The organism is Brachyspira pilosicoli (assembly GCF_008016535.1).
In the GTDB taxonomy this organism is placed as follows: Bacteria; Spirochaetota; Brachyspiria; order Brachyspirales; family Brachyspiraceae; genus Brachyspira; species Brachyspira pilosicoli_A.
In genome coordinates, this window is the sequence record NZ_SAXY01000074.1 from 1 (window position 1) to 54,229 (window position 54,229).

52 protein-coding genes, 2 pseudogenes and 1 CRISPR repeat array are annotated in these 54,229 nt (G+C 27.5%); of the genes and pseudogenes, 23 read left to right on the forward strand and 31 right to left on the reverse strand.

What is annotated here, in order from left to right; translation table 11 throughout:
* The first annotated feature begins 50 nt into the window (after positions 1-50).
* Positions 51-377, forward strand: coding sequence for an integrase core domain-containing protein (locus EPJ72_RS12175; protein ID WP_147730955.1), 327 nt, complete (start codon positions 51-53; stop codon positions 375-377).
* 122 nt (positions 378-499) lie between these two features.
* A CRISPR array of direct repeats spans positions 500-987; the repeat unit is 35 nt; unit sequence GTCTCGATACCCTACTGTATGTAGGAAAGCGGGAT.
* A 338-nt stretch (positions 988-1,325) separates the two neighbouring features.
* Here the strand turns inward: EPJ72_RS12175 and rplT are convergent.
* The 5 genes from rplT to EPJ72_RS12200 form a co-directional block, all read right to left on the reverse strand.
* Positions 1,326-1,679, reverse strand: a complete 354-nt coding sequence (rplT, locus tag EPJ72_RS12180; RefSeq protein WP_013243468.1) for a 50S ribosomal protein L20 — start codon at positions 1,677-1,679, stop codon at positions 1,326-1,328.
* Positions 1,680-1,696: 17 nt separating this feature from the next.
* A complete protein-coding gene (gene rpmI, locus EPJ72_RS12185) occupies positions 1,697-1,900 on the reverse strand; it encodes a 50S ribosomal protein L35 (protein WP_147732388.1) in 204 nt (67 codons plus the stop codon).
* Between the two features lie 99 nt (positions 1,901-1,999).
* Complete coding sequence (gene infC, locus EPJ72_RS12190) at positions 2,000-2,590, reverse strand: translation initiation factor IF-3 (protein ID WP_147732389.1); 591 nt, start codon at positions 2,588-2,590, stop codon at positions 2,000-2,002.
* Between the two features lie 12 nt (positions 2,591-2,602).
* Positions 2,603-4,534, reverse strand: a complete 1,932-nt coding sequence (gene thrS, locus EPJ72_RS12195; RefSeq protein WP_147732390.1) for a threonine--tRNA ligase — start codon at positions 4,532-4,534, stop codon at positions 2,603-2,605.
* A 128-nt stretch (positions 4,535-4,662) separates the two neighbouring features.
* Positions 4,663-5,319 carry an IS1595 family transposase gene (locus EPJ72_RS12200; RefSeq protein WP_147731120.1) on the reverse strand — a complete coding sequence of 219 codons (657 nt, stop codon included), beginning with the start codon at positions 5,317-5,319 and terminating at the stop codon, positions 4,663-4,665.
* A gap of 39 nt (positions 5,320-5,358) precedes the next feature.
* On the opposite strand from EPJ72_RS12200, the pseudogene EPJ72_RS12205 reads away from it, so the two are divergent.
* Positions 5,359-5,541, forward strand: a pseudogene (locus EPJ72_RS12205) (FkbM family methyltransferase); the annotation flags it as partial.
* A gap of 50 nt (positions 5,542-5,591) precedes the next feature.
* On the opposite strand, the gene EPJ72_RS12210 reads toward EPJ72_RS12205, so the two are convergent.
* Together EPJ72_RS12210 and EPJ72_RS12215 are read right to left on the reverse strand one after the other, a co-directional pair.
* Complete coding sequence (locus EPJ72_RS12210) at positions 5,592-5,801, reverse strand: DUF2905 domain-containing protein (protein WP_147732391.1); 210 nt, start codon at positions 5,799-5,801, stop codon at positions 5,592-5,594.
* A gap of 74 nt (positions 5,802-5,875) precedes the next feature.
* Complete coding sequence (locus EPJ72_RS12215; RefSeq protein WP_147732392.1) at positions 5,876-6,562, reverse strand: potassium channel family protein; 687 nt, start codon at positions 6,560-6,562, stop codon at positions 5,876-5,878.
* Positions 6,563-6,784: 222 nt separating this feature from the next.
* On the opposite strand from EPJ72_RS12215, the gene EPJ72_RS12220 reads away from it, so the two are divergent.
* The 15 genes from EPJ72_RS12220 to priA all read left to right on the forward strand — a co-directional run bounded on the left by EPJ72_RS12220 (position 6,785) and on the right by priA (position 25,122).
* Positions 6,785-7,288, forward strand: a complete 504-nt coding sequence (locus tag EPJ72_RS12220) for a hypothetical protein (protein ID WP_147732393.1) — start codon at positions 6,785-6,787, stop codon at positions 7,286-7,288.
* A 29-nt stretch (positions 7,289-7,317) separates the two neighbouring features.
* Entirely contained in the window at positions 7,318-8,097 is a 780-nt protein-coding gene (locus EPJ72_RS12225; RefSeq protein ID WP_147732394.1) for an SDR family NAD(P)-dependent oxidoreductase, read from the forward strand.
* A gap of 27 nt (positions 8,098-8,124) precedes the next feature.
* Positions 8,125-10,005: a hypothetical protein gene (locus EPJ72_RS12230; protein WP_147732395.1), complete on the forward strand. Its 1,881-nt coding sequence runs from the start codon at positions 8,125-8,127 to the stop codon at positions 10,003-10,005.
* 3 nt (positions 10,006-10,008) lie between these two features.
* Positions 10,009-10,938, forward strand: a complete 930-nt coding sequence (locus EPJ72_RS12235; protein ID WP_147732396.1) for a lysophospholipid acyltransferase family protein — start codon at positions 10,009-10,011, stop codon at positions 10,936-10,938.
* Positions 10,939-11,044: 106 nt separating this feature from the next.
* Entirely contained in the window at positions 11,045-12,553 is a 1,509-nt protein-coding gene (locus EPJ72_RS12240; protein ID WP_147732397.1) for a Do family serine endopeptidase, read from the forward strand.
* Between the two features lie 185 nt (positions 12,554-12,738).
* On the forward strand, positions 12,739-13,482 hold the full coding sequence (truA, locus tag EPJ72_RS12245) for a tRNA pseudouridine(38-40) synthase TruA (protein ID WP_147732398.1): 744 nt from the start codon (positions 12,739-12,741) through the stop codon (positions 13,480-13,482).
* 42 nt (positions 13,483-13,524) lie between these two features.
* Positions 13,525-14,568 (forward strand): 3-deoxy-7-phosphoheptulonate synthase, encoded by a 1,044-nt coding sequence (aroF, locus tag EPJ72_RS12250; protein ID WP_147732399.1) that lies wholly within the window; start codon positions 13,525-13,527, stop codon positions 14,566-14,568.
* Positions 14,569-14,942: 374 nt separating this feature from the next.
* Complete coding sequence (locus EPJ72_RS12255) at positions 14,943-17,930, forward strand: YidC/Oxa1 family membrane protein insertase (RefSeq protein WP_147732400.1); 2,988 nt, start codon at positions 14,943-14,945, stop codon at positions 17,928-17,930.
* A gap of 59 nt (positions 17,931-17,989) precedes the next feature.
* Positions 17,990-19,279: a CDP-glycerol glycerophosphotransferase family protein gene (locus EPJ72_RS12260; protein WP_147732401.1), complete on the forward strand. Its 1,290-nt coding sequence runs from the start codon at positions 17,990-17,992 to the stop codon at positions 19,277-19,279.
* A 14-nt stretch (positions 19,280-19,293) separates the two neighbouring features.
* A complete protein-coding gene (locus EPJ72_RS12265; RefSeq protein ID WP_147732402.1) occupies positions 19,294-20,760 on the forward strand; it encodes a sugar phosphate nucleotidyltransferase in 1,467 nt (488 codons plus the stop codon).
* Between the two features lie 23 nt (positions 20,761-20,783).
* Positions 20,784-21,674, forward strand: coding sequence for a DMT family transporter (locus tag EPJ72_RS12270; RefSeq protein WP_147732403.1), 891 nt, complete (start codon positions 20,784-20,786; stop codon positions 21,672-21,674).
* A 179-nt stretch (positions 21,675-21,853) separates the two neighbouring features.
* On the forward strand, positions 21,854-22,309 hold the full coding sequence (gene rplM / locus EPJ72_RS12275) for a 50S ribosomal protein L13 (protein WP_147732404.1): 456 nt from the start codon (positions 21,854-21,856) through the stop codon (positions 22,307-22,309).
* A 14-nt stretch (positions 22,310-22,323) separates the two neighbouring features.
* The gene (rpsI, locus tag EPJ72_RS12280) at positions 22,324-22,722 is read left to right on the forward strand and encodes a 30S ribosomal protein S9 (RefSeq protein WP_013243774.1); all 399 of its coding nucleotides are present in this window, start codon (positions 22,324-22,326) and stop codon (positions 22,720-22,722) included.
* 43 nt (positions 22,723-22,765) lie between these two features.
* On the forward strand, positions 22,766-23,131 hold the full coding sequence (locus tag EPJ72_RS12285) for a TraR/DksA family transcriptional regulator (protein ID WP_147732405.1): 366 nt from the start codon (positions 22,766-22,768) through the stop codon (positions 23,129-23,131).
* Positions 23,131-25,122 (forward strand): replication restart helicase PriA, encoded by a 1,992-nt coding sequence (gene priA, locus EPJ72_RS12290; protein ID WP_147732406.1) that lies wholly within the window; start codon positions 23,131-23,133, stop codon positions 25,120-25,122. Before EPJ72_RS12285 ends, priA begins: the two co-directional genes overlap by 1 nt.
* Here priA and EPJ72_RS12295 read toward each other — a convergent pair.
* The 3 genes from EPJ72_RS12295 to EPJ72_RS12305 form a co-directional block, all read right to left on the reverse strand.
* Positions 25,119-25,727, reverse strand: a complete 609-nt coding sequence (locus EPJ72_RS12295) for a response regulator (RefSeq protein WP_147732407.1) — start codon at positions 25,725-25,727, stop codon at positions 25,119-25,121. The two genes, priA and EPJ72_RS12295, sit on opposite strands and share 4 nt — an antisense overlap.
* Positions 25,728-25,822: 95 nt before the next feature.
* A complete protein-coding gene (locus tag EPJ72_RS12300) occupies positions 25,823-26,494 on the reverse strand; it encodes a DUF4037 domain-containing protein (RefSeq protein ID WP_242005016.1) in 672 nt (223 codons plus the stop codon).
* A gap of 215 nt (positions 26,495-26,709) precedes the next feature.
* Complete coding sequence (locus tag EPJ72_RS12305; RefSeq protein WP_147732408.1) at positions 26,710-27,645, reverse strand: integrase core domain-containing protein; 936 nt, start codon at positions 27,643-27,645, stop codon at positions 26,710-26,712.
* A 308-nt stretch (positions 27,646-27,953) separates the two neighbouring features.
* On the opposite strand from EPJ72_RS12305, the gene EPJ72_RS12310 reads away from it, so the two are divergent.
* On the forward strand, positions 27,954-28,865 hold the full coding sequence (locus EPJ72_RS12310; RefSeq protein WP_199749295.1) for a site-specific DNA-methyltransferase: 912 nt from the start codon (positions 27,954-27,956) through the stop codon (positions 28,863-28,865).
* Complete coding sequence (locus tag EPJ72_RS12315; RefSeq protein WP_147732409.1) at positions 28,855-29,439, forward strand: Hpy99I family type II restriction endonuclease; 585 nt, start codon at positions 28,855-28,857, stop codon at positions 29,437-29,439. The genes EPJ72_RS12310 and EPJ72_RS12315 overlap by 11 nt, the downstream gene beginning before the upstream one ends.
* Positions 29,440-29,552: 113 nt before the next feature.
* Here the strand turns inward: EPJ72_RS12315 and EPJ72_RS12320 are convergent, their stop codons facing one another.
* From EPJ72_RS12320 to EPJ72_RS12360, 9 genes are all read right to left on the reverse strand, one after another.
* A complete protein-coding gene (locus EPJ72_RS12320) occupies positions 29,553-29,807 on the reverse strand; it encodes a hypothetical protein (protein WP_147732410.1) in 255 nt (84 codons plus the stop codon).
* A 152-nt stretch (positions 29,808-29,959) separates the two neighbouring features.
* Positions 29,960-30,406, reverse strand: a complete 447-nt coding sequence (locus EPJ72_RS12325) for a hypothetical protein (protein ID WP_147732411.1) — start codon at positions 30,404-30,406, stop codon at positions 29,960-29,962.
* 576 nt (positions 30,407-30,982) lie between these two features.
* Positions 30,983-32,020 (reverse strand): hypothetical protein, encoded by a 1,038-nt coding sequence (locus tag EPJ72_RS12330; RefSeq protein WP_147732412.1) that lies wholly within the window; start codon positions 32,018-32,020, stop codon positions 30,983-30,985.
* Positions 32,008-32,760 carry a pyridoxine kinase gene (locus tag EPJ72_RS12335; RefSeq protein WP_147732413.1) on the reverse strand — a complete coding sequence of 251 codons (753 nt, stop codon included), beginning with the start codon at positions 32,758-32,760 and terminating at the stop codon, positions 32,008-32,010. The genes EPJ72_RS12330 and EPJ72_RS12335 overlap by 13 nt, the downstream gene beginning before the upstream one ends.
* Positions 32,761-32,951: 191 nt before the next feature.
* Positions 32,952-33,548 (reverse strand): 4'-phosphopantetheinyl transferase family protein, encoded by a 597-nt coding sequence (locus EPJ72_RS12340; RefSeq protein WP_147732414.1) that lies wholly within the window; start codon positions 33,546-33,548, stop codon positions 32,952-32,954.
* 2 nt (positions 33,549-33,550) lie between these two features.
* Positions 33,551-34,627, reverse strand: coding sequence for a toxic anion resistance protein (locus EPJ72_RS12345; RefSeq protein ID WP_147732415.1), 1,077 nt, complete (start codon positions 34,625-34,627; stop codon positions 33,551-33,553).
* Between the two features lie 20 nt (positions 34,628-34,647).
* The gene (locus EPJ72_RS12350; protein WP_147732416.1) at positions 34,648-35,166 is read right to left on the reverse strand and encodes a 5-bromo-4-chloroindolyl phosphate hydrolysis family protein; all 519 of its coding nucleotides are present in this window, start codon (positions 35,164-35,166) and stop codon (positions 34,648-34,650) included.
* A 71-nt stretch (positions 35,167-35,237) separates the two neighbouring features.
* Positions 35,238-36,962, reverse strand: a complete 1,725-nt coding sequence (locus EPJ72_RS12355; protein ID WP_147732417.1) for a class I SAM-dependent methyltransferase — start codon at positions 36,960-36,962, stop codon at positions 35,238-35,240.
* Positions 36,963-37,045: 83 nt separating this feature from the next.
* A complete protein-coding gene (locus tag EPJ72_RS12360; protein ID WP_147732418.1) occupies positions 37,046-37,921 on the reverse strand; it encodes an EFR1 family ferrodoxin in 876 nt (291 codons plus the stop codon).
* 162 nt (positions 37,922-38,083) lie between these two features.
* Here EPJ72_RS12360 and EPJ72_RS12365 point away from each other — a divergent pair, with 162 nt between their 5' ends.
* On the forward strand, positions 38,084-39,298 hold the full coding sequence (locus tag EPJ72_RS12365) for a peptidase M30 (protein ID WP_147732419.1): 1,215 nt from the start codon (positions 38,084-38,086) through the stop codon (positions 39,296-39,298).
* A 77-nt stretch (positions 39,299-39,375) separates the two neighbouring features.
* Here the strand turns inward: EPJ72_RS12365 and ptsP are convergent, their stop codons facing one another.
* The 12 genes and pseudogenes from ptsP to EPJ72_RS13220 all read right to left on the reverse strand — a co-directional run bounded on the left by ptsP (position 39,376) and on the right by EPJ72_RS13220 (position 51,508).
* A complete protein-coding gene (gene ptsP / locus EPJ72_RS12370; protein WP_147732420.1) occupies positions 39,376-41,121 on the reverse strand; it encodes a phosphoenolpyruvate--protein phosphotransferase in 1,746 nt (581 codons plus the stop codon).
* A 20-nt stretch (positions 41,122-41,141) separates the two neighbouring features.
* Positions 41,142-41,408 (reverse strand): HPr family phosphocarrier protein, encoded by a 267-nt coding sequence (locus EPJ72_RS12375; RefSeq protein WP_147732421.1) that lies wholly within the window; start codon positions 41,406-41,408, stop codon positions 41,142-41,144.
* Between the two features lie 127 nt (positions 41,409-41,535).
* On the reverse strand, positions 41,536-42,318 hold the full coding sequence (locus EPJ72_RS12380; protein ID WP_147732422.1) for a type III pantothenate kinase: 783 nt from the start codon (positions 42,316-42,318) through the stop codon (positions 41,536-41,538).
* 2 nt (positions 42,319-42,320) lie between these two features.
* A complete protein-coding gene (locus EPJ72_RS12385; RefSeq protein ID WP_147732423.1) occupies positions 42,321-43,715 on the reverse strand; it encodes a CCA tRNA nucleotidyltransferase in 1,395 nt (464 codons plus the stop codon).
* A gap of 138 nt (positions 43,716-43,853) precedes the next feature.
* The gene (locus EPJ72_RS12390) at positions 43,854-44,216 is read right to left on the reverse strand and encodes a DUF1667 domain-containing protein (protein ID WP_147732424.1); all 363 of its coding nucleotides are present in this window, start codon (positions 44,214-44,216) and stop codon (positions 43,854-43,856) included.
* A gap of 43 nt (positions 44,217-44,259) precedes the next feature.
* Complete coding sequence (locus EPJ72_RS12395) at positions 44,260-45,132, reverse strand: arginase family protein (RefSeq protein WP_147732425.1); 873 nt, start codon at positions 45,130-45,132, stop codon at positions 44,260-44,262.
* Between the two features lie 69 nt (positions 45,133-45,201).
* Positions 45,202-46,476, reverse strand: coding sequence for an NAD(P)/FAD-dependent oxidoreductase (locus EPJ72_RS12400; RefSeq protein ID WP_147732426.1), 1,275 nt, complete (start codon positions 46,474-46,476; stop codon positions 45,202-45,204).
* A 164-nt stretch (positions 46,477-46,640) separates the two neighbouring features.
* Entirely contained in the window at positions 46,641-48,080 is a 1,440-nt protein-coding gene (locus EPJ72_RS12405) for an NAD(P)/FAD-dependent oxidoreductase (RefSeq protein WP_147732427.1), read from the reverse strand.
* A 174-nt stretch (positions 48,081-48,254) separates the two neighbouring features.
* Positions 48,255-49,739 (reverse strand): glycerol kinase GlpK, encoded by a 1,485-nt coding sequence (gene glpK / locus EPJ72_RS12410; RefSeq protein ID WP_147732428.1) that lies wholly within the window; start codon positions 49,737-49,739, stop codon positions 48,255-48,257.
* 24 nt (positions 49,740-49,763) lie between these two features.
* The gene (locus EPJ72_RS12415; RefSeq protein WP_147732429.1) at positions 49,764-50,507 is read right to left on the reverse strand and encodes an MIP/aquaporin family protein; all 744 of its coding nucleotides are present in this window, start codon (positions 50,505-50,507) and stop codon (positions 49,764-49,766) included.
* A 43-nt stretch (positions 50,508-50,550) separates the two neighbouring features.
* A pseudogene (locus EPJ72_RS12420) lies at positions 50,551-51,050 on the reverse strand (rubrerythrin family protein).
* A gap of 314 nt (positions 51,051-51,364) precedes the next feature.
* Positions 51,365-51,508, reverse strand: coding sequence for a hypothetical protein (locus EPJ72_RS13220; RefSeq protein ID WP_199749296.1), 144 nt, complete (start codon positions 51,506-51,508; stop codon positions 51,365-51,367).
* Between the two features lie 166 nt (positions 51,509-51,674).
* On the opposite strand from EPJ72_RS13220, the gene serS reads away from it, so the two are divergent.
* The 3 genes from serS to EPJ72_RS12435 form a co-directional block, all read left to right on the forward strand.
* Complete coding sequence (gene serS / locus EPJ72_RS12425; protein WP_147732430.1) at positions 51,675-52,955, forward strand: serine--tRNA ligase; 1,281 nt, start codon at positions 51,675-51,677, stop codon at positions 52,953-52,955.
* A complete protein-coding gene (locus EPJ72_RS12430; RefSeq protein ID WP_147732431.1) occupies positions 52,955-53,281 on the forward strand; it encodes a TfoX/Sxy family protein in 327 nt (108 codons plus the stop codon). The genes serS and EPJ72_RS12430 overlap by 1 nt, the downstream gene beginning before the upstream one ends.
* Positions 53,282-53,439: 158 nt before the next feature.
* On the forward strand, positions 53,440-54,229 hold a 790-nt coding region (locus EPJ72_RS12435), incomplete at its 3' end, for a type IIL restriction-modification enzyme MmeI (protein WP_439897275.1).

Here is a 54,229-nt window from a genome sequence, read left to right on the forward strand (position 1 = left end):
TATAGAAAACTTCACCTTTTAGGATACAATCTATACAGACCGATAATGGTATGGAATATACTTATCGCTGTATTAATACTCCTAAAATAAATATTTTTGATGAATATTGTCTTAAAAATAAATTAGAACGAAGATATATTCCTGTAGCAACACCAAGATATAACGGCGTAGTAGAAAGAGTACACGGCATAGACGAAAGAGAATTTTATTCACGATTAAATAAAAATATCACAGTAGAATTATTAAGAGAAAAATTAAAAGAATATACACATTTTTATAACAATCAAAGATTGATTTCTTCGTTAGGTTATATTACAATCAAAGAAAGAATCAAAAATATTATAGCAAGTAAAAGTACAATATCTATGGCTCCATGACACAAAAAATACATAAAACTACTTGAAAAATAATAAAAAATGTATTATAATACGAGCAAGTTCTTTGACATTAAGATATAAAATATATATTAATGTGAAGAAAATATAAAGGCTAAAAAGCAGTCTCGATACCCTACTGTATGTAGGAAAGCGGGATTTTTAGCTAATCCGCCAAGATCCATATCGTGTCTCGATACCCTACTGTATGTAGGAAAGCGGGATTTTGCCTTGTTTAGTATCTATACTGCCTTGGTCTCGATACCCTACTGTATGTAGGAAAGCGGGATTAGTTCTTAACGAATATTTAGGCGGCGGAAGTCTCGATACCCTACTGTATGTAGGAAAGCGGGATGCAATACGGTAATAAGTGCCGATGCTTTAGGTCTCGATACCCTACTGTATGTAGGAAAGCGGGATATTTTTTAGATGAGCCCAAACTTCTACGAAGTCTCGATACCCTACTGTATGTAGGAAAGCGGGATTTGAATAAAACAGGCAAATGGGAAGATTATGTCTCGATACCCTACTGTATGTAGGAAAGCGGGATTTAATATAATAAATTATGCTTCATAATAGTCTCGATACCCTACTGTATGTAGGAAAGCGGGATAAAATAGAATCTCTATAATATGATTCTTCAGGATAATGAATATTTCAGATAAATATTCGTTATCCTGAAAAACTGTTAAATTCGCCTTTCTTTACTCGCCTATAAAATGTAGAATAGGAAAGAAAAATTGATATCTCTGCTCAAGTAATAAACTTGGGCTATTTTTTAATTTTTAAAAGTTTTGACAATTAATTTTTTGAATGATATATAATTTATTTTTTGATTTATATATTTTTTAAAATTTATTTATAAAAATATGTGCAATGATTTTTAAAATAAAAAACCGTCAGCATTCATTAATAATACTAACGGTAATTTTATACATAAGTAAATATTTTTTAAGCAAGTGCTTTTTTAGCTACTTCAACAACAGCCTCAAACGCTTTATAATCATCAATAGCTAAATTAGATAAAGCTTTTCTATCTATTAAAACATTAGCTTTTTTAAGACCATTAATAAACTTACTGTAAGATATACCCAAAGGTCTGCACGCAGCATTGATACGAAGAGTCCATAATCTTCTCATCATTCTCTTTTTCTGTCTTCTATCACGATAAGCATATTTTAAGCCTCTTATTACAGCCTCTTTAGCCTGCTTAGTTTGCTTGCTATGAGAACCATAATAACCCTTAGCCATTTTTAATATTTTTTTAACTTTTTTCTTTCTTACTATTCCGCTAACTGCTCTCATTTTAGTCTCCTTTTATATTATCTACCGTAAGGCATTAATCTTGGCATCTCTAACATATTAGTATCATCAGCAATTTTTACTTTACGATACTTTCTTTTAGTGTCAGGTCTTTTGCTTAAGAATTTGTGGCTACCAAATGCATGAGCGAACTTTACTTTACCTGTCTTAGAAAATCTAAAACGTTTTTTAGCACCGCTTTTTGTTTTTAACTTTTGTTTCATAAACTAATATCCTTTAAAATTATATTTACTATATGCTCAATCTACTCGTATGATAAGTACAAAGTAGTTAGTGGGCTTAAAAAAATTAATTATATTTACTTACTCTTCAGTATTAGCTGAAGCTTCTTTTTTGGAAGCTGCCTCAGAATCAGAAGAAGAAGTCTTTTTAACTTTCATTGGATTAAGCACTGCAGAAAGATTTTTGCCTTCTAATTTAGCAGGCTTTTCTGTAGAAGCTTCATTTTCCAAATCTTGTATAATTTTATTAATAAGGTCATAACCAAACTCTGTATGAGCCATTTCACGGCCTCTAAACATTATTGTGATTTTTACCTTATTACCTTCATCTAAGAACTCACGAATATGTTTCATCTTAAAGTTATAATCATGTATGCTTATTTGAGGACGCATTTTTATTTCTTTAAGCTGAACTGACTTTTGTTTTTTCTTAGCTTCTTTACTCTTTTTTTGAATATCAAATTTATACTTACCATAATTGATAATCTTACAAACAGGAGGCTCTGCTGTAGGAACTATCTCTACTAAATCTGAACCTTCTTCCTTGGCTAATGCTAAAGCATCTTTTATGCTCATAATACCAAGGCTGCCTTTCTCATCATGTACTACCCTAACTTCTGGTGCAGTAATAAACTGATTAATTCTCTCTCCTTCTTTTTTTACTGTTGCCATTATTTAGCTACCTCATTTAGTAGTAAATATAGAATCATTCATTCTCTCCTTATATTCTTTCTGTAGTTTTTCCATAAACTCAGTTAAATCCATATCTTTTATTTCTTGTGAATAACGTGTTCTAATAGATAATTTTCCATTAGAAACTTCTTCTCCTCCTATTATAACTGTATATGGAGTTCTTTGCAAGCGATATTTTTTTATCTTAGTACCTAAATTATCATTACTTTCATCAATTTCTACTCTGAAACCTGCTTCTTTTAACTTTTTAGCTACTTCATGAACTCTATTTATTTGTGCCTCTTCATTAAGAACATTAACAACAGCAACCTGTATTGGAGATAACCATAGTGGAAACTTACCATTATAATGCTCTACCAATATACCTATAAAACGCTCCATTGAACCAAGTATAGCCCTGTGAAGCATTACAGGAGTATGTTTTTTACCGTCTTTACCCTCATAGCTAATCTCAAATCTCATAGGAAGTGAGAAGTCAACTTGTAAAGTACCGCATTGCCAGTTTCTGTCAAGAACATCTTTAATATTGAAGTCTATTTTAGGGCCATAGAAAGCTCCGTCGCCTTCATTAACTTTGTAGCTTATGCCAAGCTTATCCAAAGCATTCATTAAAGATTTAGTAGCAAGCTCCCAAATCTCATCGCTTCCTATTGATTTTGTTGGTCTTGTAGAAACAAATATTTCAAAGTCCTTAAAACCAAAGTCTTTATATACAGATAAATAATATTCGATAGTGTTAATAATCTCATCGCATAATTGTTCTTCTGTACAGAATATATGAGCATCATCTTGAGTGAAAGCTCTTACTCTGAAAAGTCCATGTAAAGCTCCAGAAAGCTCATGTCTATGTACAAAACCTAACTCAGCAACTCTTAAAGGCAAATCTCTATAACTATGTATATTAGAATTATAAACAATCAAACCGCCCGGGCAGTTCATAGGTTTTACAGCATATTTAGTTTCGTCAATTTCTGTAAAATACATATTTTCTTTATAATTATCCCAGTGTCCGCTTCTATGCCATAACTCTTCATTAAGTATAGCAGGAGTTTTAATCTCAACGTATCCGCGTTTATCATTTTCATTTCTTATATATGATTCAACTGCCTTATAAATAATCATACCATTGGGGTGCCAGAAAGGAAAACCTGGACCTTCATCATGGAAACTAAATAAGTTTAATTCTTTACCTAATTTTCTATGGTCTCTTTCTTTTGCCTCTTTAAGTTTTTTAAGATATTTATCTAATGCCTCTTTACTTTCAAAAGCAGTACCATATATACGAGAAAGCATTTTATTGTTTGAATCGCCTCTCCAATAGCTTCCTGCAACAGACATAAGTTTATAAGATTTTATATATCCTGTTGAAGGTACATGGGGTCCTCTGCAAAGGTCTATAAAATCACCTTGCTCATAGAATGATACAGTATCTGCATCTATTGCCTCTATAATTTCAACTTTATATGGTTCATTTGCTTTCTTGAAATATTCTATAGCTTCATCTTTTTTCATTACTTTTCTTACTACAGGAATATTTTCTTTTACAATTTTTTTCATTTCATCTTCAATTTTTGGCAAATCCTCTTCAGTAAAAGGTCTCTCAGCATCAAAGTCATAGTAAAAACCGTCTTTAATAGCTGGTCCTATAGTAACTTGAGTATTAGGATAAAGTCTTCTAACTGCCTGAGCCATTAGGTGGCTTGTAGAGTGTCTTAATATTTCAAGCCCCTCTTCGGTGGTTGTAAGTATCAATTCTAAATCGCCGTCTGTTTCAGGCGTATATGTAAGGTCAACTTGTGTTCCATTAAACTTTGCTGCTACTGCATCTTTGGAATCTTTTTTTGCATTTTGTTTAAGGAAGTCTAATAAAGACTCTCCATGGGACAAGTCATAAGACTGTCCTAAATAATTAATTTTTGACATTATAACACCTCTTTGAATTGATACTTTATTATTTACAATAATATGCAAATAATTTGAAATATTATAACATATTTTGTTTTATAGTCAATTAGAATAACATATTTAATTTTTGGGGCTGTCCTAGATAACTAAAAAAGCTCCTTTCTTGCTAAATTATATATAATTTCCAACTGTTTGTCAACTTTTGGATTATTAAATCTAAATTGACACTCTTTAATAAATAAGTGAAAATGTTCTTTTGGTATTCCATTAAATTTACGAAGATATCTCTTTGCTTGATTCCAAAAGTTCTCTATACCATTAATATGGTTCTTTTCTTCAGCAAACTTTTCACTATGATTAATTCTAAAGTGTTTAAATTCAGAGACATCTAATACATCATAACTATGATAATAATCTGAATAAACTATACTATCTGGCTGTACTTTTTGCCTAATAATAGGCATTAAAGTGCTTATTTGGGTATTATTTATCATTTTTACATATACTTTTCCGCCTCTTTTTAATAAACCAAACACTGGTATCTTATCTTTAGCTCCTCTGCCTCTTTTTCCTTTTCTTTTACCGCCAAAATAACTTTCATCAACTTCTATTTCGCCGTTAAAAATTTCTTCTTCTTTTTCTTTCTCATATTCAAATATTAATTCTCTTAATCTTAAAAAATAATACGAAGCTGTAGTTTTATTAACACCAACTAAAACTGATGTAGTTCTTGCTGTGGTTCCTGCTACAAAATGTTCTATTAATTTTAATTGTTTATCTTGACTTAATTTACTACGTTTCATACTTTAATTTTAACAAATTTAAGTTATCTAGGACAGCCCCTAAAAAAATATAGGCCAAGTTTAGCAGTTGCAATTTATCATGGAGGAGAGCTTTTTATGGAAGATTTTTTTAAAATACCAGTATTTATAAAAAGCATTGCAGATGATTATGAGTATTATATACGAAGCTATTCACCTTGGGGTGGAGAAACCATTCTTTTTTGTAAGCCTAAAGAAAAATAAATCTAAAATAAAAAAAATAAATATGCATTAATTAAAAATAATATCTTTTATTAAAATTTAGAAATTACCCACATTATAAAAGATAGTACTATACTAGCTATTATAGAAGTTACTATTGGAAAAGCAAAAGTGAAATTTTCTCTTTTTATTACAATATCACCCGGAAGTTTTCCTATTGGAATTTTTAATAGTATTAATATACCTATTATTATAGCAATGATTCCTACGGCAATAAGCAGCTTTGCAAAATAGTTATTCATTATACTTCTCTTATTTTTAATTATATTAATTTTTCTTTGTAAAATGTTTATTTATAAAATTTATTTATAATAACTTATTCAGAAAGTTTTCTATGTAATTTTTCTATATCTTTATCATGCCCAGCTATTACAAGTATATCTCCCTCAACCATAGATTCTTCAGGGTCAGGTGTACAATCAACTATAATCTTTTTTTCTCCTAATATACTAGTTGTTTCTTTTTTTATAGCTACAACATTAATTTTATATTTTTTTCTCAAATCAAGTTCTTTTAAATTTTTACCAGCAAGTCCAGCATGCACAGGAAACTCTACTATTGAGTGATATTCAGTTAAGTCGTATAAAAGCAAAGAATCTCCAACTTCAAGCTGCTCTGCTATATGTATACCCATAGATTCTTCTGGGCTTACAAGGTGTGTGATTCCTATTTTGCTTAATATTGCTTTATGTCTTTCATCAGAATATCTTGCTATTATGTTTTTTACATTTAATTCTTTTAATATTAGTGAAGTTAATATACTTGTCATAATGTCTTCACCTATAGTAACTATAACAGCATCGAATTTATTAATTTCTATAGCCTCTAATGCTTCTCTTTGAGTAGAGTCTAATTTCATAGCTTGAGTAACACTATTTTTTATAGCTTCTATTTCATTAATATCATTATCTATTGCTAATACTTCTATTGAAGGTTTATTCATCAATCTATTTATTAGAGCTTTACCTAAAGTACCAACTCCTATAACAGCATATTGCAGCATTTGAATACCTCTATAAAAATAATTTTTTAATTATAAATTAATAATAAGTTTAATTATATATTTTTATTATAGTTTAATATAAAAAATTGTCAAAAACAAAATTAAAATATAGATAATATATGTATTATAACATAATATTAAATTTTGGTTTAGACTATTGCAATCATATTATTAATATATATAATATTAAATATATTATAGAAATAAACGGAGGTACGCTATATGAAAAATAACAAATTGTACTTGATTATAACTATTATGATGATGATAGTATTATCTTCTTGCGGAACTGGAGTTAGCAGAAACAATCCTGAAGGTTGGATAAATGATGATACTTTTAGGGTAATGGGAATGGGTTCTCCTAGTGACGATATAGATGTTGATGATAAGTTTAGAAGAGAAGTTGTATCAAGACAGGCTGCAGAGTTAGATGCTAAAAATAAGATAGTAGCTAAGATAGTGGGTTCTTACATAGAATCTTTAAGCTCTACAGAAAAGGGTATGATAGATGAATATGTAATACAAGAAAGAGTTGCAGGAAGAGTGAGAGGCGTATCTATTGTTGAGAGCAAATGGGATTCTAAACAAAACTGTACTGTTGTAGCAGAATTATATTCAAAGGGTTTAAAAAAACAAATGGATACTTTAATTTCAAAATATCTTCAAGAGGTTGGTATGCAATACACTGCTGAAGATGTTGCTGGCAGAGTAAGAACTTACGAATAATAATAAATAATTATATAAGGGCAGTTTTTATGTATAAAGAAGATATTAAAGGCAGATTAGCTTTTATTTCTGGGGCTAGTGCTGGTATTGGCGAAGCGGTTGCTAAAATGCTTGCTTCTAATGGCGTTAATCTTATTTTAACAGCGAGAAGAATTGAGAAATTAGAATCTCTTAGAAGTATGTTGGAAAAAGATTATAATGTAAAAGTAAAAGTTATAAAAGTAGATTATGCTGATACCAATAGTATAAAAAATGCTGTAACTTCATTAGAAAATGAATGGAAGAATATAGATATACTTATTAATAATGCAGGGCTTGCTTTGGGTAAGGATTATTTTTATAACAATGATATAGAAGACAGCTTACAGATGATAAGAGTAAATTGTGAGGGTTTAATAACATTAACAAAAATGATAATACCTTTAATGCTAGGTAGTAAAAATGCAGATATCATTAATTTAGCTTCTGTTGCTGCAGATGAGGCTTATTTTGGTGGGGCTATTTATTGTTCTACTAAATCTTTTGTAGAGATGTTTGGAGATGCTTTAAGAATTGAGTTAATAGATAAGCCTATAAGAGTAACAAATATAAAACCAGGTGCTGTAAACACAGAGTTTTCTACAGTTAGATTTAAAGGAGATAAAGAAAAGGCTGATAATGTTTACAAGGGTTTTGAACCTTTATATGCAGAAGATATAGCCGATAATATAGAGTATGTTATTACTAGAAAAAAACATGTTCAAATATCTAGTATGACTATTTTAGCGGGCAATCAAGCCACAGCCACTATGATACATAGGGGTAATTAATAATTATATTTTTAGGAGTTATTTTCTATGGGTGATATAGATAATACTAGAAATAGATTAAAACTAGATAATCTTAAAGAAGATGATAGAAGAAATTTGTTTAATAAGTTTGTAGATGCAGGCGGCGAGGTAATAACTAACAGAAAAAAGCAATCTGCTCCAGATTATTCATATAAGAGAAGCACCCCTAGTTATAATAAGCCTAAAAATACTAACTCTAATAGCACTCCAAGAGGAAATTATGTTTATACTAATACCTCTCAAGCTGCTAAAAAAGAGAAGCCAAACAATACTTTAATTGTAAAAAAGCAAAAGAGTGTATTTTTAAGTTTAAAATTATGGTTAGATGCCTTATCTAATAAAGTAATAACAACCTTTGGAGGAAATGTACATAATAAGTTTTTGGGTTTTATAGATAAGAATGTTATTTCAGCATTTTTAGAGATGGACACTCTTATATTCAATGCTTTAAATCCGGTAGATGATAATTCTCTAGAACCTAAAAGTAAGAAAGAAAAAATATTAGCTCAATTTGCTAATGATTTGGAAGATGTTGAGCTTTTAGAGCGTATAAAAGGTCAATATGATGAAAATATTTATAAGACTTTTTTAAGACAGTATAAAGATTTACACTCTACAACAAAAGCTAGCAGTTATGTGAATGAACTTAAAGCTATGTTTAAGCCTTTATATATTTTGCATGCTTATTCTTCAAAATTAAAATTGGCTGGAGAAAAAGCCTTGCTTGCATATTCTATAGTAGATAATATTAGTAAAGGTGTTATTAATCCTAGAATATCTAATTTTAAAAAGGATGTAGATTTAATATATTCAAAATATTATCCAAAATTATTTTCTTTGCTTCAATATGCTTCTAAAGAAAAACTTGAAACATTATCTGAAATCAATAATTTTCTAGGAATTACAGAAACAGATGTAGTTGGATATTATACTAAATTAAAAAAAGAAAAAGAGTTAAAACAAAAAGAAGAAATTACAAAACAGCATCAGGAAGAAACAAAAGAAACTCAAACACCTGAAGACAATGAAGAAGAAAAATTAATGAAAATAGAATCTATAGGTGTAAAACTTATAGAGAAAGTGGTTTCATATAGAAAAGCAGATAATAATATAGAGATAGAAGGAGACCCTTTCTTCAATGTATTGGATACTGATAAAATATATAGAATAAAAGTGTTATTAGATTTTTTGGATAGAGAATATTCTGTATTATTTGTTTCTAATAAGGTAAAATATAATTTAATTTATGATAATTTAGTGAGAACAGATTATAAGAGCGATTTTAATAATATATTTTTATCATTATCAGATTCCAATTCTAGATTTTTAGAGTATAGCGATATGTGCAAGAATGCTTTAAAAGTAGAACGAGATACATCTCTTAGATTTGAGCAGAGAGTATCTATGTTAGCTGAAAAAAATGGACAAATATCATACACTGCGAAGAATTTAAAATCACATATAGTTTCTATTATATCATCTTTAAAAAAGAAATTAGACAAATTATTATTAGATAAAGAAGAAAGAGAGAGAATCATAGCAAATCCTAATGATATATTAACATTTTTTATTGATGTCAGCGGAAGTAAAAAGAGAATACAAGGATATAATGTATTAAAAGCTTTAACAGAGGCTTATTATTTTATATCTGGTTTTTATTATTTAATTACTTCAGGAGAATTAGCTGGTGCTGGAATATTAATAGAAGGCTCTAAAAAAGCAGAAGAATATAAAAATAATGAAGATAATAATGTTAATAATAATGATGAAAAAAAAGATGATTTAGATGATAATTTACAAAAATTAGAGAAAGAATTTACAGAAGATGATAATGCATCTGAATCAAAAAAAGAAGAAAATAATATTGGCGGAAACGATCAGGAGTAGGAATTGGCTTACAAATCGAAAAAAATTATTATGCTTGAATATATTCCATTAAGAATATTAATGGAGATTATATCATTTTTTCCTTATATTTTTGTGATATTTTTTGCAAAGATTATAGGGATTTTAATGTTTTATGTAGCTCCAAAGACGAGGAAAATTGCTTTAATTAATTTGAAGCAGGCTTTTCCAGAGAAATCTTATTTGGAGAGGCGACTTATTGCTAGACGATCTATGAAATCTATGATGATGACTTTTGCTGAGTTTATAAAGGCTTCAAGAATGTCTAATAAGCAGATACTAAATCGCATAAAAATAGAAGGTATAGAGATATTTGATAAGGCTCTAGAAGAAAATAAGGGTATAGTAGCTATTACTGGGCATATTGGTAATTGGGAGTATATAGCTTCATATTTTGGTATTAAGGGTTATAATCCTAGTGTTATAGTGAGGCCTTTAGATAATCCAAAATTAGATACTTATATGAAGTCTTGGAGAGAAAAGAGGGGAGTTAAATGTATTGCTAGAAAGGGCAATTTAAAAGATATATTTTATACTTTAAGAGAGAATAAACCTGTTGCATTTTTATGTGATCAGAATTATATAGATGGAATTTATGTTGATTTTTTTGGCGAAAAATGTGCAACTGCTGTCGGTCCTGTTGCAGTAGCAATGAAAACTAAAGCTCCTATGGCTATACTTTATGATGTGCCAGATAGGTATGGTCATCATAAAATAATTGTATCAGAAATAATGCGTATAGAAGAGAAATCAACTAAAGAGGAGACTTTATATCATAATACTCAAAGATATACAAAAAAGTTAGAAGATATTATAAGAAAATATCCTGAGAATTGGCTTTGGTTGCATCCTAGGTGGAATACTCGTCCTAATGGAGAGCCTGAAATTTTTTATAAGCATAATAATTATAGATAATTTTACTTTACTTTTTTATAATAGGTTTATATAGTGAAATCATCATTCAATCAATATAGTAAAATTAGTTATATAGAAACCACAATTATAGGAGGTAATTATATATATGAATCAAAATAAAAAATCATTTATGTTTTTTCTCAATCTTGGTCTTACATTTACTTTATTAGGAATAATAATATCATTTTTTATATTTTCTTATGAAAAGAACTCTAAAGATGGCGATTTTGTTGTACATGCTCAAGCTGCACCAGAGAAGGCTGCTTTTAATGGTTCTTTAGATGGAGCTTTAGAGGTTGAGAGTGCTATTAGAGATGTTGTTGATAAGAATATGCCTGCCGTTGTTAATATATCTACAGAAATTGAATCTGGTCAGACTTATGAAGATAGATATGCTGATGAGTTTTTTAGATTTTTCTTTGGCGATCAAATGCCTAGACAGAGAAGAAGTCAAAAATCTTTAGGAAGCGGTTTCATAGTTAATGATGAGGGATATGTTCTTTCTAATTACCATGTTGTTAAGGGTGCTACTAAGATTATGGTGCTTTTATATGGCGAAGATGAGGAATTGCCTGCTAAATTAATAGGTTTTGATGAGGCTTATGATTTGGCTTTATTAAAAATTGAATCTGACAGAGTATTTCCTTATGTAGCTTTGGGAGACAGTGATGCTATAGAACCTGGTGAGTTTGCTATTGCTATTGGTAACCCTTATGGTTTAAATAATACTGTTACTTTTGGTATAGTTAGTGCTAAAGGCAGAAGTGATGTTGGCGCTAACAGATATCAGAGATATATTCAAACAGATGTTGCTATAAACCCAGGTAACTCTGGCGGTCCATTATTTAATATACATGGTCAAGTTATAGGAATTAATACTTTGATATATTCTACTTCTGGCGGAAGCATTGGTATAGGATTTGCTACTCCTATTAATATTGCTACTTCTGTTATGAAGGATTTAAAAGATAATGGAAAAGTTACTAGAGGATATTTAGGAATATATTTACAAGATATTGATGAAAATCTTTCTAGAGGTTTAAATGTTAAACAAAACTCTGGTGTATATGTAAGTGAGGTTATACCTAATTCTCCTGCTTCTAAGGGCGGTTTACAAGATGGTGATATTATAATTGAGTTTGATGGTGAGAGAATGACTAAGAGTGTTGACTTATTTAATAAAGTTGCTACTACTAAAGTTGGAAGTAAGGTTGAAGTTAAATATTTAAGAAATGGAAAAGAAAGAGTTACAAGAATTACAATAGAGGCTAGGGAAGAAGATGAAGATGTTGTACCTAGTTCTAATTCATCACAAAGCTCAAGAGATGCTAATGCTTGGATGGGTTTAGATGTTTCTGATGTTACTCCTGAGATATCTCAAAGACTTCAGATTAGAAGCAATGAGAGAGGTGTTGTTGTAGTAAATATGGCTCAAAACTCTAAAGCTTATTCTGCTGGACTTAGACCTGGTGATGTAATTAAGGCTATTAATGGTATAACAATATCTAATATTGATGATTATAATAAGTTTGTTAAATCTTATGGTGAAGATAAGTCATTTACAATTACAATAAAACGTTCTAGAATGACTTATGTTATAATTATAGAAGAATAAAAACTTAATAAAGATATTATTATTTGAGAGCTGGGATATTATTATTTCTCAGCTCTTTTTTATTTTTAGTATTTTTTTAATAATCAAAAAATACTTATTAAAAAATATTCCTATAATAATAATTTGACTTAATTTATTATTATAGTATGATTATTCAAATATAATTTTTACTAGTATAAATAATAATGACAAATATAAAAATAACAATACAATATGATGGTACAGATTTTTTTGGCTGGCAGATACAGCCTAATTTGAGAACAGTTCAGGGTGAAATTTACAAAGCGGTTCAAAAAATATATTCAAAAAAAAGCACTATATATGGATGCGGACGCACTGATGCTGGGGTGCATGCTTTGGGGCAGGTGGCTAATTTTAGAGTTGAAAAAATGCTTGTGCCTATAGAAAGAGTTACTAGAGCTTTAAACTCTTCTCTTCCTAAAGACATAAGAATAATTAATGCTGAAGTTGTAGATGATAGTTTTAATGCCAGAGCGTCTGCTACATTTAGAGAATATATTTATGTAGTTCAAAACAGTGATATATCAATTCCTTTTTATGAGAGATATTCTTGGTTTTACAGAAAGAATATTATAAACGAAAAACTTATAAATGAATATGCTAAATATATTATAGGTGAGCATAATTTTACATCTTTTTGTTCTACTGAAGATGAGAATGACTCAAAGTTTAGGTATATTGAGAGGGTGAGGGCTATAAGAAAAAAAGATACTATATATTTTATTATAAGGGGCAATGCTTTTTTGCATAACATGGTTCGTATTATAGTTGGTACATTGGTAGAGGGGCAAAGAAAAAATATGCCTATTAACTTTATAGAAGAGATATTAGAAAAAGAGGATAGAACTCTTGCTTTTGTTACTGCTCCTGCTCATGGGCTTTATTTTAGAAGGGCTTTTTTTAAATAGAAAATATATATATTTAATATTATTTTTTAAGGAGATTTTATTATGATAGTAGTAATGAAACCAAATGCTAAAGAAGAGCATATAGAAAGTATTATAGAAAGATTAAAAAATGCTGGGTTAGGAATACATAAAAGTGTGGGAGTTGATTATACAGTAATAGGAATGGTGGGTGATACTTCTAAAATAGACAGAGATTTGATAGCATCTTTACCGGGAGTATCAAAAGTTTTAAAAGTACAAGAGCCATTTAAAAGGGCTAATAGGGTATTTAAAAAAGAAGATACTATAGTAGAAGTGTCTGGTGTAAAAATAGGTGGAGAGAAACCTGTGATAATAGCAGGCCCTTGTTCTGTAGAAAGCGAGGAGCAATTAATAAGCATAGCAAAAAGTGTAAAAGCTTCAGGAGCTTCAATGCTTAGAGGAGGAGCTTTTAAGCCTAGAACTTCTCCTTATGCTTTTCAAGGTTTGGCACTTGACGGACTTAAAATATTAAAACTTGCAAGAGAAGAGGTTGGTATACCTATAGTAAGTGAGATAGTGTCCATTAGACATTTAGAGGATTTTGAAAATACTGTTGATATGATTCAAATTGGTGCTAGAAATATGCAGAACTTTGAGCTTTTAAAAGAGGTTGGTAAATTAAAAAAACCAATACTTTTAAAAAGAGGATTAGCTAATACTATAGAAGAATGGCTAATGAGTGCTGAATATATACTTAATCAGGGTAATGATAATGTTGTATTATGCGAGAGAGGGGTGAGGACATTTGAAACTTACACAAGAAACACTTTCGATGTATCAGCAATACCTGCAATAAAGCGTTTGAGTCATTTACCTGTGATAGGCGACCCTTCGCATGCAAGCGGCAAATCTTGGATGGCACTTCCTCTCACTTTAGCAGCAATTTCTGCAGGTGCTGACGGTATGATTATAGAAGTACATAATGACCCTGAGCATGCTTTATGTGATGGGGCACAGTCTATAAAGCCTGATGTGTTTGATGATATTATGCAGTCTGTTAATATGATATCAGATACCGTTGCAAAAATAAAAGAAAAACATAATGGCAAAATTTATACTAAATAGTTTCAATAATGTATATTTTTAAGCTGTAAATATATTTATTTTACAGCTTTTTTTATGTTTAAATTATTGAAAAATATTTATTTGTTTAATTTTTTTTATAAAAATGATTGCAATAATTATAATTTAATGTTAAAATGTATAAAATGATTGAAAGCGGAGATAGAATGACAGTCAACAGTCAACAGTCAACAGTCAACAGTCAACAGTCAACAGTCAACAGTCAACAGTCAACAGTCAACAGTCAACAGTCAACAGTCAACAGTCAACACTTCATAATTTATTTTTGTCTTTATCATTACATAGAAAAAACATATCCTTTGTGTTTTATCAAAAAATTATAAACTCAAAAGAGCTCATTTCTTGGGAGGATTATAATGTTTTTTGATATACTTTATAATATTTTAATATACCCTATAGAATTTATTATAGAAATATTATTCTATTTGTTTAATAATGTATTTAAATCAAGTTATGGTATAAGTTTATTTTTACTTAGTATATGTATAAATTTTTTGTCGCTTCCTCTATATAATATAGCCGAATCTTGGCAGGCTAAAGAAAGAGCCATACAAGATAAAATGAAGCCAATGATAGATAATATTAAGGCTGTATATAAAGGAGATCAAAGATATTTATTAATTAGAGCTTGTCAAAGAATAAATGGATACAAAACAATATATGCTTTTCGCGGTACTTTGGGACTTTTAATACAAATTCCTTTCTTTATGGCTGCTTATAATTTTGTGCATAGTTTAACAGGATTAAACGGTGTGCCTTTTTTATTCATTAAAGATTTATCTAAGCCTGATGCTTTAATTCATATAGGCAGTTTTAGTATTAATTTGCTTCCATTTGTAATGACTTCATTTAGCTTATTAGCAGGTTTTGTTTATTCTAAAAAATTAAATTTTAAGGAGAGTCTTCCTTTATATATAGTATCATTAATATTTTTAGTTTTATTATATACTTCACCTTCAGGACTTTTATTTTATTGGACTATAAATTGTTTGTTTTCTTTATTAAAAAATATTGTAATTGAATACAAGCTTTATAATATATTTGTAGTTAATAAACATAAATTATTAAAAGCTTATAATATATTTTTTATTATAGTTACAATATTATTTATATTATTAATCTCTTTAGGAAAAATAGAAAGAAAGGCGTATTTATCTGATTTTAATTTTATTTTTATTAAAAATAATAATAATTATGTATACTCTGCTAGAATAAAATATTACAGCAAAATATTTATAAGCAGTGATATATTTGAATTTAGAGGTAATGTTAATAAGCTTACAAAACACATAAAAAAAATAGAATTTAATGGTCTTAATACTAAAAATGCTATTGTAGAATTAGATAAAGATATAAATACTATAAATGAAAATATAGATATTTATTATACATTATCTCCTAAATCTTATTCAATTAATATATATACTTTTTTATTAATATTAACTTTTATAGTTAACATAGGTAATGTTTACAGATTGATATTTAAAAATAAAGAAGAGGAGTTTTCTTTTACATCTATTAGAGATAAATTGATTATTATATCTTGTATTGTTATAAGTATATTGTCTGGCTTATTTATACCTACTTCATTAATAGGTAATTCCCCTCAAGAGTTTACTAATCCTTTTTATTTAATATTTAATAATTTATCTATATGTATTGGATTATTTTTATTTTACCCTTTATTTATATATTCTTTATTTTCTGAAAGAGTTAAAAATTATTTGACATTATTGATAGTTTTTTTAGTTTTTATTGTACTTATAAACACATTTATAATGACAGGAAATTATTTAAATATTAATGCTGATTTGATATTTGATAATTCTAATTTGCTTATATCATCTTTTAAAGAAATATTTTTGATGCTGTTATTAATTATATTATCTCTATTATTAACGATTTTTATTTTAAAGAAAAATAATACTATACTTATTAATATTTTTTATATTATATTAATTGTATTTGTATTTATTTCTTCATTTAATATTTATAAAATTATAAAATCTCATAATAGTTTTGTGAAAAATGATTATATTGCTAATAATAGTAATAGCTTAAAGATATTTAATTTATCAAAGACAGGTGAAAATATATTTGTTTTTATCCTTGACAGAGCTATAAATTCTTACTGGATAGATGCTTTGGAAAGATATCCAGAGTATAAAGAAAAATTAGATGGTTTTACTATTTATCCTAATACAGTTTCTTTTTCTGATTTTACAGCTACAATAGCTTCTTTATATGGGGGATATGATTATCTTCCTTATGAATTGAGTACAAACAACAATTATAGTATAAAAGATAAACATAATGAAGCGTTATTAATGTTGCCAAGAGCATTAGAAAAATATGGTTATAAATCATCTATATTAGAGCCTGTTTATGCTAATTTTCAATATACACCTGATTTAACTATATTTAAAGATTATACTAATGTTAAAGCTTATAATAATAATGTTATTGATAAAGATAGTATTGCAAAATATTTTAATCTAGCTGATTTTAATATTAATGAGTATAATAAGATAAAACAAAAAAATAGATTTATAAGATTTTCTATATTAAGAATGCTTCCTATTAATTTAAGATATGATTTTTACAGTAATGGTAATTGGTTTAATATTGATAGTTTTAATATTAATTCAAGTATATATTCTTATGCTATTTTGAAGAACACTAAAGATTTAATCAATATAAAAGAAGAAGGTAATTATTATAATATACTTCATAATATGATAACACATGAACCGCAGTTTTTTGATTCTGATTGTTTACCTTATTTTGAATCGAAAAATGTTAAAGATGAAGATTTATTAATTTATAAAGATGAATTGAGTGTAAGGCATTTTTATGCTAATGTGGCTTCTATAAATATTTTAATCGATTTTATAGAATATTTAAAAACGAATGAAGTTTATGATAATACAAAAATTATATTAGTTTCAGATCATGGGCGAGATGTTAATACAAGAGTATTTGATGGTAATTTAAAATTTGCTTCTTGGTACAATGCTTTGCTTATATATAAAGATTTTAACAAGAGAGGTGCGATAGAAATAAATACTAACTTTATGACTATAGCTGATACTCCTTATTTAGCAGTTAAACATATACCAAATATAAAAAATGTGTTTAATAATAAGATTATTACAAATGATTATAAGACAAATGGAGCTTATATAATTCAATTAAACAAATGGGAGATTAGTAAGCAATTTTATAATTATTATAATTTTAACTATTATTATTATGTTAAAGATAACATATTTAATATAAATAATTGGGAAAAATTTAAAATAGATATAAAAAATAAAAATATAGAAGAAGCGCAATTAAAATAGTTTATCTCTATATTAAAAAATTATACTATTTATTGATATATTAAATTTTAGGAATAAATATGATAATTACTATTTTAACATTGTTTATATTAATTCAAAATAATGTTTTTGGATATATAGACCCTGGAACAGGAAGTTTACTTTTTTCAGCACTTTTTGGTATAATAGGAACACTTTTCTTCTTATCAAAAGCATTAGTGATAAAGTTAAAAACTATGTCTTTTTCTAAAAGTAAAAATATAGAAACAGAAGCTTCAAAAAAGGCAAGAATAATAATTTATGGAGAAGATAAAAGATATTATAATGTATTTAAGCCTATAATAGAGGAACTTATAAAATTGGAAATACCAGTAATATATTATAGTTCAAGTGAAGATGATCAAATTTTTGAAATGAAAAATGATTTACTTCATACTGAGTTTATAGGGGTAGGTAATAAGGCTTATGCTAAACTAAATTTTATAGAAGCTGATATTTGTTTAATGACTACACCTAATTTAGATGTATTTCAATTAAAACGCTCTAAAGGAGTAAAAAAATATATTCATATAACCCATTCATCAGCAGAGACATCTACTTATTGTTTGTATTCATTGGATTTTTTTGATATTGTATTTTTAAATGGTGAACATCAAATAAGAGATATACGCGAGCTAGAAAGAAAAAGAAATGCTATTATAAAAGATTTATATGTTGTAGGAAGTCCATATTTAGATGAATTGTCTAAACTTAAAAGTACTGTTGTTAAAGAATTAAAAGGAAAATATAAAGATAATAGAAAAACAGTATTGTTAGCTCCATCTTGGGGTATGAATTGTATTTTTAGGAGATTTGGTGAAAAACTAATAGATAATATAGTTAATTCAGATTACAATGTTATAATAAGACCTCATCCTCAATCTATAATATCTGATAAAGATATTTTGGATAAATTTAAAGAAAGATATAAAGACAAAGATAATGTCGAATGGGATTTCAACAGATTAAATATTTATTCATTATCAAGAGCTGATATTATGATATCCGATTTTTCAGGTGTTATATTTGATTATTTGTTTTTATTTGAAAAGCCTGTTATAATACCAAGTTTTGTATTTGATAAAAGAGGTACAGATGCAATAGAGATAGATGAAGAAGTATGGACTTTTGAAACTCTGCCAAAAATAAGTTTTAAGTTAGATGAAAGCAATTTTTCAAATATTTCTTCTATAATATCTCAAACAATTAATAATAATGCATTAAGAGATAATATTATTAAAGCAAAAGAAGAAGCTTATATGTATCCTGGTGAATCTGCTAAAAGATCTGCTGATTATATAAAAAATATGCTTGCTGATTTATCTATATAAATTAAGGTGATGTTATGAAAGCTATAATACTTGCTGCAGGAAAAGGAACTAGATTAGCACCAATGACTTTAATAAAACCTAAGCCATTATTGAAAATAAACGGAAAAACATTGCTTGAGAATATGGTAAAAATATTAAAGAATAATGGAGTAGATGATATAGTTGTTGTTGCAGGATATAAACATGAAATGTTTGATGAATATAAAGAAAAACTTGGATTTAAAAAAGTTATATATAATGATTATGCAGTTAAAAATAGCAGTGCTTCATTAAAATTTGTTATAGATGAGATAGTAAAAGGTACAATGATATTTAATGGAGATCTATATTTAAAAAATAATTTTTTTTCTTATATAAGATCAGATTCATCTCAGTTTTTAGCTCAGAAAATAGTAGATGGTGTTACATCTTGGGGATATATAGTTGATAGGAATTTTAAATTAATAGATATAGATACCAATGCTACAAGTGGTTATGGAGATGGTATAGCAGTATTTGATAATGAAGAAGATGTGAAAATTTTAAAGGAAGAACTTCTTAATACGTCTGATGATGAATATTGGGAATATTGTGTTTTAAGATCAATAAATAAAATAAATTTTTATGCTTTTAATCATGATGATTTATATGTTGAAATAGATTCTTTTAAAGATGCTTTATATCATGATTTGATAACCCCAAAAGAAATAGCTGAACAATGTTCTGATGATGGAAAAATTGATAAACTTGCAGGGATAACAAATGTTAACTATAAAATTAAATTTTTAGGTGAAGATAAAATTATAAGAATACCTGGTAAAGGTACAGAAAATATAATAGATAGAACTTCTGAAAAGAAAATATTATCTCTTATATATGATAAAGACATAGTACCAAAAAGTGATTTTTATGAAAGTGATATAAAATTGACTGATTTTTTATATGGATATAGGTCTTTAGATTTTAATGATTTAAAAAATTGTGATATTATTTTTCCTTTGATTGCAGAGCAAATGAAAAAACTTCATAATATTAGTCATGAAGATCATATGGATTTTAAAATTATTTCTATGGTAGAAGAAATAGAAAATTATGAAAACCTTTCTCAAATAAAAATAGTTAATAAATCAGAACATAAATTCTTATTAAATTTAGCTAGAGATATGGATAAAGGTAAGCAAGTATTATGTCATAGAGATTTACAGCTTCCTAATATAATGTATAATGGTGAAATAATAAAATTTGTTGATTTTGAATATGCAGGTTTTAGTTCTATATTGTGGGAGCTTGGTAATTTCACAGCCGAATTAGAATTAAACAAAGATCAAATAATGAAATTTATAGAAATTTATAAAGATATAACCTATGAAGAAATAATTATAGGTCAGATGATGTCAAATTATATATGGGCATTATGGGGCTGGATTTATGATTCCATAGATTTAGGAAGGAATTATCTTTCTAGATTTCATTCTAATATCAATTTTTTAATGAAAAAATAAAAAAGACTTTTATGGAATAATTTATGGGACAATATTTATTAGGACATTTTTTAGCATTTTTAAGTGTATTTTTTTGGTCTTCTCTTTATGTTTCTACTAAGATATTATTGGAAGACTTTACTCCTCTTGAATTACTTGTGATGCAGTTTGTAATAGGCTATTTATTTTTATTAATAATAAAACCTAAAAGACTTGTGCTTGAAAATAAAAAAGATGAAATATATTTTGCACTTTGCGGTTTAACAGGTATCACTATATATAATTTGTTTTTAAATTTAGCTATAGATTATTCTTTGGCATCAAATGTTAGTGTCATAATAGCAGCAGCTCCTTTATTTACAGGTATATTTTCATTTATATTAAAAATAGATAAGCCGTATATAAATTTCTTTATTGGATTTATTATATCAATTATAGGTATTATCATATTGAGTTTTAATGGTAAAATAGAACTTCAATTAAATCCTTTTGGAGATATTTTAGCAATAATATCAAGTATGGGATGGGGACTTTATTCTGTTTTGATAACAAAGATTACAGATAAAAAATATGATGTTATTTTATCTACTAGAAAAATTATATTTTATGGAATAATATTTATGATTCCTTCATTTTTGTTTTTAGATTTTAGCCCAAATTTTTTAGCATTAAAAAAACCAGTAACATTATTTAATATGATATTTGTAGCAACTTTTGCTTCTGGTATATGTTTTATTATATGGAATAAGGCTACTTATTTGATAGGGGCTATTAAAACTAATATATATGTATATTTAACTCCAGTTATTACTATTATAGTTTCTATTATTATACTTAAAGAGAAAGTAACTTTTATATCTATTTTAGGCATGTTTTTAACATTATTTGGGGTTATTATTTCAGAACTAAGAAGAAATAAAATATTTAATAAATAATTTTTATTTAAATATTACTAATTTTATATTTATAGTAATTAGAATTGTTATATTAAAAAATAAAAAAGTGTTATAAAAGCTTAGAAAAATTTGACTTCATTAGTTATTTGTGTTATAATTAATCACTCGTTACATTTTAGAACAAACCACAATATTTAAAAACTTTTAGAAGGTGTATTATGGATAAGAAAACTTTAAAAACAAAAGATAGTACTTATGTTTTATCCCAAAAAGATATAAAACAAAACTGGCTTATTATAGATGCTAAAGGTAAATCTTTAGGAAGAGTTGCAAGCAGAGCAGCTTATTTATTGAAAGGAAAACATAAAGTTGATTATGCTTACAACTTAGATAATGGCGATTATGTTATTATTATTAATGCTAAAGATATAGTATTAACAGGAAACAAAAAGAAAGGCAAAATACATTACAGACACACAGGTTATCCTGGCGGTATAAAATCTGTAAGCTATGGTGAACTATTAGATAAAAATCCTGAAAGAATGGTAAAAATAGCTGTTAAAGGTATGCTTTCACATAATCCATTAGGCAGACAGCATCTTAAAAAATTAAAAGTATATGCTGGCAGCGAACATCAGCATGAAGCTAATAAACCTACAGTTGTAAATATATAATTAGGAGTTAAAAAATGGCATCTAAACAATTAACTATATTCACAGGCAAAAGAAAAACTGCTAATGCTAGAGTTCGTATAGCTTTAGGAAGCGGTAAAATTTTAATAAATGGTAAAAATTATGCTGAATATTTCTGTAACAGAGCAGCTTTACTTAAAGTTGTAGAAGACGCTTTAAAAGTAACAGGAAATTTAGGTAAATATGATGTATATGCTAATGTACGCGGAGGCGGAGTTTCTGCTCAAGCTGATGCTGTTAGACATGGTATAGCTAAAGCCTTAATAGGTGAGAGTCAAGACTTTAGAACTACTTTGAAGCGTAACGGTTTCCTTACAAGAGATTCTCGTGTGGTTGAACGTAAAAAATACGGTAGATCTGGTGCTAGAAAGCTATTCCAATTCTCAAAACGTTAATTATATATTATTCTCTTAAAATATTATATAAGGTGTTTAAGAAATGAATGCTAAAAAATTAAAGAAATTTAAAGATTTAATATTAGAAGAAAAAAGAAAGACTTTAGACGAACTATTAAGCGGAAATGAATCTTACGAAACACTTAAAGAAGATGCTCATGGTGATTTGGCTGATATAGCTTTTCAGGCTTATGAAAAACAAAGTTTAGTATCTTTTTCGCAAAAAGAAAGAGACAGATTAGATATGCTTAATAATGCTCTTAAAAGAATTGAAGATGGTTCTTATGGTAAATGCATAGATTGTAAAGAAGAAATTAATGAAGAGAGATTAACTGCAATACCATATACTTTAAGATGTATTAATTGTATGTCTAAATATGAAGATAAAAAACGCCGTGAAAAAATGTAATGTATGTTAAAGTCGTTTTTAACCTTCCTATAGATAAGGTACTTACATACAAAAAACCTGATGATATAAATGATAGTTTGATAGGTTGTAGGGTTATAGCTCCTATAAGAAATAGAGGTACTAAGGGGATTGTAATAGAGGAAACTGATACACTTGACGGAGATTATAAAGTACTGCCTATCACAACTAGAATAGACCTTGAACCTATATGCTCTGAAAATGAATTTAATTTAGCTAAATGGATGAGCAGATATTATCATTCTTCCTATGGTGAGGCACTATTTGCTGCTTTACCTGCTGGAAATCCTTCCAAAAAGAAAACTACGCCAAAACCTATAAAAGTAAAACAAAAGCCTTATTTAAAACTTAATGATGAACAAGAAAATGTTTTAAATACAATATTAAAAAGTATAGAAGAGAAAAAAGCTAAAAGTTTTTTACTTCATGGTGTTACTGGAAGCGGTAAGACAGAAGTTTATTTGCAGGCTATAAAAAGGGTAGTGGATTTAGGAAAACAGGCTATTGTAATACTTCCAGAAATATCCCTCACTCCTCAAACCATCAAAAGATTTGCTGAAAGGTTTGAAGGGAAAATTGCTGTGCTTCACAGTAAATTATCTCCTACTGCTAAATATAGATATTGGCAGATGATAAGAAATAATGAGATAAAAATTGTGATAGGGGCAAGAAGTGCTATATTTTCTCCTACGCCTAATCTCGGTATTATAGTGATAGATGAAGAGCATGAAACTAGCTATAAGTCAAATGAAACTCCGAGATATCATGCAAGGCAAATTGCTTTCTATAGAAAAGAAAGAGAAAATGCTACGCTTATTTTGGGAAGTGCTACTCCTTCTCTTGAAAGCTATTATCATGCTTTAAATGGCACTATAGAACTTCTCACTCTAACTAAAAGAGCATCATCAATTAATATGCCTGAAGTTAAGATTTTGGATTTAAAAAAAGAAAAGAGGGCTGATTCTTTTCCAATGCTTACCCAAACACTGGTGGAAGAGATTAATAAAAAACTAGAGCTTAAAGAGCAAATAATATTATTTTTAAACAGAAAAGGATATGCACCAGTGGTGAGCTGTTCTCATTGCGGAGTGGTATTGGAATGTCCTAATTGTTCTGTTTCGCTTACTTATCATAAAAAAAAGAATGTTGTTATGTGCCATTACTGCGGTTATACTCAATTTGTAGAAGAGTTATGCGATAAATGTAATATTGGGCATTTTGAGAGAATTGGAACTGGTACAGAAAAAGTTGAGGAGAATCTTAATACTTTATTTCCAAATGCTGTTATAGAGAGAATGGACCAAGAAACTGTTGGCGGAACAAAAAAATATGAAGATATATTCAAAAGGTTTGCAGATAAACAAATAGATATTTTAATTGGCACTCAAATGATAGCTAAGGGGCTTGATTTTCCTAATGTTACTTTGGTTGGTGTTTTGCTTGCTGATATGTCGCTTCATATACCAGATTTTAGAAGTGCTGAGAGAACTTTTAATTTAATAACCCAAGTTGCTGGAAGAAGCGGAAGGGGTGATAAAAAAGGCGTTGTTTATATTCAGGCATTTAATACTAATCATTATTCAATACTTTATGCCAAAGAGCATGATTATATTTCTTTTTACAATAGAGAAATAGAAAATAGAAAACATACTACAGGACTTCCTTATCCTCCCTTCTTGAGGTTGGTGAGAATTGTTGTACGAGGGATAGATGAAAAAAAAGTATCAAGTGATGCTAATATTATAGCAGATTTGGCTAGAACTCTTACATATAAATATACTGAAAAAGTGGAAATATTAGGTGCTACATCTTGCACTATGAGTAAGCTAAATAAATATTATAGATGGAATATTTTAATAAAAACTACATCTCATTTACTTTTAAAAGAGTTTTTTGAAAGTTTAAATAAATCATTTATACCTCAAAAAGGCAACTATATAGAAATAGATATAGACCCTGTTAATATGCTTTAAATATCTACATAAAACCTTAAAGCATTTCTTATTCTTGCATTTAATTCGTTTTGACCCACAGGTTTTTGTACATAATCGCAAGCTCCCTTTTCAAGTCCATTAACTACATCATCTTCATTATATTTTTTTGTGATTATAATAATAAGTGCCATTCTTAAACTTATTTCTTTTTTTATCTCATCTAATAAATAAAAATAATCCTTATCATCAGATAAATTAATATCCATTAGAATAATATCTGGAAGTATTTTTTTTAATTCATTTAATGGATTAGTTAAATTAGATACTATAGAAACTTCATAATCATTTTTAAGCCATTGTAAATAGTTTTTTCTTGTAATTTCAATTGGCTCTATAATTGCTATTTTGTATTTAGATACTTTTCTTTTTAATTTTACTCTTTTCTCTCTTTTATTGAATGCTAAAAATACTTTTAAATCAGCATATCTAATTTTGTATCTTTTGCCCGGTGTGAGGTCTGCTTTAAGTCCATAATGTCTTACCCAATAATTTACAGTTGTTCTCGACACTCCTAATATCTTTGAAACGTCTATTGGGGAGAGTAAATCATCATCTTCATATATAACATTTTTTTCTAAATCCATTAAATTTCCTTTATTTTTAATAAATAATAAAAAAAATAGAATAATATATAGCTATATATTTGTCAATAAAGTAAATATACAGTTATATTTTAAATTTAAAAAAATTTTCTAATATTTCCAATAAGATTTTTCACTTTTTCTAAAATATTATTATTATTTATAATATCTTCTATGTCTTTATCAAAATTATCTGGCAATTTTTTACATAATTTTTTAGCGTAACTTATAAGTTTTTTCTCACCAACATGAAGCTCTTCATTTATAGCAAATAATATATCAAAATATGATGCTAATATAGCAGTTATTCTGTGATTAATACTAACAATATCATTTCTTTTTACTGCATTTTCTAATTGTTCGTAAAATGAAACTGATTTTTTAGCATACATAACATTATAGTTTTTTTCTATTATATTATCTTTAAGTTTTTTAGGATAATCTTTATTTAATTCTTTTTGAAAATTTCTAAAGGAATCATTACTCTCGTAAAGAATTTTAGAGTTTTTTATATTGTATAAAAATGCTGTAGTGTAGCCTATTTTTGAATTATAATTTCTCCACACATAGTTAATTTCATTTTCTATAAAAGAAATATCTCTATACATAAAATCTAAACATATATTATTTTCTTTTAGTATAATCTCATCTCCATGTTCAAAATAATTATTTTCTATTTCATAATTCACTGAATATTTTTTTGCGAATTTCTCTCTCATTTCTATATTTATTTTATCTTTAGAATAAACATAAATATCATAATCTGACATATTATCGTTAATTAAACTAGTTTGAGAGCCAGCAAGAACTATAGCATCTACATTATTTTTTGTGTTGCATGTTCTATATAATCATTAATTATTGTTTCTATAGTATTATTCATATATAAATTAACCTAATAATGTTTTGTATATTATAATTTTTTAAAAAGTATGAGAAATGTATTATGAATTTTTTTTAATTTTTATTATTCAGATTGTATATGTCATGGAGCCATAGATATTGTACTTTTACTTGCTATAATATTTTTGATTCTTTCTTTGATTGTAATATAACCTAACGAAGAAATCAATCTTTGATTGTTATAAAAATGTGTATATTCTTTTAATTTTTCTCTCAATAATTCTACAGTTATATTTTTATTTAATCGTGAATAAAATTCTCTTTCGTCTATACCGTGTACTCTTTCTACTACGCCATTGTATCTTGGTGTTGCTACAGGAATATATCTCCTCTCTAATTTATTTTTTAAGCAGTATTCATCAAAAATATTTATTTTAGGAGTATTAATACAGCGGTATGTATATTCCATACCATTATCGGTCTGTATAGCTTGTATCTTAAAAGGTGAAGTTTTTAAGACATACTTTAAGAAAGATAAAGCACTATAAGGTGTTTTATCCTCATAGATTTGCCTCCAACTATAACGAGTAGCTAAATCTACAGCAGTGAACTGATAGACTGTTTTTCTGCCTAATTTGATATATTTAGTATCTATTTGAACTATTTTGCCTTCTTTTTGTATTTTAGAGACAAATTTTCGTTTATCATATCGCTTCTTTTTCTTTTTTGTTTTATATCTCCAAAGATTATTTCTTTTTAGTACATTCTCTATAGCTGTAACACCTATCTTAATGCCTTCACGATTTAAATATGCTTTAATATAATGTTTTCCCCTATACTCTTCAGTATAGAGTTTAATAATTAAATTAATAGCTTCTTGATTATTAAAGATATTTGGAGAAGTTTTCGGTCTAGTACTAAAATTAGCAACTGTTCCAGTATTTTTATATTTCTTAATCCAAGTATAAAAAGTAGATTTGGGTATTTCTTCTATCTTTAGAAATCTTTTAATATTTTTAGTTTCTAATGCTTCATCCACTATAAATAATTTAAATTCTGTGCTATAATCTTTTTTCATAGTAGCATCCTTTTTATTTGTTTTATGTTCAAAATATTATAACAAGGATACTGCTTTTTTTATACTAAAAAATGTCCAATATCTCATACTCCTTAACAATTCAGATTGTATACATATTGATTTATGATTTTGCATAACATATAATATTTTAACAATGCTAAAAACTTACTAATTGGATAAAATAAATATATAAACACTAATAGAAAATATATAAATAAAATAATTTTTACTATATTTATAATATAGTTTTTATAAAATTAATTTACACACTTATAATAAATAAAAATAAATTATAAAGGCAAAATTAAATGTTAAATAATATGACCGAATCTAAAAATAAAAATTTAAATGAAATCATTGAAGATACATTGTTTATAGATAGTAATAATCTAGATTATGAAAAATTAAATGATATAGATTGTGTATTTAAAGTTGATAATATATTAAATAATTTATTTATATCTGACTGTGTAGACTTTATGAAAAAATTACCTGACAATTGCATAGATCTTACTATAACCTCTCCACCATATGATAATTTAAGATGCTATAATGGATATAGTTTTGATTTTGATTCTATAGCTTTAAATTTATATAGAATTACAAAAAAAGGTGGTGTTGTAGTATGGGTAGTTGGGGATAAAATAAATAAAGGAAGATCTTTAACTAGCTTTAGGCAAGCTTTATATTTTCAAGAAATAGGTTTTTTTATGCACGATGTTATGATATATGCAAAAAAAAATACTCCTTTTATGAGATCTAATGCTTATACTAATTGTTATGAATACATGTTTATACTTTCAAAAGGTAAACCAAAAACATTTAATCCAATAAAAGAAAAAACTGTTAGGAGTGGTTTTGAAAAACTTGTAGCAAATAAAAAATCTGATGGAGTGAATAAAAAAGTTTTAAAAGAGTTGAAAACAGAAAAGACTAAAAATAATATATGGTTTTATGCTGTAGGATTTGGTGGTACTACAGCAGATAGAGAAGCTTTTAAACATCCTGCTGTATTTCCAGAGAAATTAGCAGAAGATCATATACTATCTTGGAGTAATGAAAACGATATTGTTTTTGATCCTATGTGTGGTAGTGGTACTACTTGTAAAATGGCATTGATAAACAAAAGAAATTATATTGGTGTTGATATAAGTGAAGATTATATAAAAATAGCTAAACAGAGATTAAATAAAGTCGAAAATAATCTCTATGAAAAGTAAAAATGTTTATTTAGTTAATACTAAATTAATAAAATATAATGGTATTAATATTCTACCTAATTCTGTAGCTAAGTTAATAAATTATGATTCAAATAATATTAATGTTTTATTTATTGGAAAGAATATAGTTTTAAATATTCCAAGTAATTTTATGGAAGAAATTAATGTTAATAATACAGGCAAAGGATTTAGTAAGAAAATATGTAATATATGCCATATATTAAAAAATAATGAAGATTTTGAAATTAATCAAACAGATGCTAAAGGCATAAAAACTACTAGACCTTCATGTAGAATGTGTAGGAAAGATATAAATGGTACTCCTATGATGAAAGATGAAGAAAAAAGAATGGAATCAATTAAGCCAGCTAAAAATAGTATATTTAAATGCCCAATATGTGAAAAAACTAGTATTGTTGGTGTAACTGCTAATTTAGTAAAGGATCATAATCATGTTACAGGTAAAGCTAGAGAATGGATATGTGATAGTTGTAATACAGGATTAGGTAGATTTAAGGATGATATTGAAATATTAAAAAGAGCAATAGATTATCTTAATAAAAATGACAATTAAAATTTTATCTCTCTACATAAAAAATATCTTTTATAATTTCATTTGATCTCTCGAATGGAAATTGCCAAGTATTTTTTAAATCTTCAATTGTATAATTCATTAATCCCCCTCAATTATAAAGCAGGTGCATGCTTACCTTTATTAGTACCATTAGGGTGTCTAGGACAATAACCATTAGTTAATGACTGCAAAGATTTGTTTTTAGTTCCGCAATACTTACAGAAATATTCCGACTTTTCTCCTCCCTCATAAAGTTTATGTTTTCCTTTATTTGTACCATTTGGATGCCTATGACAGTAACCGTTAGTAAGTGAAGCTATTGAAGAATATTTAGCTCCGCAGTATTCACAGTAAAAATTTTGAGACATAACGAACTCCTTTGCTTTTATGATAAATTAATTATATATTAAAGTTAAACTAAAACCACAATAATTTTTTATATAGTGTAAAAATAAAAGGCTTCACCTTAAAATTTTTTAAACCTTCAAGTAAAGCCTTTTAGTAAAAATATAATAGATTATTATTTTTTATTACAAACTATATCCTTACCTATAGTATCAGGTACTACTGTATTTTTTGTAAATCTAACTGTTACAGAAGTATCAGTAAATTTTAAAGTACCTGATACCCTACCATCACCAGAATCAAAAGTATAATCAGCACCAGAGCCATTTACAGTAGGTATATAAAATCCATCAAAACTACTAGGTGCAGTAGCATCATTAGCATCAGGACGTATAGCTAATTTTCCATCTTTTACTGATACCCATGCATATGCTGCCGTTAAAGTTGGACCATAACCCGAAGCATCAAAAGTTTTTGTTGATACATAAGTATTGCCGTTAAACTGCTCTATCCCTTTTGAATCATCAATAGTAGAACCCGTTTTGTCAGAATTGGAACAGCTTATTGAGAAGATGCCCACTAAAAATAGGCTTAAAAAGATTGTTAGAATTTTTTTACTCATAGTAAAACTCCTTAAAATTAATTTTATTATAAACATTCTTAAAAAATGTTTGCTCTCATATATTAGGGTTTCAAGCTCGCGTAAAATAAAGTCTATATTCGTACTATTATTGTAATTCCGCACTCCCTCAAAAACTAGGGTTTTAAGCTCTTTTAAAATACTTTGATTAATAGTTGAAATTATTGAAATGTTATTAAAAACTATATGATTAAAAAAATTGTGCAAAGAAAATATCGACTGAAAATAATATAAAATAGATAATAATAAATAATTTGAAAAGTTTAAACTTATCTCATTGTCTTGTCTTGTCTTGTCTTGTCTTGTCTTGTCTTGTCTTGTCTTGTCTTGTCTTGTCTTGTCTTGTCTTGTCTTGTTAAGAAAATAAAGCTTTTCATATAAAAATATTATACTTTAAATAATTATTTTGTCAATTTTTTATATGATTTTAATTGAAATTATTTATAAAATTTTATTAAATTAAAAATTAAAACCGCACGATTAATGAATTTATACATAAAATAAAAATGTTATTATTAATAAACTTATATTTTAAAACCAATTAAACGTGCGGAGAAATTATCTTGTAAACATCTTGACGTATCTTTCTCTATATTTATAGCTTAATAGCTTTTTATTATATAATTCAGAGAGTTCTTTTATTTCTGTATTATCCATTTTTTCTGTGTCTATTGCATAAATATAACTATCTTCTTTAAAACCTTTTATCATAATATTTATATAGCTATTAAATTTTTTATCCAAAAATATTTTAAAGAAGAATATAGAAAATACTAAGATTAGAGAATTAACTATAACATATGCCAAAATAAAAATATAATAAGAATATGTAAACTTTTTACCGCTGCTAAGTATAAAAAAACCTTCTCCCTGATATATGGCTGTTTCAAATAATAAATGCTTCTTTTTAAAAGTATCCCAATCATCTTCCTGATATTTAAGTTCATTATCATAATAAATTAAAGCTGCATCATAACTATTTGCAAATCCTTCATAATCTATATTATCGGATTCCAAAGAAAAAGTAGTTTGTGCTTCATATATAATATTATCTTTTACATCACTATAAGAACTAGAAATCCTGCCGTTAAATGCCCAATTAAAAATGCTGTATAATATCATAAATATTAAAGCAACAACTATTGATACACATACTACAAAATTTGATGATAAAGAAGAGAAAAAAGTATTGTTATTTTCAATGCTAAATAAATAGAAAAAATATATTATATGACTAATATAAAAAATAAATATTACATGATATATTCTAGTTAAAAAAGAAGCAATTATACTTTCTCTTAAAAATATTCTATCAAGCGAGAAGAAATTAAAAGCATAAAATAATCCCAATATAGATAATATAAAAGGCATCAAATAAATAACTAGATAAAAAAATAGTTCAATCCTAGAATATTTCTTAACATTATAAAAGAATACACATACAAAATAAAATGAACATAAAAACTCTATACAAATTAATATATTCATTATATATATATTAACATTGAGTATCATATATGCACACATAGATATAATAGTTAAAGAAGATATTGCTGCTGCTATAAAATTAATATTATATTTAATTAGTTTTTCCACTCTATTTCCCCTGTTTTTGCTATATCATACAATTTTTTAATCATATTATAATCTAATCCCAAAAATGAAGCATTATTTACCAAATTATATACAGCACTTACAAATATAGGCTGAGTATGTAATATATTTTCTTCAACATATGGATATGATGATATTATCCTAGATATATTAAACAAAATAGCTATAAGTCTTGATGAAGAAGATAACTCATCATTTTTGATTGAATACGGTAATATGCTTTTTGCAGCTATTGCTATAAATATTGGATTAATATTCTCTAAAGTAGATATATTATCAATAGAATTATCTATCATTTCTTTTGCTTTATCTCTAAACTCCTTAACATCATATTTATATTCGTTGTAAATAGGAAGATATGCAATATAGCTTGTATGCATTATATCTTTTAATATTAAAAGTACAGATAAATAATTAATTAACTCATCATCAGTAAGATTAAATTTATCATCATTAATAAAAGAATATTCCTCTCCGTTTTCATTTTTTATTCTAGTAAATACTATCTGTTTTATTATATTACTTTTTAGAGTTTGATAAGTATATGCCGTATAATCTATAAAAGATTCATTATTATTAGATTTTTTTATAAGTTTAATAATAGATTCTCTTTGAACTTCATAACTTTTATCATAACCCGGTATATGTGATAGAAACTCAAAATCTATATTATTTTCTACATATTCAATAAACTTGTTGTAAGCGTCATTTCCCAAAAGCACAAAAACAATCCTATAATATTTTTAGTATAATTCTGTTTATCATATTCGGTAAAATTTGCATATATATAAGATAATTATTTTTTATAATATTTTTATGCAGCAAATATTATATATAGTTTTATTTTATATAGTATATTTTTATAAAATTATGAAATAATTTATATACGATACATTTTTACATAATAAAAATATTATATAGAAATATCTATTTGAGGGAGTACAGGATAAGAAAATATCATATTGAAATTAAAATCATCTGTTTTTATTGTAACATCTCTATCTTTTATATCAGAACATAAACTTATTATATAAGAATCATCAAGAATAAATGTAGCAAAAAATAAATTATCAGCATTATATATTACTCTTTCATCTAAATCTATTTCTATAGAATCTTTTATATCAAAAATTACCTTGCCAAGTTTTTTTATATAAGCCTCTTTTAATGTCCATAAAGTAAAAAAATCTATTTCTAATTTCTTTGAAGATTTTAAAAACTTACACTCTTTAAAATAAAAATATTCGCTTGCAATATCTAAAAATTTTCTCTCTTTAATAAACTCAGCATCAACTCCTATAGCATCATCAGACATTCCAATACAAATTAAATCTTTACTATGAGAACCATTAAAAAATATATTATTCTCATTTTCAAAATAAGGCTTACCATTATTATTTCTTTTTATTATTAAACTATCTTTATTATAATGCTTATAAGCCATCTCGTTTGATAAACTTTCTATATTGCCATTACATTCATTATTAAAAACATATTTTAAATAAATCATAATTATTCTTTTGCATTCAATATTTTGTTTTTAAGTTCGTTCTCAATGTTTGCTAATTCCATTTCAGCATTTTTTCTTTTTTCTCTTCCCTCATTCTGTATCTTTATTACTTCGTCCAATGTAGAAATTAGTTGTTCATTTGTGTGTTTTAATGTTTCAATATCAACTATAGCTCTTTCAGACTCTTTTGCTGTTTCTATAGTAGAAGTTTTTAGCATATCAGCATTTTTTCTAAGAAGTTCATTAGTGGTGTCAGTAACTGCTCTTTGTGCTTTTGCTGCTTCATTAGAATGATGAAGCCCTATAGCTAATACCATCTGATTCTTCCACAAAGGTATAGTATTAACGAGTGTAGACTGAATCTTTTCGCTCATAACAACATTATTATTTTGAACCATTCTTATTTGCGGTATAGTTTGTATTGATACTGCTTTAGTTAGCTCTAAATCATGAAGTCTCTTTTCAAATCTATTAGCTAAATCTTTATAATCTCTTACAGCCTGTGCATCTTCTTGGGAGTTAGTTTGTTTTGCTTTTTCTTCTAATTCTAATATTTTTTTGTTTATATCATTATTTAATTTCTCTTTTCCAGCTTTAATATATAATTCAAGTTCTTTTAAATAATCCAAATTATAATCATACATTTGGTCTAATATACTAATATCTTTTAATAATGTTCTTTGATGATTTTCTAATATCTTTATTATACCGTCAATATTAACTTCAACTTTAGAATATTTAGTTTTTAATTTGCTTAAATTATTAACACCTTTCTTAAAAAAACCAAATATACCTTTAGATTCTTTTTCTATATCAAAACCTTTAAGCTCTACTATTAAATCACTAATAGTATTTCCTATATCTTCCAAATCTTTATTCATCACAGTGCTTAATGTATTTTCAGAAAATTGAACCATTTTATTTTGTGCAGCAGAACCATAAGACATTATAGAAATAGAATCTTCTAAATTTATACTATTAGATAACTCTTTTATTTTGTTATTGTCACTATCACTTATTTTAGAATCTATACTTTTTTGAATATCTAAACTTAAAGAATTATTATTATTTTCTTGCATAAATAAAAACCTCCAAAAAATTATATTAATCCATCTTTTTCAAGCATGTTTTTTAGTACATCTATATCGCTATTTATATCAATTAATTTATTTTCATTCATCTCAAGAAGCATTTTTTTTAATGCCTCATTCAATTTGATTATAGCATCTTCTATCTCTAAAGAAGTGTTTTCTATATTAGCATTTTTAACAGGCAAATTGCAAAAGTCAATATAATATTTAAGCATTTTTATAGCAGTTGGAAGATGATATTCATTTATCTTTTGAAGTTTTTTCTCACCTTCTTTGTTAGCCTTAGAATAAGCAACCATATTGTCAAGTATAGAAATCATTTCAGATAAAGCAGGATTAAGTTCAGCGTCATTAATATCTTTTGAATATTCTTTTATTTTTGATATATTTCTTTTTGTTTCTAATACTACTAAACTTTCTTCATCATTATTAAAATTATTATTAGAATATTCTTTATCATTATCTACAGGAAAGTTTATGTCTAAATTTAGTTTTAATTTTTCAAAAATATATTTATCTTCTTCCATTTTTAGCAATTTAAAATTAAATAAAATATGTTAACTTTTATTATAAACAATAAAATTATTATTGCAATATATTACTTTACCTTTTGATATATACACTCAAATGTATCTCCAAGATTAAATCTTTGTGCAAGTTTTTTATATAATTTTTCAGAAGCTTTAGAGTTTTTAAAAATCTTAAATACATCAGTAAATCTATTATAATAAACACTCTGATTTTCTAAACTAATTCTTTTAAGTGAATATTTAGCAAAAAACATATCCAAAGATTTAGGATTAGCCTCAAAAGCATGATCGCTCGGAACTATAGAATAATAATTTTTATTAAACCTACCGCTTACCCCATAACCATTAGGCATAGCTAAAGCAAATATACCATCATCTTTTAAAGAATATAAAATACTTTCAAAAATTTTATCAAAATTATAAATATGCTCTACAACATACCAAGCAGTGATTATATCATATTTTTTTTCTATATAATTAAAATCAAGTAAAGAACAATTATGAACATTTAGGTGTAGTGTATTAACACAGTAATTTGAAGCATACTCGCTTATCTCTATACCCTCAGTGATATATCCATAATTAGAAGCCTCTCTAAGAAAAAAGCCCATCGCACTTCCAATATCTAAAACTCTTCCATTTGGTTTTATTTTTTTTATCTTTTCTATTCTTCTTTTTGCCAAGCGGCTTAAATTTTCAACATCTTCTTCATAAGTTTTTCCATATTGTTTTTTATAATCCTCTACAAAATATTTTGATGAATAATCTGTAAAAGGAGATAAAAAATATTTTCTAAACAAAGTATTACAATGGTGGCATTTATATAAATTAGATTCCAAATTTCTATTTTTTCTTTCTATATTGGTGCTTTTGCAGAAAGGACATTTTATATCTTTAAAATCTTTTATATTATAAAAAATTGTCTTTAGTCTCTCTATAGATTCATCAGTATTTATTTGCCGAGCATTCTCTATTAAACTATTTTGCTTTTCTTTATTGTTTATAAAACTCTCTATTTTTTTTATACTTTCATCAATATCAGCATCTTCAAAAAATCCTAAATTAAAAAATATGTCATCGCACTTATTAGCTAATTCATCATGATATTTAGTAGGAGAAAATAGTATAGTAGGAATCTTTGACTCTATACATTCAAAAGCGGTAAGCCCAAAATATGTTATAACTGCAGAATATGAATTAGTAAATATATCCTTTGAAAAATCAATATATTCTATATTAGAAAACTCACTTTCTCTTTTAAAATCTATTATTACAAATTTTTTATGAGTTATTTTTGATATTATTTGAATTGCTTTATCTTTTAATTTTTTATTAAAGCCCAAATAAACAAGTATAGGAGATTTTTCATTATATGTAGGTTTTATAGAATTATTTAATATAGTAGTAATAAATGGCTTAATATTTACCTCCTTAGAGTTATCCAAATTAGGGAGCATCTCTATTACAATATCAGCTAACCTCCTCTCGCTTCCAATACTATCCACTATTATAACAGATGATATTTTTTTAAAATAACTTATATATTTCTCTTCAACCTCTCTCGCATCAACCAATATTATATAAGGAGATATATCTTTTATATTTTCAAATTGAATAGTTTTTATATCAGCTTTTTTATATAATTCGCTTTTCTTATTTACAGATGAAAAAGTAAAATCATATATATCGCTTAATCTATTAGCAATAAGGCTCATTCTAGTAAAATGTCCATAGCCATATATACCATTAATATCTGTTATTATGCATATATTTTTTTTTATATTATTTGTCATACAAACTCTTTTTATAGAAAATTAAAATCAATAAGAATAATGCAAAATTATACAACAAAAACTTATAATTACAAATAATATAATTATAGTGTATTATTTTTTATCTTTTCTTCAGCATTTTTAAAATATCTTTCATAAGCTTTTTTACAATAATTTTCATGCTTACTCTTTTGATTTTGTGGAGGGTTTTCAAATTTATATGGACCATTTACCTTCCAAGCTGTAAGAATTCCTATATTTATAGCATTTACTGGACATCTAAAAGCACAGCTTGCACACATAACACACTTATTTTTAAATTTAATATCTCCATTATCATCATTATAAATATTATTAACAGGGCATTTTTTTACACATAAATTACAATGAGTACATATGTTTTTTACTTTAAAAAGATTGCCATTAACTTTCATAGCAGGATGCTCTATTCTAAAAAGAAAAGCAATAAATCTTGAAAGAGGAAATTTTTTAAGAAATACTTTTTTATTATCTAATATCTCTTTTAAATCTATAGCACATAATTTTTTAGCAGTATTCCACATCTTTGAAGCCATCTCATCAGTATGTCTAAATACCAAATTATAAGGCATAACATAATGATACTCATTTGTAAGTATATATCCTTTTTTATTTAATCTAGCCATTAAAGGTTCTGATGAAATGTTATTTATTGATAGAGGTTCTCCGGAAGTTTTTAATATAAATATTTTTTTATCTTTAGTTTTTGGAAATAATTTTATTAAATCAAAAATAGGGTATGGGGCATTAAAACCATGAATAGGGTAGGCTAATCCTACATAATCATAATCATTTGGATTTGGCAGATTATCAAAATTATCTGTAACTCTATATAATGTTATATTTATATTATTTTCTTCAAGATTTTTTTTATATTCATTTACAACCTTTTCTGTATTACCTGTACCAGAAAAATAGTATATAATTGCATTTTTATTCATTTTATTATAAATACCTTTTTATATGATTTTTTAATTTTATTATAACAAAAAAATATAATATTTAAAGTTTAATTATATTTAAGAGTTTTATATATTAGACATGCTTGACTTTTGTTAATAAATGGTTAAAATTATGACAAATATTAGGATATACTTTATATTATGAATTTCAAATTAATTTTTATAACTCTTATAAGTTCGATTTTAATTTCTTGTTACAGCCCATTTTATTCTATTGATACTGATGGTTTTTCTGTATACAGAGCTTCTTCATATGGAAGCAGTCTATCTTCAGATTTTGTAAAAGCTACTATTGTTAAAGAGACAGAAAATTTAATTGTATATATAGAAAGAGGTGAAACTTATAATTCTAGCAGTTTAGATTTAGTTTGCGAAGAGTTTGAAAAACATTATGATAAAGAAAAATCAATTTACGGTAATCATACCGATGTTGATAAAAATGGCAAAATTATTATTTTATTCTTGGATTTAAATCCTAAATACGGCAGCAGCAGCTCCATACTTAACGGATATTTTAATCCTGCAGATTTAATAAATGGTCAGGGCAATAATGCTGATATGCTTTATATGGACTTAGGATGGCTTAATAATAGTCCATATTATATGGCTGGAACAATATTGCATGAATTACAGCATTTGATAAATTATAATGTTAATGTTTTAGAAAATGGAAGTGAAATGGATGTATGGCTTAATGAGGCTTTATCAGAATCTACTTCTGTTTTGTTTAATGAAACTACTATAAATAGCAGAAATAAAGAATTTAATAATATAAATTATTATTGCTTTTATACTTGGGATTTACCAATAAATGTATTTGCTAATTATCCTTCTGCTTCTGTTTTTATGAATTGGCTTTATATTAAAAATGATTATAATGAGAATGTATTTAAAAATATTGCTGCTTTCAAATCTACTTCATCATATAATAGAGTTTTATCTCAAGTAACTACAGTTTCATCTACTTGGGATGATTTACTATTTCAATGGATAGATGATATTAATAGCGGTATTGTAATAGGGGCTAAAATTAATAAAATTAAAAATACTGTTAATACATCTATACCTTTATATCCTGGTGCTTTATTGGCTTTTGATTCATCTAACATAGGAAATGTTGATACTAGTAATTCTCTTTTAAAAAGTAAAAGAAATAATGGTTTATTGATATTATTGAATAGTGATACATATACAGGAAATAGTCCTACTTCTATAAATATTACATTAGCTCCTACTAGCAGTTCTATTTTAAGAAGTGCAAAATCATCTATAGCAGAGAGTTCATATTCAGATAATTCATATTTAGAAGTAATAAGTAATACTAAACCTAAATATAGAAATATATTGTTGAAATAAAATTAACTAAATAGTTATATATTAAAAAAGGAGCTTCAATTAAATATTGAAACTCCTTTTTATTTTCTAATAAATTATTAATAACTTATAGTTTCGCCTCTTTCATGAACTTCTAAGAATCTAAGTAGTTCAGCTTTTACTTCTTCTGCAGTAGATAAAGTTAGAACTCTTTTAGCAAGCATAGCACATTCGCTCTTATCTAAAGATATAATCATTTTTTTAACTTCAGGTATAGATATAGCAGACATAGAAAATACATCAAGTCCTAAACCAAATAGCAAAGGCACAGCAAGTAAATCACCGGCAAGCTCTCCGCACATTGATATGATAATACCATTAGCATGAGCACCATCTATAGCCATTTTTATAGCAATAAGCACAGAAGGGTTGTAAGGGTCGCATATAGAAGCAATTTTTTCATTACCTCTATCAGAAGCTAAAGTATATTGAGTTAAATCATTTGTACCTATAGAGAAGAAATCAGATTCTCTAGCAAAAGCTTCAGCTCTAAATACAACAGAAGGTGTTTCTATCATCATTCCAAGCTCTAAACCTTCATTAAAAGCTATATTTTCTTTTACTAATTCTAATTTACATTCATTGAATATATTTTTAGCCTTTCTAAGTTCCTCTATAGATACAATCATAGGAAGCATAACTTTAATTTTTCCAAAAGCAGAAGCTCTAAGTAAAGCCCTAAATTGAGTTTTTATAATAGCAGGTCTATCTAAACATATCCTCAAAGCTCTCCATCCCAAAGCAGGGTTTTCTTCTTTTGGCATTTCCAAATAAGGTAAATATTTATCTCCTCCAATATCCATAGTTCTTATTGTAACAGTATGTCCGCTCATAGCTTCAGCAACTTCTTTATATGCCCTAAATTGCTCATCTTCTGTAGGGAAGTTAGTATTTTCCATAAAAAGAAACTCTGTTCTATAAAGTCCGATACCATCAGCCCCATTTTTTAATACTCCGCCTAAATCTGCAGGAGAACCAATATTAGCATAAACTCTTATTTTTGTTCCATCTTTAGATATAGCATCTCTATGAGCATATTCTTTTAATAAAGCCCTTTTCTTATCAAATTCTTCTTTTAACTTTTCACACTCTTCTATTGACTTCTCAGTTGGTTCTATGATTACTCCGCCAGTATTACCGTTCAATATAATAATATCTTCATTTTTTACTTCTTTTATTATTTCGCCAATACCCACAACAGCAGGAATCTCTAATGATCTAGCCATAATGGAAGTATGAGAAGTACGGCCGCCTATTTCTGTAATAAAACCTAATGTGTTATCTAAATCTAAATTAGCAGTGTCAGATGGAGTTAAATCTCTTGCTACAACTATAGAGTTTTCAGGAAGGCTAGATAAATCTAATATCTTCTCTCCTCTGATATTTCTTATCCATCTATCAGCTATATCAGTTAAATCATTAGCCCTTTCTCTCAAATATTCATCTTCTACTTCGCTTAAAATTTGTTTGTATACTTCTATACCTTTTGATAAAGCATAATCAGCAGCAACTTTATCATCAGTAATAATATTATTTACCTCTTCTAATAAGTCTTCGTCCTCAAGTAAAGTAATATGTGCATCAAATATACTAGCCTTTTCTGTAGAAACTTTTTTAGAGATTGTTTCTTTTATCTTTTCAAGCTGTTCTTTAGTTTGATTTCTAGCCTCAAGGAGTTTGATTTTTTCTGTCTCTGGATCTTTGCATGGACATTTATTCAGCTCTATTTTTTTAGGGTTAAATATATAAATTTTACCTATTGCTATACCGGGAGAAACCCCAATACCAGTTATTCTTTTTTCCATAAGTTGTTATCCAAATAATATTAATCTTTTAAATTAGCTAAAAACTCTTCTATCTTTTTCAAAGCTTCCTCTTCATTTTCTCCATCACAATATACAGTTAAAACAGAACCTTTCTTTACACCAAGTGATAATACTTTTAAAAGCGATGATGCATTAACTTTCTTTCCTGCCTCATTTTCTATTTCTACTTTACAATTAGTTAAAGTTTTTATAAATGTAACAAATTCATTACCAGGTCTTGCATGAAGACCTGTTTCATTTTGTATAGTAACTTGTCCTTTAGTCATATGAACTCCTTTTTTACATATTATATATTAAAGTATATCAGTTTTTTGTGTTTTGTCAAATAAGAAATATTTTAGTACAAAAAAATATAGATTTTGTATTTAAAAGTTAAATACTATAACATAAAAATTATTTTCTTCCATAATGCGTATCTATCATATTAAAATATATTCCCTGCAATACCAAGTATGGGTATATTTTGCATTTTAATAGTTTTAAATTTGATATACCGCCTGTAAGAAATATTTTGCTTTTTATATTATATTTTTCTTTAATAGTTTTTTTAATTTCTGCAACACTATAATTGGCAGCACCTATTGTATTATAAATAGAGCCAGCTATTAATGCATCTTCAACATTATTATTAATAGGGTTAGGAAGACCTGTTATTTCTCCTATATTAAAATATGGCAGAGAAGTTTTTCTTGATAATGCAAAAGAACTAGTTTTAGTACCCGGCATAATCATACCACCTAAAAATACAAAATCTGAAAGCATAATACTTATTGTGGTAGCTGTACCCATATCTATAACAATAGAAGCATATTTATTTTCTTCATTGAAGCCTTCTAAGCATATTGAAGCGTAGGTTGAAAGAAGTCTATCTATACCAACGGAATCTTTTGGCTCATACATGTTACCTTTTAATTGTATATCTTTATGTGTAACTCTGTATACATCTTTTTTTAATATATCTTGTACTGATGAAACAAACATATCATTTACTTTAAAAGATACACTGCTATAAAAAACTTTATCTATTTTTCCATCAAAATTCTTTTTTATCTCTCTTAAAGTTTTAAATAACCCCAAAGCATTATGCTCATTAGCATTAAAATATATAGGGTTATGGTTATCATCAAATATAGCTGATTTTATTCTAGTATTTCCAATATCTCCTATTAAATACATAATCAAGCCTCATTATTAATATTATTGCTTTCTAGAAAATTTCTAGTTTTTTCTAATAAAATATCTTTTTCATTTAGGTCTGGTTCATCTAATATTAAATCTAAGAGATAATTAAGTATTTTGCCTATCATAGGTCCTTGCTTCAAATTGAACTCTCTAATCAAATCATTTCCATCAATTTTTAAATCTTTAACAGTGATAGCATTTTCTGCTTCTATAATTTTTTCTATTCTCGCTAAAAGTTTTGGTATCGCTTTACTTTCTTTATCTTTTCTATTACCGCTTCCAATTCTATCTGCTTCTCTTAATTTTAATAAAGGTTTAATGTTTTCAACACCAACAGCACGCATAAACCTTCTAACAGCTCCGTCAGTCCATTCATCTTGATAATAAAACATATGCTGCCTTACTAAAAGAGTAACAAACTCTATTTCTGCATTAGAATATTTTAGTCTTTTCATTATTTTTTTAGCAACAGAAGAACCTACAACCTCATGATTATAATAAACAGGATCGTCCTGCTTTGATACTTTCTTTTGAACCATAGGTTTAGCAATATCATGAAATAATGCTGCTAATCGTACAAGTAAAGTTAATTGAGCATTTTCTAATGGTTCTACAGCTTGTATAGTATGAAGTATATGATAATAGACATCATATTTGTGAAACTTATTTTGATTAACTCCAAAACCTTGCATTAATTCTGGCATTATTAAAGGAAGAATTCCTGTTTTTCTAAGAAGTTCTATTCCTCTAAAAGGGTTGTTTGAAAGAAGTATCCCATTAAACTCTTCTCTTATTCTTTCAGCTGCAATAGATGCAAGCATGCCTGTAGAATGACATATAGCTTCAAATGTTTCTTTCTCTATTTCAAAGTTTAGTTTTGTAGCAAATCTAATAGCCCTCATTATTCTAAGACCATCTTCAGTAAATCTTTCATAAGGATTGCCCACAGAACGTACAATTTTTCTTTTTATATCTTTCATACCGTCAAACATATCTATCAATGTGCCATCTAATACATTATACGCCATAGCATTAATAGTTAAATCTCTTCTTGGCAAATCTTCTTCTATACTAGAAGCATATTCTACTTTATCTGGGTGTCTTCCATCGCTATAATTGCCATCGCTTCTGAAAGTAGTTATTTCTACATGCATATCTTCTATTATTACTAATACAGTTCCATGTTTTATACCTGTTGGAACGGTGTATTTAAACATTCTCTGCACGTCTTCTGGTTTTGCATCTGTGGTGATATCGTATTCATGAGGAGTTATACCCATTATAGAGTCTCTAACAGCACCTCCTACTAAGAAGCATTTAAAACCTTCTATATGTAAAATTCTTGCTATTTCTTTTACTGCATGCGGTATGTTTGTAAATATTTTTTTCACTAATTGCTATCCAACTTTTTTACTTTTTATTATTTAAATAGTATATACAATTTTTATCTTATTACAACTTTATAAACTAATAAAACGAAATCATTATATTGATAAAATAATAAAAGTCAAATATATATCAATAAAAAATTATTTTTTAATTTCAATGTTTCTAGTAGCAACTATATTAACACCAGCAGCATTTTGTACAACAATATCTCCTATATGAATAGGTGCTTGAACTTCTACAGTTTTTAAAGCCTCTAAACATTCATTAATTCTTGATTTTTCTATAGGCTCTTTAGTTTTTACAGGAAGCATTTTTAATTTTCCATTTTTTACTTTCACTATAGAAGTAACCATTCTTACAGGACGAACAACTTCATTTCTTGCATAAGTATCGCCTCTTTTGCAAGTGTTTCCGCTTACATTTAAAACATTACTGCCTTCTAATTCTACAGACAAACCACAGCCCATAGGGCAGCATATACAAGTTAATTCTTTTTTTTCCATATTTATTACTTCCTTATATTCTTTGTTTTTTAATTATATTGAGTTAATTAAATAAACTCAAATCAGCCATCATATTTTTTAGCATTATCTCAACTCTTGGCATATGTTCTGCTATAGTAAAGCCGACAATTTCCTTTTCTCTTGAAATATCATTTATTATTTTCACTGCTTCGTTTATCTTCATTCCATTAGGAGAAACGCCTACTGCAGCTATTATCTCATTAGGCTCAAGCACATCCAAATCAAAATGTATTAAAACTTTAGAGGTATTTGTTTTTTTAAGCCATTCTATTACAATTTCACTTGATGAAGAAGTGTCTTCAGGAGCAAAATGAGATATCCCGTATTCTTCTTGGCGTTTTTTTATCTCATCTCTTTCCCAATCTCTAAGCCCTACAAATAATATTTTATCAGCTGAAATTCTGCTTGGAAGTATAGAGCTTATATATTCATCAGCATTACCCATACAAGCACTAACAGCCATAGCATGATATCCAGCATAAGTATTATCTTTTGGCAAAGTGATATCAGGATGAGCATCTATCCAAATTAAAGCGATATCATTATTATACTTTTTGTTTAGATATGTGAAAGGCACTACACTTACAGAACATTCACCTCCAAAAGTTATTATTTTATCAGGATTATTTTTATTTAAAATATCCAATGCGTTTTTAGTTTGAGATACTATAAAATCATAATCCATAATGCCGTTTTTTATCTCTCTTTTTTCTATATCTAAAGAAACAGGAACTTCTATACTTTCATGGTTATTATTTTTTGGTGCAAGAATGCTAAGCAGTTTTGCACCAATATAATAACCTCTTGAAGAATCTTCAGCTTTTAGTTCAGGTATCCAATGAGAAATAATTCCGCCCTGCCACTGCGGATAAATTAATCTTATAGTTTTACTCATATATAAATAACCTCTTTTTGATATTTTTAATGCTTTTATTATATATCATAAAAATTGTTATTTAAAATTTTAATTGTCTTCTATTTTAAACTCAATATTTTTTAAGCCTTCTTTTGAAAGCATTGCTTTATCAAGTTTTACAGTCTCCATTTCTCCCGGAGCAAATATTAAATGCTTTTTATGCATTACTCTTTCACCATCAAAATAGACATTCAAGAATTTATTTTGAAATATATTGCTTACTCTAAATCTCACCATCACATGATCATCTACATTGTCAGTATTAATCATAGAAGGAACAGTGTATCTAACACCATTAGAACCTTTTAATAAAATAGAGTTTTTATCATCTCTTCTTTTGTTTTTAAGAACATAAGAAGCAGCACTATTACCTGCAGTTTCAGCCTCTTCAGATACAAAGTCTACTAAGTCGTGAACATGAAGTACATTGCCGCAAGAGAATACTCCGTCAATATTAGTTTCCAAGCTTTCATTAACTATAGCCCCAGAAGTAATAGGATTAATCTCAACACCAATCTCTTTTGAAAGCTCATTTTCAGGTATAAGCCCAACAGATAAAAGCAAAGTATCGCAGGAATAATATTCTTCAGTACCTTTAATAGGCTTCATATTCTCATCAACTTTAGCTATTGTAACACCCTCAAGTCTTTCTTTTCCTTTAATGTCAATAACTGTATGACTTAGCTTAAGAGGTATACCAAAATCGTCCAAACATTGAACAATATTTCTTTTAAGACCTCCGGAGAAAGGAAGTATTTCAGCTACTACTTTTACTTTAGCTCCCTCAAAAGTCATTCTCCTAGCCATAATAAGCCCTATATCACCAGAACCAAGTATAACAACTTCTTTACCAGGCATATATCCTTCAATATTAACTAAATGCTGAGCAGCACCGGCAGAAAATATTCCCGCAGGTCTAAATCCTGGTATATTTAAAGCCCCTCTTGAACGCTCACGACAACCCATAGCAAGTATTACAGCTTTGGCATTGATTTGAATAACACCCTCTTCTTTATTTATATAAGTAATTGTTTTTGTTTTATCGTCGTTAAGAACAATATCCAAAACCATAGTATTAAGTTTATAATTGATATTTAAATTATAAACTTTTTCTATAAACCTATAAGCATATTCAGGTCCTGTAAGCTCCTCACCAAATCTATGAAGCCCAAAACCATTGTGTATGCATTGATTTAGTATGCCTCCAAGCACATTGTCACGCTCTAACATAAGCAAATTATCTATTCCATTTTCTTTAGCAGAAATGGCAGCAGCAAGTCCAGCAGGACCGCCTCCTATAACAACAACATCATAAGATTGCATTTTTTACCTCGTTTATTTTTATATACTAAAAATTTTCAAGTTTGATAATTTTTTGTTGTTCTTTTTCCCGCAGCAAAAAGAACCAAAAAGTGCAAGTATAAAATTAGTACCAAACCGCAGTAGTTTTTTTATATATAAAAATATTTTATATAAAATACTAATTATTAAAAACTTTCCTTATCATAACCAATAACTATTTCAGAACCCTTACCGCATTTTGTAATAGTTATAGGTGAAACATTAAGCTCCCTAGCCAAAATCTCTATTATCTTAGGAGAGCAGAAACCGCCCTGACATCTTCCAAGCCCAGCACGTACACGCCTTTTTACTCCGTCAATAGATTTAGCTCCTATAGGGCTTTTTATAGCCTCTACTATTTCTCCCTCTGTAACCTTCTCGCATCTGCAAATAATATGCCCGTATAAAGGATTTTCTTTTATAAGTTTGTTTTTCTCTTCATTAGAAAGTGCATTAAAATGAGTAATTCCTTTTCTCTTTTCTATAAAGTTTTCTTTCTTCTCGAAATTTCCTTTTTTGCTTACTATATCAGCAACCATAACTCCTACAGCAGGAGAAGAAACAAGTCCAGGAGATTCTATACCAGCACAGTCAAAAAATCCCTCGCAGTCTTCAAGTTCTTTTATAATAAACTCATGATTATCTTCATGAGGACGAAGCCCGCAGAAAGAAGTAATAACTTTATTGTAAGGAATATTTTTCACTGTCATTTTGGATTTTTCTATAATCTGAGCAAGTCCGTCAGCAGTAGTGTTTAACCCTTCTTTGTCTTCTATATCAATAGCAGTAGGTCCAAGCATTATATTTCCATGAGCTGTTGGAGTAACTAAAATACCTTTTCCTAATTTTGTAGGCAAAGCAAATATTGTAGAAGTAACAAGATTATTAACTTCTTTGTCTAACAAAATATAATCACCTCTTCTAGGCGTTATATGTATTTTATTTTTACTCATCATGTTATGAAACTTATCAGCATAAACTCCAGTAGCATTTACAACATACTTTGTTTTTATAATGCCATTATTAGTCTCTGCTTCAAAAGTGCTGTCAGGGAGTTTTTTAATGTTGATTACTTCTGTATTAAATTTAAACTCCGCTCCATTAGCATGAGCATTTTCAGCATAAGCAATATTTAAAATGAAAGGATCAACTATACCCCCAGTAGGAGCATACAAAGCAGCACATACATTATCATTTAAGTTAGGCTCTCTTTTATGAACTTCCTCTCTGTTTAATATTTGAAGCCCCTCAACTCCATTTTTTATTCCTCTTTCGTATATTACTTTTAAATTAGGAATATCCTCTTCATTAGTGCAAACTACCAAAGAACCATTTTGTCTAAAAGGCACATCAAGGTCTTCTGCTATTTTTGGCATCATTTTATTACCTAATACATTTAATTTAGCCATAAGTGAACCATTAGTAGCATCAAACCCCGCATGTACTATTCCGCTATTAGATTTTGAAGTACCTGAGCAAACATCTTCGCCTCTTTCAACAACACATATATTAGCTTTGTATCTTGACAATTCTCTTGCTGAAGAAGTTCCTGAAACCCCTGCTCCTATAATCAATATATCATACATATATATATTTCCTCTAAATTTTTTATACAATAAAACTTTAAACTCTTTAGAATCAATAAAACAATTTTTTAATAAAATTGTCTATTATAAAATTAATTTCAAAAAAACAAGAATATAATATGCATATTAATATCTTACATAAATAAAATATCAATATGCATAATTAATGACAAATTATAAAGCCCAACCCTTAGCTCTTTCAACAGCCTTTTTCCAACCCATATATTTTTTGTTTCTTTCTTCTTCAGAAAGCGAAGGAGTAAATTCTCTTTCTAATTTCCATCTGTTAGCAATCTCATCTTTATCTTTCCAGAATCCTACAGCAAGCCCAGCCAAATAAGCAGCACCCAAAGCAGTAGTCTCTGTGATTTGAGGACGAAGAACTTTTGTATTGATGATGTCAGATTGGAACTGCATTAAGAAATTATCTCTGCATGCTCCGCCGTCAACTTTTAATGAAGAGAGTTTTACTTTGCTGTCTGCAACCATTGCATCAATTACATCTTTACTCTGATAAGCGATAGCCTCTTCAGCAGCTCTTATTATATGGCTTCTATTAACTCCTCTTGTAATACCAACTAAACAGCCTCTTGCATACATATCCCAATAAGGAGCACCTAAACCAACAAAAGCAGGCACTAAATAAACTCCATTTGTGTCTTTTACTTTAGTAGCAAAATATTCGGTATCCTTTGCATCATGAAGTAGTCTTAATTCATCGCGTATCCATTGTATAACTGCACCAGCTATAAATACAGAACCTTCTAAAGCATATTCAATTTTTCCATTATATCCAATACCTATAGTAGTGATTAGTCCGTTTTTACTTAAAATAAAGTTTTCACCAATATTCATTAAAATAAAACTACCAGTACCATAAGTGTTTTTTGTGTCCCCCTTATTAAATCCAGCCTGTCCAAATAATGCAGCCTGTTGGTCGCCTGCTATGCCTGATATAGGAACTTCTGCACCGTTAATATTAGCATATCCATAAACACAAGAAGAATCTTTTACTTCTGGAAGCATGCTTTTAGGTATATTTAACTCTCTTAAAATGTTATCATCCCATTTTAAGTCTTTAATATTATATATCATAGTTCTTGATGCATTAGTATAGTCTGTAACATGTACTTTACCGCCAGTTAGTTTCCATACAAGCCAAGTATCTATTGTGCCGAATAATAAATCACCTTTTTCAGCTTTTTCTCTGGCACCTGGAACATTGTCAAGTATCCATTTTATTTTAGTGCCTGAAAAATAAGCATCAACAACTAAACCAGTATTTTCTCTTATATATACATCAATACCTTTTTGTTTTAATTCATCACAAATAGGTGCAGTTCTTCTGCATTGCCAAACTATAGCATTATAAATAGGCTCTCCTGTGTTTTTGTCCCAAACAACAGTGGTTTCTCTTTGATTAGTTATACCAATAGCTGCTATCTCTTCTGGTTTAACTCCTGCAATCTGTATAGCTTCCTGTAATACTCCAAACTGAGTAGCCCATATTTCTGAAGCATTATGTTCAACCCAACCTTCATGAGGATAAATTTGTGTAAATTCTTTTTGGGCAACTGATACCATATTTTGATTATAATCAAATACTATAGCTCTGCTGCTAGTTGTTCCTTGATCTATTGCTACTACATATTTAGACATAATAATTAATCTCCTTTTATAAATTTATTGTTTTTTAGAAAATATATTTCCTATTGTAACATCATATACAATAGCTCCAAAAATTCCCCCAATTATAGGTCCTATTACAGGAACTATCCAAACATTACTTCCGTCTGTAAGTCCATTGTTTTTAAAACCTGCAACAACTGCAAAAAGTCTAGGTCCTAAATCACGAGCAGGATTAATAGCATAACCATGCATAAATCCAAATGACATACCTATAGCTACTATTATAAGCCCAACTATTATAGGTCCTAAATTAGCACCGGCAGGTGTATTGTTGGCATCACCTGTAGCAAGTATTAAAAATACTAAAAGAAATGTACCTACAACTTGGTCTATGAATCCATATAAAAATCCTGGAACTGCTGGAAAAGTGGCAAAAACCCCTGCAGTATTTTCAAAATTAGGATCAACCTCTATCCATTTACCATAATAAACAGCAAATACTATAGCAGCACCGATAAAGAACCCTATCATTTGTGCCACTATATAATACCAAACTTTAGACCATTGAAATCTTCCTGTAACGGCTAATGCTAAAGTAACAGCAGGATTTAAATGTGCTCCGCTTATTTTACCAGAAGCATATATACCAAATGTAACGGCAAGCCCCCAAGCAATATGTATGTTTATAGGAGCACCATTGCTGCCTACAACTACAGATGCTACAACTCCGCATCCAAATAACGCTATAAACATAGAGCCAATTATTTCTGCTAAAAATTCTGATTTTTTACTATACATAATTATAACCCCCATAAATTTTTAATTTATAATAATTAATTATTTAGTTTATTCCTCCAACTCTATATTGTTCGCATACAGGACATCTTTTTGGTGCTTTAGCCTCTGTATGTATATATCCGCATTTTTGACATTGCCATTTTGCTGTTTCATTACTTTTTTCACCTAAAAAGCCTTCAAACATATTTTTATGTCCTTCTTCTATTTTTGCTACATGTTCAAAAAGTATAGCTATGTCATTAAATCCTTCTTCTTTGGCTGTTTTAGCAAAGTTTAAATACATTTCTTCAGATTCATAAGTCTCTCCTGCAATTGCATCTTTTAAATTCTCTTCTTTAGATAAAATTCCATGATAATGCTCAAACCATAACTTTCCATGTTCCTGCTCATTTCTTGATGCTTTCTCAAAAGCTAATGCCAAGCTTTCCATTCCCTCTTCTCTTGCTTTTTCAGCGTAATATATATATATTTGCACCTTGCCATCGCCTCGCCAATAAAGGCTGTCTTTAAATTTTCACTAGTTTTTGAGTTTTTTAAATCCATGTTATTACCCCCCTAAAATATTAATGTTTTACAATTACATAGTATAGAAATTTTATTACTGAAATCAATATTTATATGTAAAAAAATATTTTTTTATTGATTTTTATTTACAAAAAAATTTGAAAAATAGCGGCAGTTAAATAGAAATATACCTAAGGATGGTATGGTTTATTGAAACAAAATTTATGCGAAATTTAATTAAAAATTATACTAAAAATACATTTGATATTATTATAATGTTAAATATACATATACATAGTATGTCTATAACAGTAAAATAATTTAAAAATAGAAATTATACATTTTATACATTTTTAACTTTTCCTCTTCTTGCAGCAGCATTCTTTGGATTCTCCTGAGCAGCCGCATTCTTTCTTTAATACTTTCTTCCTTAATGAAAAAAACATTATTATTATCGCTAATAGTATTATTATCGGTATTGCTATTATATCTATCATTATTTAAATATCTCCTTATATTTTGTTAGTATATTCTAACAAAATATCGAAACTTGTCAACCTACGTTTTATAATAAATTTTAGAATATTTATATTAAATAAACATTTTACTATTTTTAAAATTAGTAGTATAATTAATATAAATTTTTATTTAAGGATTTTGATTATGATAGATGTAAAATTAATAAGAGAGAATATTGAATTAGTAGAGGAGAACTTAAAAAAGAGAAGAAGTAAAGTTTCTCTTGACAAATTAAAGGCTTTAGAGCATGAGAGATTAGACTTTTTAAAAGAAGTAGAACAAGACAGAGCAAAGAAAAATGAATCTTCAAAAAAAGTCGGCGAATATATGAAAGCTGGAAAGAAAGAAGAGGCAGAAAAGATAAAAGAAGAGATGAAAACATTTACTGAATCCTTAAATAAAAAAGAAGAAAAATTAGCAGAATTAGAAGAGGCAGTTAATAACGAAATACTTTATTTGCCAAATATGCTTTCTGAAGATGTGCCTGACGGCGATGATGAGAAGGCAAACAAAGAAATAATAAGATGGGGAGAGCCTCGAAAGTTTGATTTTGAAGTGAAAGACCATGTGGATATAGCCTTAGGGCTTGATATACTTGACATTGAAAGAGCTGTAAGAATGGCAAGAACTCGTTTTTCACTTATGAAAGGAAAAGGGGCTGCATTAGAGAGGGCATTGATTAACTTTATGCTTAAAAAACACACAAGCGAGCATGGTTATACAGAATATGTGCCTCCTATGCTTGTTAATGGCAGAACTATGACTGGTACTGGTCAGCTTCCGAAGTTTGAAGAGGATTTATTTAAAACTACAGATGACCCTGCTTTATACCTAATACCTACTGCAGAAGTTCCTCTTACAAACATATACAGAGAAGAGATTATACCTGAAAATATGCTTCCATTATATTGTACTGCTTATACACCATGTTTCCGTTCTGAGGCTGGCTCTTATGGTAAGGATATGAGAGGTTTAATAAGACAGCACCAATTTGACAAAGTAGAGCTTGTAAAAATATGTGCTGCTGACAAGTCTAAAGAAGAGCATGAGAAAATGCTTAAAGATGCTGAGAGTATTTTACAGGCATTAGAATTACCTTACAGAGTGGTTGTTCTTTCTTCTGGAGACATAGGAAATGCTGCATACAAAACTTTTGATATAGAAGTTTGGCTTCCTTCACAAAACATGTACAGAGAAATTTCAAGTGTAAGTAACTGTTGGGATTATCAGGCAAGAAGAATGCAGATGAGAACTAGAAGAAACGGCAAAACTGAATTAGTACATACATTAAACGGTTCTGGCATTGCTGTTGGAAGAACTTGGATAGCTATACTTGAGAATTATCAGCAGGCAGACGGAAGCGTAATAATTCCAGATGTTTTAAGACCGTTTACTGGTTTTGATAAAATAGAAAAGGTTAATTAATGCCGTCATCTAAAGACTTTCTTAATATAGTATTAAACAAACTAGATTCTTTAGATGATATTAATTATAAACAGATGATGGGGGAATACATAATCTATTATAACAAAAAAATAACAGCTTATGTATGCGATAATCATCTTTTTATAAAGCCTACTGATAAGGCAAAAACTTTAATAAAAGATTATATATTAAAGCCGCCTTATAAAAATGCTAAAGATATGATATTTATAGAAGATATCAATAAATATGATGATGATTTCTTTGAGCATTTATTCAAAGAGATTTATGATGAGCTTCCTTCTATAAAGAAAAAAGCTAAAAAATAAATAAAACATTAAAGTGCAAATCCTAAACAAGGTTTGCACTTTTTTATTGTTCTTTTCCATAAATTTTAATCAAAAAACTATATCACTAGTAAATTATCACATTTTTAAGTTTTTATAAAAATATGTTATAATAAAGAATAGATTAGGAGTTTATATTTATGGCTAATTTATCTTGGAATGAAATAAAAAACAGAGCTTTGGATTTTCAAAAGAAATGGGAAAATGAAAAAAGAGAAAATGCTGAAAAACAAACTTTTTATAATGAGTTTTTTGAAGTTTTTGGATTAAGCAGAAGAAGAGTTGCAAGTTTTGAAGAACCTGTAAAAAAATTAAATAATAGACAGGGGTTTATAGATTTATTTTGGAAAGGAGTTTTAATTGTTGAGCATAAATCTTTAGGAAAAAACTTACAAGAAGCTAAAGCACAGGCATTTGAATATTTTGAAGGATTAAAAGAAGGAGAACTTCCAAGATATATATTAGTTTCTGACTTTAATAATTTTGAACTTTTTGATTTAGATGAAAATGAGGAATATAGATTTGAGTTTAAAGATTTTTATAAGAATATAAAATTATTCGGCTTTATAGCAGGATATCAGAAAAGAGTTTATAAAGATTTAGAGCCTGCCAACATAAAGGCTTCAGAACTTATGGGAAAACTATATGACAGACTTGCAAAAAATAATTATAAACAGCATGATTTGGAATTATTTTTGGTGAGGGTGCTTTTTTGTTTGTTTGCTGATGATACTGGAATATTTAAAAATGAAGATTTTAAATATTTAATAGAAGATAAAACAAAAGAAGACGGAAGCGATACAGGAATATGGCTTCATCAATTATTTGAAGTGCTTGATACAAAAATAGAAGAGAGACAAACTAATTTAGATGAAACATTAAAAGAGTTTCCTTATATTAATGGGTCTTTATTTGAAAATGCAGTTAAGA

Bases quoted from the DNA above. Each gene is read 5' to 3' on its own strand.
- EPJ72_RS12325 (WP_147732411.1), bottom strand. From the start codon at position 30,406: ATGAGTAAAAAAATTCTAACAATCTTTTTAAGCCTATTTTTAGTGGGC.
- EPJ72_RS12175 (WP_147730955.1), top strand. From the start codon at position 51: ATGGAATATACTTATCGCTGTATTAATACTCCTAAAATAAATATTTTT.
- thrS (WP_147732390.1), bottom strand. From the start codon at position 4,534: ATGTCAAAAATTAATTATTTAGGACAGTCTTATGACTTGTCCCATGGA.
- rpmI (WP_147732388.1), bottom strand. From the start codon at position 1,900: ATGAAACAAAAGTTAAAAACAAAAAGCGGTGCTAAAAAACGTTTTAGA.
- EPJ72_RS12260 (WP_147732401.1), top strand. From the start codon at position 17,990: ATGATAATTACTATTTTAACATTGTTTATATTAATTCAAAATAATGTT.
- EPJ72_RS13220 (WP_199749296.1), bottom strand. From the start codon at position 51,508: ATGATAGATATAATAGCAATACCGATAATAATACTATTAGCGATAATA.
- EPJ72_RS12230 (WP_147732395.1), top strand. From the start codon at position 8,125: ATGGGTGATATAGATAATACTAGAAATAGATTAAAACTAGATAATCTT.
- truA (WP_147732398.1), top strand. From the start codon at position 12,739: ATGACAAATATAAAAATAACAATACAATATGATGGTACAGATTTTTTT.
- aroF (WP_147732399.1), top strand. From the start codon at position 13,525: ATGATAGTAGTAATGAAACCAAATGCTAAAGAAGAGCATATAGAAAGT.
- EPJ72_RS12200 (WP_147731120.1), bottom strand. From the start codon at position 5,319: ATGAAACGTAGTAAATTAAGTCAAGATAAACAATTAAAATTAATAGAA.
- EPJ72_RS12365 (WP_147732419.1), top strand. From the start codon at position 38,084: ATGAATTTCAAATTAATTTTTATAACTCTTATAAGTTCGATTTTAATT.
- serS (WP_147732430.1), top strand. From the start codon at position 51,675: ATGATAGATGTAAAATTAATAAGAGAGAATATTGAATTAGTAGAGGAG.
- EPJ72_RS12375 (WP_147732421.1), bottom strand. From the start codon at position 41,408: ATGACTAAAGGACAAGTTACTATACAAAATGAAACAGGTCTTCATGCA.
- EPJ72_RS12285 (WP_147732405.1), top strand. From the start codon at position 22,766: ATGAATGCTAAAAAATTAAAGAAATTTAAAGATTTAATATTAGAAGAA.
- infC (WP_147732389.1), bottom strand. From the start codon at position 2,590: ATGGCAACAGTAAAAAAAGAAGGAGAGAGAATTAATCAGTTTATTACT.
- EPJ72_RS12220 (WP_147732393.1), top strand. From the start codon at position 6,785: ATGAAAAATAACAAATTGTACTTGATTATAACTATTATGATGATGATA.
- rplM (WP_147732404.1), top strand. From the start codon at position 21,854: ATGGATAAGAAAACTTTAAAAACAAAAGATAGTACTTATGTTTTATCC.
- EPJ72_RS12315 (WP_147732409.1), top strand. From the start codon at position 28,855: ATGAAAAGTAAAAATGTTTATTTAGTTAATACTAAATTAATAAAATAT.
- EPJ72_RS12310 (WP_199749295.1), top strand. From the start codon at position 27,954: ATGTTAAATAATATGACCGAATCTAAAAATAAAAATTTAAATGAAATC.
- ptsP (WP_147732420.1), bottom strand. From the start codon at position 41,121: ATGGAAAAAAGAATAACTGGTATTGGGGTTTCTCCCGGTATAGCAATA.
- EPJ72_RS12430 (WP_147732431.1), top strand. From the start codon at position 52,955: ATGCCGTCATCTAAAGACTTTCTTAATATAGTATTAAACAAACTAGAT.
- EPJ72_RS12390 (WP_147732424.1), bottom strand. From the start codon at position 44,216: ATGGAAAAAAAAGAATTAACTTGTATATGCTGCCCTATGGGCTGTGGT.
- EPJ72_RS12305 (WP_147732408.1), bottom strand. From the start codon at position 27,645: ATGAAAAAAGATTATAGCACAGAATTTAAATTATTTATAGTGGATGAA.
- EPJ72_RS12415 (WP_147732429.1), bottom strand. From the start codon at position 50,507: ATGTATAGTAAAAAATCAGAATTTTTAGCAGAAATAATTGGCTCTATG.
- EPJ72_RS12355 (WP_147732417.1), bottom strand. From the start codon at position 36,962: ATGACAAATAATATAAAAAAAAATATATGCATAATAACAGATATTAAT.
- EPJ72_RS12350 (WP_147732416.1), bottom strand. From the start codon at position 35,166: ATGGAAGAAGATAAATATATTTTTGAAAAATTAAAACTAAATTTAGAC.
- EPJ72_RS12225 (WP_147732394.1), top strand. From the start codon at position 7,318: ATGTATAAAGAAGATATTAAAGGCAGATTAGCTTTTATTTCTGGGGCT.
- glpK (WP_147732428.1), bottom strand. From the start codon at position 49,739: ATGTCTAAATATGTAGTAGCAATAGATCAAGGAACAACTAGCAGCAGA.
- EPJ72_RS12265 (WP_147732402.1), top strand. From the start codon at position 19,294: ATGAAAGCTATAATACTTGCTGCAGGAAAAGGAACTAGATTAGCACCA.
- EPJ72_RS12395 (WP_147732425.1), bottom strand. From the start codon at position 45,132: ATGAGTAAAACTATAAGATTAATTTATCCGCAGTGGCAGGGCGGAATT.
- EPJ72_RS12300 (WP_242005016.1), bottom strand. From the start codon at position 26,494: ATGTCAGATTATGATATTTATGTTTATTCTAAAGATAAAATAAATATA.
- EPJ72_RS12210 (WP_147732391.1), bottom strand. From the start codon at position 5,801: ATGAATAACTATTTTGCAAAGCTGCTTATTGCCGTAGGAATCATTGCT.
- rplT (WP_013243468.1), bottom strand. From the start codon at position 1,679: ATGAGAGCAGTTAGCGGAATAGTAAGAAAGAAAAAAGTTAAAAAAATA.
- EPJ72_RS12240 (WP_147732397.1), top strand. From the start codon at position 11,045: ATGAATCAAAATAAAAAATCATTTATGTTTTTTCTCAATCTTGGTCTT.
- EPJ72_RS12400 (WP_147732426.1), bottom strand. From the start codon at position 46,476: ATGCAATCTTATGATGTTGTTGTTATAGGAGGCGGTCCTGCTGGACTT.
- EPJ72_RS12340 (WP_147732414.1), bottom strand. From the start codon at position 33,548: ATGATTTATTTAAAATATGTTTTTAATAATGAATGTAATGGCAATATA.
- priA (WP_147732406.1), top strand. From the start codon at position 23,131: ATGTATGTTAAAGTCGTTTTTAACCTTCCTATAGATAAGGTACTTACA.
- EPJ72_RS12320 (WP_147732410.1), bottom strand. From the start codon at position 29,807: ATGTCTCAAAATTTTTACTGTGAATACTGCGGAGCTAAATATTCTTCA.
- EPJ72_RS12345 (WP_147732415.1), bottom strand. From the start codon at position 34,627: ATGCAAGAAAATAATAATAATTCTTTAAGTTTAGATATTCAAAAAAGT.
- EPJ72_RS12405 (WP_147732427.1), bottom strand. From the start codon at position 48,080: ATGTATGATATATTGATTATAGGAGCAGGGGTTTCAGGAACTTCTTCA.
- EPJ72_RS12295 (WP_147732407.1), bottom strand. From the start codon at position 25,727: ATGGATTTAGAAAAAAATGTTATATATGAAGATGATGATTTACTCTCC.
- EPJ72_RS12270 (WP_147732403.1), top strand. From the start codon at position 20,784: ATGGGACAATATTTATTAGGACATTTTTTAGCATTTTTAAGTGTATTT.
- EPJ72_RS12215 (WP_147732392.1), bottom strand. From the start codon at position 6,562: ATGCTGCAATATGCTGTTATAGGAGTTGGTACTTTAGGTAAAGCTCTA.
- rpsI (WP_013243774.1), top strand. From the start codon at position 22,324: ATGGCATCTAAACAATTAACTATATTCACAGGCAAAAGAAAAACTGCT.
- EPJ72_RS12380 (WP_147732422.1), bottom strand. From the start codon at position 42,318: ATGTATTTAATAGGAGATATTGGAAATACTAGAATAAAATCAGCTATA.
- EPJ72_RS12360 (WP_147732418.1), bottom strand. From the start codon at position 37,921: ATGAATAAAAATGCAATTATATACTATTTTTCTGGTACAGGTAATACA.
- EPJ72_RS12255 (WP_147732400.1), top strand. From the start codon at position 14,943: ATGTTTTTTGATATACTTTATAATATTTTAATATACCCTATAGAATTT.